The organism is Pseudonocardia parietis, assembly GCF_017876315.1.
In the GTDB taxonomy this organism is placed as follows: domain Bacteria; phylum Actinomycetota; class Actinomycetes; order Mycobacteriales; family Pseudonocardiaceae; genus Pseudonocardia; species Pseudonocardia parietis.
This window is the reverse complement of the sequence record NZ_JAGINU010000003.1, coordinates 57,672-112,202: the sequence shown is the minus strand read 5'-3', so window position 1 is coordinate 112,202 and position 54,531 is coordinate 57,672. Positions and strand designations below refer to the sequence as shown.

The following is a 54,531-nucleotide window of genomic DNA, read 5'->3' as shown; positions in this document are numbered from 1 at the left end:
TGAACAGGTCTGCGTGCACGGTGTTGACGTTGCTCAGGCCGCGATGGGCGATCTGCTCCAGCATCGGCTTCGACCCGTCGAGGGCCGTCACCGTGCTCGCACGGCTGGCCAGCTGCGCTGTCCAGTAGCCTGTCCCGCAAGCCATGTCGAGCACGTGACCATCGAGTGGTAGCTCCGACAGGAGCTTGCTGATCTCCCCTTCGACGGGGCGCATGTAGCGAGTGATCCACCGCTGCCAATCCGGCTCTTCCGGAAATGGAGTGCAGGTGAGGGCGTGACGGACCGCGAGGTTGGGGTCGTGTCGCTGCGGTGAGGCGGGCCCCGAGAAGTTGATGATGACGGTTCCTACGCCAACATCAGCAACGATCCCGGGGACCCGATGTCGCAGCCTACGTGCCCGCCTGCCCAGATCGTGGCCGACACGATCATCCGTACCGTTGAGCTCGGGGTGCGGATCACCGATGCCGCCCTGCGCGGCGAGGTCACGGTGTTGTGGTGCGACCTGCTCACCGACGGGCCCGGCACGTGCCCCGGGTGCGGGCTGGTCGGGATCTACCGCGACAGCGTCGAGCGCCGCGTCAGCGATGTTCCGGTGGTCGGACATCCGTTGCAGCTGCGCGTGCGGGTGCCGCGCTACCGCTGTGTCCACGGCGGCTGCGCCCGCGAGATTTTCGCCCACGACAGCAGCCGGTTGGCCCGCCGCGGTGCGTCGACCACTCGGCGGTGCGCGGAGTATGTGTTGCGGCGCTTGGCGATCGACAAGGTCACCGTCGCCGCGGTCGCCCGCGAACTCGGCCGCAGTTGGGACACCGTGAACAACGTCGCGGTCACCGCGACCGAGCAGCTCTTGCTGTCCGCCGGCCCCGCCCGACTCGACGGAGTCCGGGTGGTCGGAGTCGACGAACACAAGTGGGCGCACGTGTTCGGCGCCGACGGGGACGGGTTCGTCACCGTGATCACCGACCTCACCGCGGTCGTCGCGGGGCAGGGTCGTGCGCGACTGCTCGACCTGGTCCCGGGCCGCTCGGCGGCGGCGATGAGGACCTGGCTCGAGGCCCGAGACCAGGGATTCCGCGACGCAGTCCAGGTCGTGGCGATGGACGGGTTCGGCGGCTACAAGAACGCCGCCACCGACGCGGTCCCGGACGCGGTCACGGTGATGGACCCGTTCCACGTCGTCGCCCTGGCCGGGCACAAGCTCGACCTGTGTCGCCAACGCATCCAACAGGACACCCTCGGCCACCGCGGCCGCACCGGTGACCCGCTCTACCGGGCACGCCGCACCCTGCGGACCCGCCTCGCACTGCTCACCGACAAACAGAGATCTCGGCTCGAGACGGTGTTCGCCGCCGACGAGCACGTCGCGGTCGAGGTCACCTGGTGGGCCTACCAGCAGATCATCGCCGCCTACGCCGCCGCTGACCGCCGCCGCGGCAAGGCCGCACTCACCGCGGTCATCGACCGGATCCGCAGCGGGCTACCGGCCGGGCTCGACGAGCTTGCCACCCTCGGACGGACGCTGCACCGGCGCCGAGACGACGTCCTGGCCTACTTCGAGCACCGAGCCTCCAACGGCCCGACCGAGGCCATCAACGGCCGGCTCGAAGCACTCCGTCGCAACGCCCTGGGCTTCCGCAACCTGATCAACTACCGCATCCGGTCGCTACTGCACTGCGGAGCCCTCGCACTCTAGATCCGGAAGAGCCGCCAATCCGCTGCCCGCCCGTCGTAATACTCTTGCTGCCGCAATAAAAGATCGGTGGTGTCCAATACGTCTCCCATCGTGCTGAGTGGATCGGAGAACAGGCCCCAGTGATCGACCGGCTGACGCGGTCGGCGCCTCGAAGTTATAGACTGTCCACCTAGAATTTGCCCTCAGTCAACCTAGTCGCCCGTTTCGGGCAACGACCGCAGTAGTCGATCTTTCTTCTCTCTTATTGCTTCGCTCGAATGGACCTTGCGCCCGCGGGCTGGAGATCGTTTCCGGCTACAGAGAGTGCGAACACCAATGATCAGCAGATCGGCCACGCACCTCACCCTTGCGGGATTGCCCACAATTCAATTGCGCACGTCCGAACGCGACATGCGCAGGAAAGCTGCGCAACTGGCCTGAGACGTCTGCAGCCAGGCGCACGCCAAGATCGCGTTCCAGCCCATGCGCGATGCCCCTCGTCTGCGCGCTCCCGACTCCGTCCTTGAGTGCGCCCTGGCCGCCTGCTGCGGCATCGCCGTGGCCGGCCCCTGATCTGAGGCGTCGTGCTCGACGAGCACCGCCCGACAGCTTCTACCTCGCCGGTGCGCTGATCGGCGTCACCGTGGTTATGTACTTGAGGCCATCAGTCCCGGAAACGATCGTTACCGAGACTCATTCAGCGCCCGACCGGACACCCAGCTAAGATCCAGCCTGCAACTCGGTACCGAAATCAACATCTCGGAACTGGCCCGATCAGGGTTAAGGGGACTCGTGTCGTGACGCGCTACGGGTACGCGCGGGTCTCCACCCGCGAGCAGAACACCGACCACCAGACCGACGCCCTGGTCGCCGCCGGCGTCCCGCCCGAGAACCTGTTCGTCGAAAAGGTCTCCGGCAAGCTCGCCTCCCGACCGAAACTCGACACCCTGCTCGGCCTCCTGGTCCCCGGCGACGAGGTGGTGGTCACCCGGCTCAAGCGCATCGGGCGCTCCCAGCAGCACCTGCTCGACCTCGTGCGCCGCTTCGGCGACGGACAGGTCGACTTCGTGGTGCTCGAACAGGGCATCGACACCTCCACCCCCGGGGGGCGGCTGGTGTTCCACTTCCTGGCCGCCCTGGCCGAGTACGACCGCGAGATGATCGTCGACGGCACCCTCGACGGCCTCGCCGCCGCGCGGGCCCGCGGCCGGGTCGGCGGACGGCCCGCGGCGCTCTCGGCACGTCAGCTCGACACCGCCCAGCAGATGTATGACACCGGCCAGCACACCGTCGACCAGATCGCCGACACCTTCCGGGTCGGGCGCAGCACCCTCTACCGGGCGCTGCACGCCCACGGCGACGGCCGCGACTGCGCCCTGATCATCTACCGCAATAGCCGCCCGAAAGTCGACCACACACAGCGGCGCTACGGCGAGACCGGCGCCGGCGAGAAGTTCCAGCTCGAGGCCGACCGCAAGTGGTTCCCCATCGCCCCGGCCCGCCGGACCCGGCTCCGCGCGATGGTCTACGTCGTCGACGGCGTCGTGGCCCGCGTCCGCGCCGTCACCGGCGAGCCCTCCGCGTGGAGCGACGACGACCGTGGCTACGCCGATGTCCCGGTCGGCCCGCCCCTGACCGACCTACAGATCGCCAGGCAGCTACCCACCCTGGGCATCGCCCTCGGCGACCCGCGCCCGCACCAGCGCGGCAAGATCCGCGAGTACCTGACGCTGTAGCCCATCAGCCCAAGGCGACGAGCCGAGGTCGCGACCTACTTCGCCCCTGGTGACACGTTCCTTAACGGCACCCCGTCTTGGGCGGGCTCCCGTCGCTGCGCCCTCGGATCACCGGCCCGGCGGTGATCCGCAAAGTCGACCGGTTGTCCTGCGTGAGGTTCGGGTCGGCCCGCTACTCGGTCCCCACCACCGCGATCGGCACCCGGGTCGAGGTCCGCACCCACGCCGACCGCCTCACCATCCTGTCCACCGCCACACCCGGCGGCAGGGTCGGCGCAGTTGCCGGGGCCGGGGTGGTGTTGGCCGAGCACCGCCTGGTCGGGCCGGGCGAGGCGTCGGTGATCGACGCCCACTACGGCGGGCCGCGCCCCACGACTCCGGTTCGGGCGGCCCGCCCGAAGACCGCTGACGAGAAGACGTTCTGCGCACTCGGGCCCGCCGCGCAGGCGTTCCTGACCGGTGCTGTCGCAGCCGGATCGGCCCGCCTGGGCACCGAGCTCGGCGAGCTCCTCGCACTCGGCCAGGCTCACGGCGAACAGGCTCTGCTCGACGCGCTGGCCCGAGCGACGGCGTTCCGTCGTTGGCGGGCCGAGGACGTCCGGTCCATCCTCGCCGCCGGCGCTGCCGCACCGAGACCCCAACCGGCCGGGCAGGCGTTGGTGGTCGAGCTGCCCGCGGTCCCGACCCGCTCGCTGACCGACTACGCCGTCTTCACCGACACCGCCACACCCGCCGGCGGTGTCGTCGAGGGTGATGCGTCATGACTGCGAGCAAGCCCCCGGCGCTCGACGCGGACCTCGAGGCCGGGCTCAAACGACTCAAGCTCGCCGCGATGCGCCGCCTCGCGCCGGAGCTGCTGCTCACCGCCCGCACCCAGCGCTGGCGTCCTGAGGAGCTGCTGCGGGTCCTGGTCGAGGCCGAGGTCGCCGCCCGGGACGCCTCCAACATCGCCAACCGGCGCAAGGCGGCCGGGTTCCCGGTCGCCAAGACCCTCGACGAGTTCGACCTGTCCGCCTCCTCGATCCCCCAGGCCACGTTCGACTACCTCGCCTCGCTGGAATGGATCCGCGCCCCGGAGAACCTCGCCCTGGTCGGCCCGGCCGGCACCGGGAAGTCGCATCTGCTCGTCGCGCTTGGCACGGCGGCGGTCGAGGCCGGGCACCGGGTCCGCTACTTCACCGCCGCCGACCTGGTCGAAGCGCTCTACCGCGGCCTGGCCGACAACTCCGTCGGCCGACTCATCGACCACACACTGCGCCATGACCTGATCATCATCGACGAGATCGGGTTCGCCCCACTCGACGACACCGCCGCCCAACTGCTGTTCCGGCTCGTCGCCGCCGCCTACGAACGCCGCAGCCTCGCCATCAGCTCCCACTGGCCCTTCGACCGATGGGGGCGGTTCATGCCCGAACACACCACCGCGGTCAGCCTGCTCGACCGGCTCCTGCACCACGCCCAGGTCGTCGTCACCAGCGGCGACTCCTACCGCATGCGCGAAGCCCGAAACGCGAAGAAGGGAGCCGCCATCAACACCAGCTGAACAACCCCGGACCGGGGACTTTCACCCGGCCACCAGCGGGGACCACAAACTGGCCATTGACAGTCGTCGGCCTGAACGGGCTTCCGGTAGGCCCGGTCGAGGACTTCCTGGCCCACGCGACGCTGGTGAGGCGGTTGTCGCCGAACACGATCGCCGGCTATGCCCATGACCTGCGGGACTATTTCGAGTGGCTCGATCAGCGAGGCTTGGAGTTCGCGAGGGTGAGCCTGGAGCAGCTGGCGCAGTTCTTCGACTGGCTCCGCCGCCCGCGTCAGGCGCGGCGAGAGGATGTGTTCGTGCTGCCGGGCGTCCCGGCGGCGTTGGCCCCGGCGACACTACAACGCAAACGTGCATCCATCGCGGCGTTCTACCGGTTCCACGCCCGCCGGGATCGGGGGGTCGCGCCGCTGTTGGGCGAGCAGATCGGCGGGCGTGGGCTTGGACCGCAGGTCCCGCTGCTGGCCCACCTTCATCGCGGTCGGCGCGGTGAGCAGGCGTACAGCCCGCTGCGGGTGCACGTGCCGCGCAAGCCCCCGAAGACGTTGACCGAACAGCAGGTCAACGCGCTTGTGGAGGCGTGTGACCGGGCGCGGGACCGGTTCCTGATCCAGCTGCTGGTGGAATCGGGGCTGCGCCTGGGCGAAGCACTCGGGCTACGGCACGCCGATCTTCACCTGCGCACCGGGGACGTCGAGGTTGTCCCGCGGGAGGACAACGTCAACCAGGCTCGGGTCAAGGGCCTCAAGCGGCGCCGGGTGCCAGTACCCACTTCGCTGTTCGACCTCTACGCCGACTACATGGAGCTGGAGTACGGGCCGCGAGACTGCGACTACGTATTCGTCAACCTGTTCGCACCCGTGGTGGGAGCACCGATGACGGCGGCGAACGTCTACCGGCTGGTCCGGCAGTTGCGCGTCCGAACCGGATTGGACTTCTTCACCCCGCACGTGGCCCGACACACCTACGCCACCGCCCTGCTGCGCCGCGGGGTCCAGGCGCATGTCGTCGCCGATCTGCTCGGGCATGCCGACGTCCAGACCACCACCGCGGCCTACTCCCACCTGAATGTCGAGGATCATCGAGCGCTCCTGGTCGCGGCAGGCGCGCTGGACACCAGTGCACCCGAGGCCACCAACACCGAGGGAGCCCCCGAGGGGTGGGCGAGACCGGGGAGGAACGAGTGAGCAAGACCATGCCCAGCGGGAACGCAGCCGGGGGCATCAGAGCCGGTGGGGCCGACGCGGGTCGTCCTGGTGCCAGGGTGCTGCTGGAGCGGCTACTGAGCGCGGTGCGCCCAGAGTTCCGCAACGACGTCTTCATCCCCGACCCAGACAGCGTGGTGTTCTTCACCGCCACCTGTGCGCTGCCGTCCTGCCCGGCCGCCGTCCGCCGGACCCGGATCGGCCTGTGCCAACGGCACCACGCATGGTGGAGAGAGGCGGGCCGACCGGATCTGGCGAGATGGCTCGAGCCTGCCGAGCAACGCCTGCGCGCCGAGGTGCCCGCGGTGCCGGCCTGCGCGGTAGCCGGCTGCAACCACGCGCACCGCCGCAACCGCTTATGCCCGCGGCACGCCGGCGCGTGGGAGCGTGCGGGTTGCCCTGACTGGGACGGCTGGTGCGCCAGCCAGCCTGCACCGTCCCCGTGAGCTTCCCCCGCTTCGCCGGAGTCTTTGAAGACTGGTCCCATGGTTAGGGACTGGGAAGGAAGCTCTGTTGGCAGCACCGAGGAAGTACCCCGATGAGCTGCGGGAACGGGCGGTTCGGCTGTATCGACAGTCCGAGCCGCGGCCGTCGTTCAAGCGGCTGGCCGAACAGCTCAACGTGCACCCCGAGGCCCTGCGGAACTGGGTCCGTCAGGCCGAGGCCGATGCCGGCGAACGGCATGACCGCCCAAGCACTGACATGGTCGAGGAGAACCGGCGGCTGGCGGCCGAGAACGCTGAGCTGCGGCGGGTCAACGAGGTCCTGCGCGCGGCGAGTGCGTATTTCGCCAGCGAGATCGGCCCGACCCGGAGGTGGTCATGAGCTTCATCGACGCCCATGGCTTCCCGGCCGGTCTCGTACTGCGGGTCCTGGGCATCCCGGCCTCGACCTACTACGACTGGCGAGCCCGTCAGACCGCCCCGAGCCGGCGCGAGCTCGACGACGCCGGGCTGCTCGAGCAGATCGTCAAGGTGCGCAGCGTCAGCGAGTTCGCCGCCACCTACGGCTCGCCGCGGGTGTGGCTGGAGCTGCGTCGCCAGGGCGTGCGGGTCGGGCGTAAGCGCATCGAGCGGATCATGCGTGAGCACGGGTTGCAGGGTGCGCACCTGCGCCGGGGCTGGCGCCACGGCTCGACCCGGCAGGACCCGAACCACACCGCCGCCCCGGACCGGGTCGAGCGCGACTTCCGGGCCGACGTGCCGAACCGGCTCTGGGTGGCGGACCTGACGCGGCTGGTCACCGGGGAGGGCGTGTTGTGGCTGGCCAGCGTGCGCGACGCGTTCGCCAACCGGGTCGTCGGCTGGGCCACCGGTGAGCGGGCGACCACTGCGTTGGTGCTCGCCGCCCTGGATCATGCGCTGCGCTCTCGATCGGTGTGCTCCGGCGAGTTGATCTTCCATAGCGACAAGGGTGCCCAGTACACGGCGCTGCGGTTCACCCAGCGCCTGGTCGACGCCGGTGTCGCGCCCTCGACCGGGTCCACAGGCGACAGTTACGACTGCTCTCGCGGAGAACCTGTGGTCCACGCTCAAGGTCGAGCTCGTCTACTGGCCGGGCACGACGTTCGCCACCCGTGCCGAGGCAGAGCACGCCCTGCTGCGCTACATCGACGGCTGGTACAACCCCCGCCGGATCCAGGCCGGGCTCGGCGGGCTCTCACCCGACGAGTACGAGGACGCCTACCATCGCGCCCAGCGCGACGATCACAGATAACCCGGACTCCGCGAAACCGGGGGAACCTCAGGGGCGCCCTGCCCGCCCAAGGTGAAATGCTGCTCAACCTGGGGGCCGGGAGGACCGTCCGAGCGGTGATTCTGATCGTCGCCGAGTTCCGGTTCGACGGTCTCGAACTGGCCAACGGCGCGACGGGGCTGATGCTGATCTGGCTGCTCACGCCAAGGCTCGCCCCGCCACCCTGCCCTCTGCGCGATCTTCGGGTCGTTGTTCACCAACTCCCAGAACCTGGCATCTCTGCCATCTGTTTGCCAGTGGGGCAAGGCTGGCGCTGAGCGGCTTGGTACCGTGAGTTCCATGGCTTGCAGCATCTACGGGCGGGTTCGTAGCGCTCCCGGGGCGTCACACCGCTGATCACCGGCCGTCCGGCCGTGCACGTGTCGCCCCGATCGACGTAATCGTCCGATCGATGCGAAGCGCAGGTAATCATGCCCGCTGGGGCCAACCCGGGCCGCCGCCGCGATGTTGGCGGTCCCCATGAACTCGGTCAGAACTTCCTTGTCGATCCCCGCGTCGTCGACCGCCTCACCGGCTACGTGCCGCGGGATCCGTTGCCTGTGGTCGAGCTGGGCCCCGGCGACGGCGTGATCACCGACCGACTGGTCGCGGACCGTCCGAAGAACGTGACGGTCGTCGAGATCGACCCGCGCCGGGTGGAGCGACTACGCGGCCGGTTCCGAAATCGCGCCCACGTCGTGCGGGGCGACATGCTGTCCTACCGGCTCGACGCGCCGCACCACGTCGTCTCCAACGTCCCGTTCGGCATCACGTCGCCGCTAGTGCGTCACCTCCTCGGGCAGCGGGCTTGGCGGACTGCGGTGCTACTGCTGCAGTGGGAGGTGGCACGCAAGCGGGCCGCGGTCGGCGGCACTACGTTGCTCACCGCGAGTTGGTGGCCTTGGTATGAATTCGCACTCGGGGGCCGCGTACCGTCGGCGGCGTTTCGGCCACGGCCGAGTGTGGACGGCGGGATCCTGCTGCTGACCCGGCGCGCCACCGCGCTCGTGCCGTCCCGCGAGCGGGCCGCCTACCAGCGCCTCGTGACGGCGGCGTTCCGCGGAGACCGGCTCGTGCCTGCGGTGCGCGACGCGGTACCCGCGCCGCGGCGCTGGGCCGCGAACGAGGGCCTGCCTGACACGGTGCGGGCGCGAGACCTCACAGCGGAGCACTGGGTCTCACTGCACCGAGCGGCCGCGCCGCAGCGGCCAGGATCTAGGAGGTCAGGGAGGTCACGGCGGTGAACCATCGCTCGATCAGCTCGGGGGCCGGCCGCTCCCCCTTGGCGAACTCCCTGGCCAGCCCGAAGTAGACGGCGACGGCGACGTCGGGCCGGAGGTCCCCGACGTTGCCGTCGCCGAGGCGGGCAGCGAAGGCGTCACGCAGCCGGGTGCCGAGCATGTCGTATAGGTGGGCGAGGTGGCGCTCGATGGCGGGCCGCTCGCTGTACCTGCGGCGCAGGTCCTGACGGCGGCGGTCCAGCGGCGTGGACTCGTAGTCCATCAGCTTCGTGACGGCCCAGCGCAGTGCGGTCAGCACGTCGAGTTCGGCGGGAGCCTCGGTGACGAGCGTGGCGAGCCTGCCGGAGATGTCCTCGCTGAAGAGGGTCAGCTCCTTGTTGGGGAAGTAGCGGAAGAAGGTGCGTGGCGCCACGTCGGCCCGGCGGGCAATGTCGTCCACAGTAGTCGCGTCATAGCCCCTCTCCTCGAACAGCTCGACAGCGGCGCGCTGGATCGCGAGCCGGGTCTCGGCCTTGTTCTGCGCCCGGGAGCCGGTCTGCGCTGGCATGTCCCTACTCTCCTCGCCTGCCGGTCGTCGTCGAGTCCGCCGCTCGCCGGCGCGCCAACCGTTCGGTGTCGGTTCGACGAACGTTCATGCTCGCAAAAACTGGCAGTTCTGCCACTTTGTGAGCCTAGGGGCGTGCAGCGTCCGGCCATGCCCCCCAACTGGCGTCCCGTCTCCCTCCCAGGGAAGGAGGCGGGCCGACGGCATCGCGACGACCGACTCTATCGGGCCGCTGCGCTCTCGCTCGCGACCGACGACGAGCTGGCCGCGTGCCCCCGCAACCTCACCTGGTTCGACCTGCGCATCGACGAGGAACGGGCGCAGGACCGGGCCTTTTCGCTGCCGCATGGCTGGCGGATGGTGCACTTCCCGCTCGTCGGGACCGACGCAGCGTTCGACCGACGACAGGCCGTTGGCTTGGTGCGGGAGATCGCGGCGGGCCGGGCGACGTGGGGCAGTCTCTACTGCTCCGCGATCGCCACGGGGGCCGCCTCGTTCGCCACCGCGCTGCAGGCTCTTGCCGGGCTCCCGGGTCCGGTCGTCATCGCCTGCCAGGGCGGCCGTGACCGCACCGGCATGCTCATCGCACTCCTGCTGTCCCTGGTCGGCGCGTGCCGTGAGGAGGTCGTCGCCGACTACCTGTTGACCAATGTGGACGACATCGAAACCAGGCGCCGCCAGCCACTCGACGGGCTCACCGTCGAGCCCGACCTGACCTGCCGGGCGTCCGATATCGGGCAGATGCTTGATCTGCTCGAGGAGTTCGGCGGCGCGCACGCCTACTTGAGACGTGCACTCCCGGCCGCCCAGGTCACCGCGATCGTCCACGCTCTGCGTCCCCGAATTCTGGCCTGACCGGTAAAGGAATACCTCCGATGCTTCGTCGCCTCGTCCCGATCCTGATCGTGGTCGCCGCGCTGGCTGCCTGTGGCTCCCCCGTCGCCCCCACCAGCTCCGGTCCGTCCTCGGAGCCGCAGCCGGGTGGCACGATCACGATCGGGATCAACTCTGAGATCTCGACGCTCGACCCGCTCGCCAACCAGATCGCCGGCCAGGCGACGCTCGTCGTCGCGAATGCCGTGTACGAGCCGTTATTCATCGACGGCCCGGCCGGTGCGCTGGAGCCCCGTCTCGCTGAGTCGCTGACCAGCGACGACCTGCGTACCTGGACACTGGTTCTGCAGGAGGGACGGACATTCTCCGACGGTTCGCCGGTCACCGCGCAGGCCGTAGTCGCCCACGTCACACGCCTGGGCGCGCCGGAGTCGGAGTGCCAGTGCGCCGCGCTCGCCGGCGAGATCAGCGACATGGCCGTCGTCGACCCAGCGACCGTCACGTTCACGCTCGCCGAGCCGAACGCCGGTTTCCCGCGCTACTTCACCCGCCAGCTCGGGATGATTGCGAGCACGACTGCGAAGGCGGTCGACGGCAGCCCACTGGGTGCTGGGCCGTACCGGTTCGAGTCGGCCGCCGCAGGCTCCTCGCTCACGGTGACCCGCAGCAGCAACTACCAGGGCACCGCGCCACACGCCGACACGATTGTCTTCCAGTTCTTGCCGGACGCCGACTCTCGGTACCAGAGCCTCAGCTCCGGTGATGTGGATTTGGCCTGGATCGACACCCCGAACCTGATCGCACAGGCCGAGAGCGAGGGCCATTCCCTGGCCACGGCCAACGCCTCAACGACTACCGCCGTGCTCAACACGCAGACCGCGCCGTTCAACGACGTGCGTGTCCGGCAGGCCGTGCAGGCCGCCATCGACCGTGAGGCGCTGCTGGCCGTCGTCGATCAAGGACAGGGGGCCGTCGCGAACGGGCCCATCCTGTCCCGCTCCCCGTATGCCTCGGGCACGCAGTACCCGGCCTTCGACCCGGACCGCGCGCGGGCGCTGCTCGCCGAGGTCAGTCAGCCGATCTCATTCGCCTACACCACCGACTCGCGGCCGCAGTCGATCCAGCGGGCCACGGCGATCCAGCAGATGCTGGCGGATGTCGGCATCACGATGACGATTGACGTCGCCGACACCGCGACGTGGGGCACGAACCTGTACTCCGGTGACTTTGAGGCCATCGAGTTCGTCACGAGTGCCTACGCCGACACCGACGCCGCCATGGGGATCTTCGAGGCCGAGGCGAGCGGGAACTTCGGCAGCTACGTCAACCCCGAGGTTGGCGTGTTGATCGCACAAGGCCGCGGCACTGCCGACGAGGCCGAGCGGAAGCGGCTCTACGCCGACGCCGCGCAGCGCATCGTCGACGACGCGCCCGTGCTGTTCTTCACCGAGAGCCCGGTCGGATTCGCGGCCGACTCGTCCATCGGCGGAATGCCCGACCTTCACAACAGCAACGTCATCTCGCTGTTGCCCGGACGCCTGTGGACAACACAATGACGGCTATCGTGCCGAAGTTCGTGCGCGGCGTGGTCGTCCTGGTGCTGCTCGGCACACTGACGATGGCATTGCCGCTGCTGCTCACCGGCAACCCCGCGATCGCGGTGCTCGGGACCGAGGCGACCCCCGAGCAGCTCGCGGCCTTCACCGCGGCGCTCGACCTGGAGGCCTCGCCGCCCGAGCGGCTTGTGCACTGGCTCGGTCGGGCCTTCGGTGGCGACCTGGGCACGTCACTGGTCACCGGCCTCCCCGTCGCAGAGGAGATCGGGAGCAGGCTGCCGGTGACGCTCGAACTGTTGTTGTGCAGCCAAGTGCTGGCGCTGGCGATCACGCTACCGGTGGCGATGCGCTCGGCGTGGAAGTCGGGCGGGATCCTCGACCGGATCGCCACGTTGGTCACATTCGTTTTGATCTCGACGCCCGCGTTCGTGCTCGGGGTGGCGCTGATCCTGGCACTGGCGGTCGGGGCGACGGTGCTGCCTGCGACTGGGTGGGCTGATCCGAGCGATCCGGTCGCGCACCTGCGCCACCTGGTGCTCCCTGTGCTCACAATCGCGCTCACTGAGGCGGCCGTCCTGACCCGGGTGCTGCGTGCCGACCTGATCGCCACGCTCGGCACGCCCTACATCCTTGCGGCCCGATCCCGCGGGCTCTCCTCGTGGCGGCTGCTGGTGACCCGCGCGCTGCGGCCCTCGTCGCTCTCGACAGTCACGCTCGTCGGGCTGGGCCTCGGACTCGCATTCGGCGGTTCAGTGCTCGTCGAGACGATCTTCGCTGTGCCCGGGATGGGGCGCCTGGCCGCCAACGCAATCGCCGCCCGGGACTTCCCGGTCATCGAGGCAATCGTGCTGTTCTCCGGGACCACGGTGGTGCTGGTCGGGATTGTCGTCGATGCCGTGTACGGCGTGATCGATCCGAGGGCGCAGCATGTTCCGGCGCGCTGACCGCAGGCGGACGAGGCTCGTCCCGGTCCTGTGCTTCGCCGTGCTCGCGTTCGTCGTGGTCGGCGCAGCGCTGGCCCAGGTTCTGCCGCAGCTGGATCCTCTCCGCGCCGACTTTCGGGCACCGCTGCAGCCGCCGGGCCCCGAGCACTGGTTCGGCACCGACGCCACCGGCCGCGACGTCCTCGCCCGCACGCTGGCTGGCGGCGCGTCCTCGATCATCGTCGCCGCGTTGACAGTGGTTGTCGGCCTGGGGGTCGGCGGCGGGCTCGGCGTGCTCGCCGGATTCTCCCGCGGCTGGGTCGATTCCGGGATCGGAATTGTCCTCGACGTCGTGCTCGCGTTGCCCGGGCTGATCATGGTCATGATCGTGGTGACGCTCATCGGGCCGGGACAGGTCACGATCGGGGCGCTGATCGGCTTGACCATGGCGCCGGCGTTCGCGCGGGTCGCACGGTCCGCGACGCTGAGCGTGCGGGGACAGGATTTCGTGCACGCCGCGCGCATCATGGGCGCTCCGCCGCTGCGGATCGTGGCCAGCGAGGTCGTGCGCTGCGTGCTGCCCGCTGTGGCGGCGTACTCGTTCACGGCCGTCACGGTGGCGATCGTGGCCGAGGGATCGCTGAGCTTCCTCGGGTTCGGACTCGCCCCGCCGACGGCCTCGTGGGGCGGGCTAATCGCGGAGGGTCGCACACACATCGCGAGCGCCCCGTGGATCTGCCTCGCACCCGCCGCCGTGCTGTGCGCGACGGTGCTCGCGGTGAACGTGCTGGGAGAACGGTGGGGACGGACGCGATGAACAGTCCACTCTTGGAACTCGATGACGTCAGCGTGCGGTTCGACGCACCGACCGGCCCGGTGCACGTGCTCGAGTCTGTCTCGTTCGCGCTGGCCGAGGGGGAGAGCATCGGGCTGGTCGGGGAATCGGGCTCGGGCAAGTCGGTGCTCGCGCGCGCGGTCCTGGGCGTGCACTCGGGGCAGACCGCGCCGATCGTGACCGGGCGGATCCGACTGGACGGGCGGGACGTCACCGCCGAGACCGAGCGCAACCGGGCCGTGGCGATGGTTTTCCAGGACCCGTCGTCGTCGCTGAATCCCGTCGTGCGCATCGGCCGGCAGGTCCTAGAGGCGGTGCCTCGCGCCGAGCGTGGTTCCCGAGCCGCGCAGCGCGCCACCGCGACGGAGCTGCTGCGCGCGGTCGGGTTGCCCGACCCGAAGCGGCGCGCCCGCAGCTTCCCGGCCGAGCTCTCCGGCGGGCAGCGCCAGCGCGTCGGCATCGCAGCGGCTCTGGCGGGGCGCCCCCGCCTGCTTCTCGCCGACGAACCCACGACAGCGCTCGACGTGACCGTCCAACAGCTCGTACTCGACCTGATCGACGTGGAGCGGCGGAAACGAAACATGGCGTCGCTCCTGATCAGCCACGACCTCGGCCTGCTATCCGGGCGGACCGACCGGGTGGTCGTGATGTACGCGGGCCGCGTCGTCGAGGACGGACCCACCAAACAGGTCCTCGCAGCACCGCGGCACCCATACACGCGGGCCCTCCTGGCAGTGACCCCCCGCGTCTCGCAGCGGCGCCGCCCGCCATTGCCGCAGATCCCGGGCGGCCTGCCGGACCTGAGCAGTCCCCGAGTGGGCTGCCCGTTCGCCCCCCGCTGCATGTATGCACACACCGAGTGCGAGACCGAGCGTCCGCCGGTCATCCGGACGGGGCCTTCCCACCGGACAAGTTGCTGGGCGGCGACGGAGGTGCCGACGTGACACAGCGAGCAGATCTCGTGATCGACGAGCTCCAGGTGCGCTACCGCAACCGCGGTGGGTGGATCCCGGCAGTAAGGGACGTTTCATTCACAGTGCCGGCCGGGCGCACGGTGGGCCTGGTCGGAGAATCGGGTTCAGGAAAGAGCAGTCTGGCTAAGGCCGTCACCGGCCTGGTTCCCCCCGACGGAGGAACCATTACGTTCGCGGGCGCGCCGGTCCGGCACCGGCCCGGGCCCGACGGAATTCAGATGATCTTCCAGGACCCCGTCGCGTCGCTGCACCCGCACCGCGCCCTCATCGACCTCGTCGCGGATCCGCTCCGGTGGGCAGGTGTCGACCGGACCCACCGGCGGGAGCGGGCGGCCGCAGCGCTCGCCGACGTCGGAATGGACCCTGTGCACTTCGGCGGGCGCAAGCGGCACCAGATCAGCGGCGGCCAGGCCCAGCGGGTCGCGATTGCGCGGGCCACGCTTGCAGAACCGGCGTTGATCATCGCGGATGAGCCGGTCGCGAGCCTGGACGTTTCCGTCCAGGCGGGTGTGGTGAATCTCCTGCACCGTGCAGTCGACGATCGTGGCGCGTCGCTGCTGTTCATCTCGCACGACCTCAGCGTGGTCAGTGCGCTGTGCGACGAGGTTGTCGTGCTCTACCTCGGGCGGATTTGCGAGCACGGTCCGACCGAGTCGGTCATTGGCTCGCCCGCACATCCATACACCCGGGCGCTGCTCGACGCTGTGCCCGAGCCTGGCCGTGTGCTGGCGCCGTCCAAGCTGCGCGCCGCCGACCCGCCTTCGCCCTCCGACGCACCGTCCGGGTGCGCCTTCCATCCGCGGTGCCCCGATTCAGTCGCGGTGTGCCGGACAACCGTGCCGGTCACCCACGACCTCGCGGGAGTCACGGTGTCCTGTCATGCCGTCACACAGTGACTGCCGCTGATGCCGCGTTCTGGTCACCGGCCGAATCCGTCGACGACGAGATCGAAGCAACGAGCCCGGCCAAACCAATGCCGTCCGCCCGCGTCCTAGACATGTCCACAGAGGAAATTGGCAGGTCAGAAGGCTACGTGACGATCGAGATCGAGATAAAGTCGGCGTCGGCGAACCACGTTGCCGAGGACTGGTCGCCGCGCGGGTGATAGGTCTTGCGCTGCGTCCCGCCGGTCTCGTCGAGACCTTCGGCCAGCTCGGTCCACAGCTGCTCCTCGCCGTCGGCCGGGTGGTCCCCGCCGAGGGTCCAGGTGACGTTGTCGTAGGCGCCGAAGCGCTCGCCCAGGAACTCGCCATAGCCCCGCGCGCTGCCCTCATCGATGACCGACCCGGTCTGCTGGTCGCCCCACACCGGGTGGATCGCCAGGTACAGGCCACGCTCGGCGGCGGCGTCGATCGCGAACTCGACGTTGTCCCAGTACTCGTCGTTCTGCGCCGCCGCTTCCACCGTGTCGCCCGGCGAGTCGGCACCGGCCTGCGGGAACATCGCCACCGTCTGCACCACGTTGAAGCCCTGATCGGCGCGGACGTCGAGGTACTCGGTGATCTCGTCGGTACTGAGTTTGCCGAGCATCGCCCACGCGGTATCGGCCAGCCAGAAGAACGGCTCACCACCGGCGATGAGGAACCGCCCATCGACCTGCAGGTAGGGCAGGTCACCCGCGGAGTTGGATTCGTCCGCGGCGCGCACCACCCACCGCTCACTACTGGGGACGAGTAGGCCGATCCCGAGGCTCATCACCGCGCCGGCCGACACCACGGCTCGGACCAGACTGGCGCGGCTCATCCGCCGCTCCTCCTGTTAGGAATCTCAGACCGCGAGGTCGCTGATGTTCCCCGACCATCGGCGGCGTCGGCGGCGCTGCCCGCGCCGCGGGCGCCGGTCCCGCCCGCGGTCCCTTGCTCCCAGGGGCCGGTGATGGCAAAGAGGACACCTGGCTTCTGGATGCCGGCGAACAGCACCGTCCCGTCCGGGGAGAAGGTGGGGCCGGTGAACTCCGAGCCCATCTGGCTGCGCGCGATCGGGTAGGCGTCGCCGTCTGCGGTGACGCCGGCCAGGTGGTTATCGCCGTCACCGTCGGTGGAAACGATCAGGCCGCCGTAGGGGGCGGCGACGATGTTGTCCGGGGCCTCGACGGTTTCGCCGTCGGCCTCGGTCGCGAACGTGGTGGTCAGCCGCAGCGTGGACTGGCTGGGGTCGTAGAACCAGATCTGGCCGCGGTGCGAGTCGGCGTAGCTGCTGACCAGGTAGGCGCCGCCGTCGCTCCACCAAGCGCCCTCCAGTTTCGCCGCGCGGGTGATGCCCTGCGCCGAGCGCAGGGGCCCGGTCTCGGCGGTGCAATCTTCGACCGGGACCCACTCGACCGTGTAGACGGTGTCGACCTGCTCGGCTTGCTCGAGATCATCGACCAGTGATCCGTCGCCGTCGGTGCACGACATCGCGGCGAGCTCACCGTCGGGTGTCGGCGAGCTGTTTGAGTTCCCCGCTACGGCCCCGGAACCCCGACGGGGGCAGCCACCGGTACACGGTGCCGTTCGGGCCTTCGGCGTCCTCGGTGAGGTAGATGACCAGAGTGTCGGGGTCGATGCAGAGGGCTTCGTGGCGGAACCGGCCCAGCGGCGTGACCGGTTGCGGGTCCTGGTTCTCGTCCAGGTCGTGCGGGTCGACCTCGAACACCCAGCCGTGACTGTCGGCCTCGGTCTCCTCACAGGTCAGCCAGGTGCCCCACGGAGTGACCCCGCCGGCGCAGTTGGTGGAGGTCCCGGCGATCCCGACGGTCTCCCACAGCAACTCGCCCTCGGGGGTCGTCTTGATGACCGTGACACCGCCGCCGGCGTCGTCGCGATATACGAGTCCCTTCTGGTGCGGTACGGCGCCGTCGTCGTCGGTGCCGCCGCGGACTTCGTGGTTGAGCACGATCAGGACGTTGCCGTCGTCGGCGGCGAAGGCTGCGGCGCCGTCGTGGACCCCGGGGCTCGGGTCACCTTCGTAGGTGCTGGTCTGGCCGGCTTCGGTGACCACGCGGTAGGAGAAGCCCTCGGGCAGGGCGAGCATCCCGTCGGCGTCGTCGACCAGCGGCCCGTAACCGGTGACAGCCTGCGCGGCCGCGGCGCCCGCAACTGGGGCGGAGCGCAGCGCCTGCACCGACCCGAACAGGCTCACCCCGAGTCCGAGCTGCCCGGAGCGGCGTAGCAGCGTCCGACGGTTGATACCCACGGCGATATCCCTCCCTGAACTGGTTGTCGTTGATCGCGCGGTGCCACGCGGTCACATGGCCACCGCCGACTCCGCCGGCGCCCCGACCTGCGGTCGGTAGGTGGTGATGTGCCAGTCGGCGGCGTCGATCGCGGTGTCCGGGTCGGGGTATGCCCCGCACTCCCGCACCGCGGCGACCACCAGCAGCTCGGCCGGCGAGACACGGCGGTAGGCATAGACCCGGTCGTAGTAGCCCCCGTGCGGCGGGTAGCTGCGGATCGCGACCTGCCCGGTGGGGCGACCGATCTCGGCCTGCACCGCGCGGGGCAGGAGCTCGATCGAGGCGTCGGTCAACCGCACATCGCCGGGCCCGCCCACCGGACCGGTGGGCTGTTGTGGGCGGCGCCAGCGTTGCCCGGTCGGGGACGGCCCGGTGAGGGGGTGCGTGGTGAACCGCACCGTGCCGCCACCGCAGGCCCGGCGCAGCTGGGGGCGCCCGTCCGGGCCGGTACCGAGGCGCTCGAGGGCTTCGCGGGCGCGGACGATGAGCAGCGTGTCCCGGTCGATCCACCAGGCGTCGGTATCGCGCCAGTACCGCCCGCCCGCATCCCGCCGGGTGGTCGGGGTGTACGACGATGCGGCCAGCGGCGCGGTGGTGGCCCACCCAGCCGAGGCGAGTGCGTGGCGTGCCGGCTCGGGCAGCGCCTTCCACCCGAACGGCCGGTCGTGGTGCCAGTTAAGCCGCACCGGCGTGACCGGTGCGGCCGGCGGCCCGGATGCGGCTGCAGGACCCGGTGGGGTGGGGGTACGGCGGGCGAGGAATCCCATCAGCGCGTCTCCTTCACAGCACGGCGGGCACGGGTCGCCAGCACGGTCCAGACCACGGTGCGCACGCTCCAGCAGGCCAGTGCGACCGTCGCCAGCGCGCCGATCACGGTCGCCTCGACCGGCATCGTGTGCCGCGAGGCGGCGGCGATGTAGGCGACGCCGAGCGTGCCCAGCACCGTGACGACGGCGGCGAACCGGTGACGGGGCAGCGGCGCCAGCCGCCACACCCCCAGCAGAACCCGGGCGAGCGGCCGGCCGGTGTTGATCCGGCCGGTGGGCCACCCCGCGGGAACCTGCACGCCCGGGCCGGGCGCGGGTGCGGGTGCACGTGCGGGCGCCGGTGCCGGCGGCGGCGGCGGCGGGGCGTAGCCGTCGGCAGGTGCGTAGTCGGTGTAGGCGACGGGTTCGCTCGCCGGGACGTAGTCCTCGACCCTGCCCGGTTCCGCCGCCGGGTCCGGTGCCGGCGCGGTGGCGGTGGGTGGTGTGGCGCGGGAGGCGTCGTAGGCGGCACGCCGGACCGGGTCGGCCAGCACCGCGTAGGCGGCGGTGACGGCCCGAAACCGCCCAGCAGCAGCCGGGTCCGGGTTGCGGTCGGGGTGCAGCTGCAGCGCCAGGGCGCGATAGGCCCGACGCAGCTCGGCGGTGCTGGCATCGGTGCCCAGCCCGAGGGCGGCATAGAGGTCACGATCCGGCGTGGGAGCCATCGTCACAGGTCAGCACCTCCCACCGACAGAGAATCCGAGGCGGCGGGTCATGGCGTGGCCGCCGCGAGTGCCGCATCCGGGGCGGGCTGCCCAGCTGGTCCGGCGATGTGGCGGACGTGGGTGATCTGGTCGGCCCAGTCCGACAGGGGCTGGATGATGACTCCGGTCTGTTCGCTGTAGGCGTTGACCACCAGGCCCTGGCCGACGTAGATCCCGACGTGGCGCGGATTGCCTGGTGAGCCGAGCGATCCGGGGATGAACACCAGGTCGCCTGGGGCGATGGTGGCCGGGCTGGCGGGTGTGCCGGTGTTCTTCTGGCTGACGGTCCCGGCGGGGACCGGAACTCCGGCGGCGGCCCACGCGGCAGTCGTGAGCCCGGAGCAGTCGAACGCGTCGGGTCCCTTCGCCCCGTAGACGTAGGGCTTGCCGAGCTGGGCCAGGGCGTAGGTGACCGCGGCCCGCTGGGCGGGGTCGGCAGGCGGGGTGAACCCGGGCGGCAACGCCGTGGGGTCGATGTTCGACGGGGCCAGCGGCGCCCCGACCCCGCCCTGGTCCGGGCACGCGAACACCGATGAGGCCAGCTGCACGTTCGGCCCGCCGGGTGCGGTGGGGGCGGGGACGGGGTTGTCCGGGCCGACCCAGAACCGCTCGACCAGCGCCGCGGCGGGTTCTTCCTGGGGGGCGTAGCGGTCGGGGAACGCGGAGCGCTGCACGGCCTGGGCGGCCTGGCCGGGGGGCATGGTGGCCCAGCCGGGTAGTTCGACGAGCCGGTCGAGGAAGGTGTCGGTGGCCGCGGCCGGGTTGAGGATCTGCGCCGGTGCGCCCCAGCCCTGCGAGGGGCGTTGCTGATACAGGCCAAGCGAGTCGCGGTCGCCGTGGCCGACGTTGACCAGCTGCGACTCGACGATGGTCGTGGAGATCGCGATGACCGCGGCTCGGCGGGGCAGGCTGCGCTGCACGACGCGGTTGACGATGGTGGCGGCGTTTTCGGTCTGCTCGGCGTTCCAGTCGGTCCCGCCGATCGACTGCGACCCGCCGCCGAGCCCGCCGTCCCCGCCACAACCGCCGGCCAGGGGGCCGTCGGTGACGGCGGTGAACATCGCGATGCCCATGCTGGTCACCGCGACCAGGAACGTCATCACCACCGCCGCCGCGGCGACGGCGATGGTGCCCTTCTGCTGATCCACCGCTCAGCTCACTGGTGTGGCGTCGAGCCGTTGACACTCGCCACGCGAGCCTGCTCGGCGGGCTGCGGTGCCCCGGGCACCGACACCAGCCGCGGCCGGGATCGGCTACCCTGGCCGAGGGCTGTTTCCGCAGGCAGATCCGTCGCTCCGCGAAGGCCGGCGTTGGTGTCGAAGATCGACCGCTCGGTCGCCGACAGCACGGTCTGGATCTTCATGCCGGGGCTGTTCTCCATCTTCCACAGCGCCCGGCCGGGGCCCTCCATCGCCCAGCCGGTGATCACGGCCTGCTCGCGTTCGGACAGGCCGAGCTCGGTGGCGAGTTCGTCGCCGACCCGGGTGGACTGGCCGAGCAGGATCCGGGAGCTGCACAGGGCCAGGAGGTCCTTGGCGATCGAGACCTCTTGGGAGCCGGCGGCGCCGACGGAGAGCAGGTCGGAGGGTTTGTGCATGACCAGGAGCTGGATCTTGCGTTCGGCACGCGATAGTCGCAGGTCGGAGTCGACGGCCTGGACCGCGCGCAGCCCGAGGCGCATCTGGCGCCAGACCTCGTCGCGCACGACGATGCGCACGTCGCCGTCGTCCTGGAGGTCGGTGATCATCGACGACCAGGAGCCGAGGCAGGTCAGGGCGACCGCGATCGCCTGGTCCCCACGCGAGCGCAGCATTGACAGGTCCATCGATTGCACGGGCGCGTCCCAGTCGAGGTCGAAGTTGGTGGGCTCGTCGAACAGCCCGGCCAGGGGGCCGACGACCAGGTTCGATAGGGCGTCGGTGATCTGGCGGGTGTGGTCGACGAACTGGCGGTGGGAGGCGAAGCGGGTGGCCTGCCACAGATCCGGGTCGGGGTCGGCGAGCTGTGCCACGACCTGCGGGATCGTAATCGGACGCAGCTGCGAGTAGCCGTCGGCGGCGCCGACCAGGCGCCGCAGCACGGTGGAGATGACCAGTTCGTCGGTGACGGTCGGCGGGTAGCCCTGGGCTTCGGCCAGGGCGGTGAGCAGCCGGGTCCAGCGGGCCAGGATCCCGGTGAGCTCCTCGTTCTGGCGCTCGGCACTCCAGGTGTTCCAGCGGCCCCGTAGCGGGCCGAGGTCGAGGGCGTTGAGGCGGTGTGGGCTCCCGCGCCCGAGCGCGATCGGGGTGATCCCGAGCGAGCGCAGCAGCGGCGTGTACTCGCCCTTCACGTCGCCGGAGATCAGGGAGCGGACTCCGAAGAGCATCATCCGCAGCATCAGCGCCACGACCGTGGAGGACTTGCCGCGGCCGGGTTCGCCGAACACGACCAGGTTGGGGTTGGTGACCATGCCGCGCAGGACCCACTCGGTGGGGTGGACGTAGAAGGCGCCGCCGGACTGGGTGTCGTACCCGAGGCGGGCCCCGATCGCCGGGACGCCGTTGGCCGCGAGCAGCGGGAACAGGCCGCCCACCTCGGCGGTGGTGGCCTTGTAGACCGGTGCCCGGCGGGCGGCGTCCACCGCGGCCCAGCCCCGTCCGGGTTCACGCGGGCCCTGCCGGGGTGCGGCGGCCTGGTTGACCCGTTGCCGGCGACGGCGCCGACCGGTCTCCTGATCGACGTCGTCGACGTCGTGGTCGGGGACGGGTGTGCTGGTGGGGATGCCGTCGAGATCGGTGAACTGGCTGAGTAGCTCGCCGGTGTTGCGCGGTACGGCGCGGCGTCGGCGCTTGCCGAAGATGCTCATGAGTCGAAGGCCCTCTTCTCCCGGGGCAGCCCGATCCCGACCGGCAGGGCGGCGGCGACGAATGCGGAGTCCTGCGCGAGTTCGAGGCGCAGCAGGTGGAACCGGCCCGAGGCGTCGTTCTCCAGCCGGGCGGCGTGGTCCTCGACGTTCCAGTCGGCCGGGACGGTGATCGCCGAGGCGACGGTGAACCGGACGACGGCGTGCCCGGCGGCGACGGCGGCCTCCTGGTCGCGGGCGCCGCGCTGGCGGCGCGAGTCCACCGCGGTGGTGTTGAACCCGCGCTGGGCCTTCGCGTCGACCAGGACGTTGTTGCGGAACCGGTCGGATTTCACCACCCGGGCGCCGGCGGCGGCGGAGAGGATCTCGTAGTGGATCTGCAGGGTGCGTCGCTCGCCGGCGGTCCGCACGGCCAGCAGTGGGCCCAGCGACCCGAAGATCGTGCCCGACTCGGGCGGCTGCACGGCGTAGGCGACCGAGGAGTAGCCGTCGTGGTGATACGCCCTGGCTGCGGGGGTCGGCGCGAGGGCGGGCCCGGCCTGGGAGATCGGGAGCCCGACGGTGCCGTCGGGGTCCGGGCTGGTCAGGTGCCGGAATGACAGCCCGGCCGCGGCGGCGGGGTTGAACCCGGTCTTGACCGCCTCGGCGACTCCGGTCGAGGACAGCCAGGTCACCGACTGGACACCGAGCCCTCGCAGGCCGTCGGCGACGCCCTCGAGGAGCCGGTACAGGGCAAAGGCCCGCCCGGTGATGCCACCGCCGGCGGCCTTGGCCGGGCGCCGCAGCGCCTCCTCGGTGCCGGACACGGTCACGAACAGCTCCGTGCGCACGCTGACCGAGGCGACGTCGCGGTCGATCTCGGCGGTGACCTGGCGGGCCAGGGCGGGTGCGTCGGGGCGTTGGTGGCGGTCGCGCCAGACGGCGTACTCGGTGCCGTCGTCGGGCACGGTGCGCACCAGCAGCGAGACTCGGTCGACGACCTCGCGGTGGCCGAGTCCGACCAGCATCGATCCGAGGCGGGAGGCGAGGCGCTCGCACTCGTCGTCGGAGAGCATCCCGACCCCGGAGTGGGTCAGCTTCGCCGTGGCACCCCACCGGCCTTCGGTGGTGTCGTGGATCAGGCAGATCCGGGAGCCGTGGAACTCCGGTCCGTCGGGGAACTCCAGGCGGGCCAGGACGCCGGGTAGGTCGGGTTCGGTGCGGTCGCCGGCCAGGCCTGCGGCGGCGCGGGACTGCCAGGGGGACCAGCGCATGAGGACTCCTGTCTGGAACATGACCAGGTCGGCCAGCCACCTAAACGCCGGGCGGCCGTGGATCGGGACGAGGATCAGCACGGCGACGATCGCGGCGAACACCGCCCAGGACAGCGCGGCCGACCACTGGTTGCGCGACATCGCGATCAGCGCCGGGGCGCAGACTCCGATCAGCAGGAACGCCTGGACCGGTGTCATCCCGGCGATCCACCCGATGCCTTCGGTGTGGTTGAGCCCCCGATACACCCGCGGGCCGGGGGACTGGCTGGTGGTCATCGGGTGTCACCGCTCGTGGTAGTCGTCGTGACGACGACGACGGTGCTGGTCATCGGCGGCCGTCCTCTCGGTCGGTGTCGGGATGGGCCGGACGCTCGGGCTCGGGCGCCGGACCAGGTGACGGCGTAGTCGGGGTGTCGGGGGCCGGCGTGGTGGAGGCCCCGTCCGTGCCGGCGTTCGCCGGAGGGGGCTCAGGAGGGCGGGTTTCCGGCCCGGGGTCGGTGCCCGCTCCGGGATCCGGATGGCCGGCCTCGGGAGGTCCGGGATCCGGTGGCGGTTCGGGACCGGACCCGCCGCCGCTCGCGGTGTCGCCTGGCTCGACGGGCCCGCTGTCGCTGGTGGGGGGCTGCCCGGACCAGTCCGAGGTCGCGGTCGCCCCGCCGTAGGCGCCGCCGGCGGCCGAGCTGATCTGCCCGCTGCTAGCCCCGGACGCGGGTGCCGGGCCGGGGTGCCCGATACCGGTCTGGGCCATCTGCGAGGAGGCGTACCCGCCCGCGGCCTGGCCGGCCGCCTTGGTGGCCAGATAGCCCCCGACCGCCGCCGCGGCGACGGCGCCACCGGCGACCCCGGCGCCGGCCGCTGCACCGCCCGCCGCGGCACCGCCACCTGCCGCACCGCCACCAGCGGCACCACCGGCGGAGCCGCCAGCCGCGGCACCACCAGCACCCCCGCCGCCGGAGGCTGTGCCGGTCGCGGCGGTGCTGCCGCCGAGCTCGCCGCCAGCGGCGCTACCGCCGCCGGAGCTGCCGCTGCCGATGTCGTAGGCCTTCTGCGTCGCCCGCGCGTTATTGATCATCTCGCTGGTGCCGTTGTCCCCACCCGGCTCACCGCCACTGCGAGACCCGCCGCTCGAACGCACAGCCATCCCGGCGCCGGTGCCCGGGTCGACGAAAGCCAACAGCCGGTAGAGCACCATCGGGCAGAACAGGCTGATCAGCAGCACCGCCGTGCCGGCCAGCAGCCCGGCCACACCGTCGGTGCGGGACATGATGTTCACCCCGATCACCACGACCAGCGCGAGCGCGGGCTTGAGCAGCACCGCCGCCAGCAGCCAGCGCACGACCCGCCAGAACATCGATGCCGTGGAGTCGGAGATCAGGCAGGCTGCCGCGATCGGGATGGTCGCGATCAGCACCATGATCGCCGCGGCGCGGAAGATCATCGCCAGGGCGAAGCCGAGCGCGGCCGGGATGACCCCGAACAGGGCTGCGATCCCCAGGATCATCGACCGGACACCCTCCTCGACATCCTCGCCGAGGTCCGGGTTGTCGCCGAAGCGGTCGGCGACCGCGGGGTTGTCCAGGATCGCGGTGAAGCTGCCCTGCTCGCCCAGGTTGCTCAAGAACAGCGTGGTCAGCCCGTCGGCGCCGGTAAGCAGGGCCGCGACCGCGCCGGTGGTCACCGCCAGGGCGATGCCGAACTGGGCCGGGCCGGTGACCGCGCGGAACATGCCCCCTCCGCCGCGCACCGCGACGGTGGCCAGCTGGTAGAAGAACAGACCCAGCGCGATGAGCGCGGCCAGCCAGATCATCGTCGACCACAACGAACCCAGATCCACCGCGCTCTGCGCCCCCTCCGGCGGTGCCGGTGGCGCCGGGGCGCCGGGGATGGCGTCCGGGTTGTCGGCGTCGTTGCCGGTCAGGTCGCCCGGCGTGACCTGCGAGACCCTGTCGGCGAGATCGAAGCCGCCCTTGAGCAGCCAGATCGCTGAATCCCACACCGCTTGCATCGCGGAGCTGAACGCCGACTCCGCGATGGATCCGGCGAAGTCGCCGACCAGGCCGCCACCGCCACCGCCATCTCCACCGCCTCCATCCCCGCCAGGCGGGGCGGGGTCCTGAGCAGGCAGGTACCAGCTGGTCGTGATGAGGCCGGTCATCGGAGGATGTCCCGGTAGCCGACTGCGACGGCTTCGTCGCTGCCCGGCCAGGTAGCCGGGGCGACCCATGCGCGCGGCCCCGACGCGACCAGCCATTGATCGCCGACGCGGCGCATCGGCAGGCAGTTGCCCAACCCGCCGGTGGCCACGCGGCCCTTGTAGTCGGTGACCAGCTCGCCGAGCACACACGCCACGACGTAGCTGCCGTCGTCGGTGCTGCCCTTGACCAGCGCCGAGGTGGGATCCCAGGTGATCCTCGCCCGGGTTGCGCCGGTCCTGGGCATGTTCGCCGCCCGCCGGAAGGCAACCAGGTCCTGCGAGGCCGGGGTCTGGGCGGCGGGCGCGGCACCCGGCTCGGCCATCGAGTCGTAGGCCTGTGCCCAGACCTGCGGATCGGCGCCGGTGAACCCAACCCGGGTCAGCTCGACCACCTGAGCGATCGCGCCCTGCTCGGTGTCCGGGAACCCAGTGGGCACCAGCACCCCGCTCACCTGTTGGGGGGCGGGCAGCGTGATCGGAGGGCCCGCGCTGCGCATCGACAAGGTATGCGGCAACGCGGCCTGGTCAGGGACATCGAGCATGGGCGCACGCGCCAGGGCAGCCTCAGCCTCCGGGCCGCTCCCACCGCCGGTACTGCCGCCGGCCCCAGGGCCGGTCGGGGCCGGCGGGCTCTGATAGGTGGAACTGGGCTCGTCCTCGCCGAACATGCTGGTCAGTGACACGACCACACCGACCAGCAGCGCCAGCACCAGTACTACCGCCCCAGTGATGATCAGCAGTGCGCGACGTCGCCCGTCGCGGCCGCCGCCTGCCGGAGCCCGGTCGGTGTTCATCGAGCGCGCCATCAGGCCGCGGTCGCCGCGAACTGGCTGACCAGGGTGTAGCCGAGGCCGAACAACAGGGCCAGGGCAAGGCTGCCGACGATCAGCCGCGCACCGAGACGTCCGGAGCCGTGGTGATCCCACAGCCGGCCCGCGGTCGCGGCGACGATCCCGCCGAAGAACAGCCCGAGGATGCAGACCCCGGCGATCCAGCGCAGGTAGCCGACGACACGCTCGATCGCGGGCGCGCCGGGCGGGGCCTCGGCTCCCGGGTTCGGGATGTCCTGAGCGGGCAGCAGGTGAATCTGGGTGAGCAGCGTGTCGGCGAGCAGGTGGGGGATGGACATCAGCGGTGCCTCCGCGGGCGAGTGGGGTTCGGCAGGTGACGGGGTGGTCAGCGACGTCGTGGGGACGTGACCAGGCCCCATGAGGCGAGCAGCGGACGGAGGGCGTCGACGGCGCGGTCGGGGCTGGGATCGTCGGTGACTCCGGCGATCTCCCAGCTGCGTTCGTGGGGGACGAACAACGCCTCATCGATCAGGGCAGCGACCCGCGGTCCGGCCGCGCCGGCGACCCCGGCGGGCCACTTGCGGGCTCCGTTGACCACCAGCTGATAGACCGGGGTCGCCACCCCGCGCTGCACCCACGGCTCCAACCGGGCGAGGAGCTGCTCGGCCTGACGCAGCGACGGCCGGGTCGCGCGCACGACCAGGATCGGGCGCTGGGACGGCAGCCCCCGGCGCAGCCAGCCCCCGGCCCCGTAGACGGGGGTCGCGGCTGCGCGCCAGCCGCCGTGCCCGAGATCGACCACAGTGGTGTGCAGCGGGTCCGGTGCCGGATCCGGCAGCCAGTCCGGCGGGATCGGCACCATCCCCGGAGTGATCGCCGGCAGCTGGGTCTCCAGGCGCGCCACCAACGCGTCCTCACGCCAGCTGTAGCGCACCGAGACCTGGGGGTTGACCGGACGGACCCACGGCCCTTCCTGCGACGGGGCACACGCCAGGCCGGAGCGGGCGGGATCGTCGGCGTCGACGAGCAGCGCACACCGTTGATCGAGCTGCAGAGCATCGGTGATTGCCGCGGCGACACAGGACGCGCCGGCCCCGGCGGAGCCGGCCAGCACCGGGACCAGGGCGCCGAACGCGGCCCACGACACCGGGCGGGTGTCGGGAAACTCGGTACGCGCACGCTCCTGCGCCGCCTCGGCAGCGGCACCGAGCTCGGCGGCAGTGTCGACGGGGTCAGGGCCGGGCCCGCCGGCGGCCGCGGCCGCGGAGGCGACATCCACGATGGCCTCGTTGTCGACCGAGCTCAGATGAGGGGCGCGCGAGCGCGCCGCGGCGCCGAGCCGATGGTTGAGCTCGAACGGGCTGCGCGGCACCCGGGCCGGGCCAGCTCGGTTCTGTTCGGCGGTGGTCATCAGCTGCCTCCTCGTGGGGCGATCTGGGCAGACATCGGGTCGGTGTCCGGGCGCGGCGCAGTGGTGGCCAGCGCGGCGGTGTCGGCGGCGTCGTAGATCCGCTTGGCCGCCGGGCCGAAGCGGGGGGAGACCAGGTGGGTGTCGTCGCCGCCGGAGACCACGCCGACGACCTGACCCCGGCCGCTGTCGGCCTCGGGCCCGGCCAGCCAGGGCCCACCGGAGGCGCCCTGGGTCATGTCGCAGTCCAGGGAGCGGATCTCGCCCGGCTGCGGGCTCTCGGGGCGGGTGAACGCCTCCACCGCCCCGGTGCCGACGCAGCCGCGCAGGGACTGGCCGTCGTAGCTGCCCAGCGCGGGGTAGCCCAGCGCGGCGACCTCGACCTGGGGCGGGGTGGAGAACGAGATGCCCTGGGCGCCGAGGACCTGCTCGGGCAGCACGCCGTCGCGGGGCAGCACCGACACGAACGCCAGGTCGACGTCGGCGGCGACGTCCTCGATCGGGGAGTTCGCCTCGGTCCAGGCCGGCGCGACGTAGGCGGTGTCGACCGCCCAGCGTCCGTAGGGCTCCTCACCGGCGGCGTAGCCGGGGATGAACGTCGCCCCGTCGACGCGCCAGCCGCCGTCGAGCCACACGCAGTGCGCGGCGGTGGCCAGCAGGCGGCGGGACTGGGAGGCGACCACGGAGGCCGAGCACTGGTGGCGGCCGCCGTCGACGACCAGCACCCCGACCGACGAGGCCGACAGGCCACCCACGACGGGCCCGGCCTGCCCGCGCACCGGCGGTTGAGCCATCGGGGACCTCGGGTCGGCCGACCCCCACGGCACGACCGACCCGAGCCCCACCACCCGACCCCCTTGCGGGGCGCCGGAGGACCACAGCACGATCGTCAGGGCCACGGTCATCACCGCGGCCACCGACACCGTGCTCCACCTGCGGATACGCATCGGATCAGCTGATGCCCAACTTCTTCGAGCAGGCTGGCCAGGCGTTCCAGCCCTGCTCGGCCTGGACCTTCTCGGCTACGGCGATCTGCTCTTCCTTGCTCGCCTCAGCCGCCGACCCCTCCCCACCGAAGGCCTTCCAGGTCGACGGGCTGAACTGCAGGCCGCCGGAGTAGCCGTTGCCGGTGTTGATGTTCCAGTCACCACCGCTCTCGCACTGCGCGAGCTTGTCCCAGGTGGCTGTGTCGGTCCCGCCGGTCTCACCGCCCGCGGCCGCGGGAGTCGCCAGGGTGCCCTCGGGGTTGCGGGGCTGCTCACCCTCGCCCCCCTCAGCCGGCTCCGGGTTGGCCTGCTCGTCCGGGGCGGCTGGGCCGCCCGAGGAGGTGTCCTCGGGCGGGGCGCCGGAACCGCCCTGCTCACTACTGGACGGCTCCTCCTCGCCATCCGGGCCACCGCCGTCGCTGGGGCCGTCGTCGGTCGGTTCGCTGTCGCGGCTGATGTCGGAGTCGCTACCGGCGCTGGCGCTCTTGTCGGAGCCGTCCCCCTCATCGGGCGTGCGCGACTCCTCCGAGGCTGAGTCCGGACCGGCGGCCGAGTCACGGTCGGAGGACGTGTTGTCCTCGGACTCGTCGGCGTCGGACCCGCTGTCATCGGGCCCGGTGCTGTCGGTGCTGGAGCTGGTGTCGCCGGTGTCGAGGTCGATCGCGTCGAGCTTCTCGGAGAGCTGCTCGGCCACGGGGTCGACGTCGGCGGCCTCCTTGACCTGCTCGGCGAGCTTCTCGGCACCGGACTCCCAGCCCTCACCCGAGCCACCCGCCCCGGAGTCCGAGTCACGGCTGAAGGATGTGCTGGTGTCGGCCTGGCCCGCCCCGGACCGGGACTCCGGCGCCCCAGATTCGGGCGAGTCACCCGCGTCGGAGGTATCGCTGGCCTCGGAGTCCCGGCTGATCGAGTCCGAGCCGGATGAACCCGATCCCGAGCCGGGCGAGCTGCTGTCGGAACTGCCCGGGCTCGCTGCGCTGGAGTCGGACCGGTCCGCGTCAGCCGAGCTGGACTCGGCGGGGCTCGAGGAACTGTCCGACGAGTCCGCGGGCCCCGGGGCGCCGGCCCCGGCGTCGCCGAGGTTGAGGTCGTCGAGTTTGTCCAGGTCGGCCGGGTCGGCGCCAAGCTTTTCGAGCTGGTCGCGGTCCATCACCTGCAGTACCGAGTCCCGCACGCTGCCCGCTTCGGCGTCCTGGCTGGCGCCCAGGGTCTGCATGAGCTCACCGACCAGGTCCATCGCGGCGCGCGCCTTCTCCATATCCTCCGCCGAGCCAGGACCGCTCGACGAGCTCGAGGAGCTGGAATCGCTGCTCGACGCGTCATCGGCGCCCGACGAGTCCGGGGCCAAGCCACTGCCGGAGTCGCTCCCACCCGAGCCGGAGCCCGAATCCGCGGCGCCCGCATCGGGCTGGGATCCGCCAACGGGCGAGCTGCTGCCCGAATCGCGCGACCCGGACGGGCCCCCCGCATCCGAGGCGTTCTCACCCTCGTCCTCGGAAGGAGAGTCGCTACCCGACTCACGGTCCGGCCCGGACGAAGAGCCGCCGCCGGAGCTGTCCTCGCCGCCGGGGTCGGAGGACTCCTCGCCGCTAGAGCTGGGGGAACCCTCGTCACCGCCGCTAGACGGCTCATCGGCGGGCGAGTCGGAGGATTCACCTCCCGCACCGCTGTCTTCGCCGCCGGGGTCGGAGGACTCCTCGCCGCTGGCGCTGGGGGAGCCCTTGTCACCGCCGGTAGAAGACTCATCGTCGCCGCGGTCGGCGGAATCGCCACCCGCGCCGCTGTCGCCGCTGTCACCCGACTGCTCGGCGCTGCTGGGCTGCGAGTCACCGCCGGACTCGGGGGGATCTTCTGCGGGCGCGGCCGGGGCCGGAGCGGCCGGGGCCGGAGCGGCTGCCGCCGGAGCGGCGGTGGCCTCGGCCTGGTCCATGCAGGTTTGAGGCGGCGGCGGCTCGGCCTGCCGATCCTTGTTCACCGCGGCCGGGCCACCCCCGGAGCCGGAGCTGCTCACCGCCGCCGGTGGTGTGGCGGCGTTCTGGGCGGCCTCGCCCGCGGATTCCACCGCGCCGACCGCGCTGTCCGCGGCGCCGCCGAGGGACTGACCGATCCCTTCCAGGGGCCCACCGTCGGTGTCGGGGGGTGGGGGTTGTTTGGGCAGCAGATCGGCCGGGGTCGGCCCGTATCCGGCCTTGGCCAGCCGGACCGCGACCTCGCGCAGCTGCGGATCACTGGTGCCGTTGAGCTGGTCGGAGACGTCCACCGCCTTCTGCCGCCACCCCGGCTCGTGAGTGGCCGGGGTGAACCCCAACCCGGCGATGTCGCGGGCCAGGCCCTGCGCGCGTGGGTCGGTGCTCACGGCCAGATCGGTCAGCAGGGCGCGGGTCTGGGAGCGGGTCTCGCGGGCGGCGTCGAGCTGGCGCATCGCCTTGCCGGTGTTGCACGACTCGGCCGTCAAGCCCAGCTCGGCCGGCAGCGGGCTGATCGAGAAGGCGGTCAGCCCGAGCATGGCACCGGCGGTGAGCATCGCGACGGTGGAGCGGCGCAGCGCCGGCGCGTGCGTGGGGCGGGGGACATGAGCGGCCCAGGACGGGCGACGTGTTCGCTTACGGGGCATAGCAAGACTCCGACGTGATCGGGGATGCGCACTGGAACCGGGGGGCAGGCGCGGCGCGCCGTGGCATCAGCGGACTGCGGCCATACGCCCGCCCTTGCTGTTCTCTTCCTCGGTCAGCGAGGTACTGGAATCGGCATCGGTGGACCCGGCGCTGGCGTCGGAATCGGTCGACGAACCCTCGCCCTCACCGAGCGACCACTGCTTGACCCAGTCGTAGTGGACCTCGCCTTCGCCCCCGCCACCGCCGTTGTCGGGGAACCAGTCCAGCTGCAGACACAGATGCATCGGACCCGGCGGCAGGATCGAGGTGTCGGTGGTCTTCCACCACTCCTCGCCGTCGAGAAATGCGGTGATCCCGTCCGGGGTCCACTCGACGGCGTAGTTGTGCCACTCGGTGGCATCAACCTCCACCTCGCCGTGCACCTGGGAGTTGTCCTCGCCGTAGTGCAGGAACAACTCGACTTTCTGCCGGCTCGAATCCATGATCTCGGCGAAGTCAACTTCGCCGCCGACCGGGAAGTTCTCCGCGGTCGGCCACAGCAGCGCCAGCGCGTTGTAGGCCTCATCGCCCTGCGGCGCCTTCATCCGCACCTCCCACCGGCCGTACTGCTGGGAGTCGCCCCAGGCCATCCCACCGGTGGTGCCATCGGCAGTGCCGTTGATCGTGAGGATGCCGTCGGACACCGTGGCCGCATCGGGGGAGCGGACACCGTTGCCGGCGTGGCCCGGCCCGTCATAGAGGTTCCAGCCCTCGAGCCCGGCGCTCTCGAAGTCGTCGACGACATCGGGATCACCCCAGTCGAACGCGTCACCCGCCGACGCCCCCTGATCCCCCGAACCAGAACCAGAACCAGAACCCGAACCGTCACCAGAACCACTGCCCGAACCCGGGTTCTGGTCGTCGCCGGTCCCACCAGAGCCGGTCTCATGGCAGGACTCCGGGACGAAGTCCGGTTCGTCGGCCCCGACCTCGATCAGGGCCTCGCGCAGCTCTTGCGCGCGCTCAGAGTTGTCACCGTCAAGCTCGGCGAGAACGTGGGTGGCGGTGATCCGCCACCCACACTCGACGTCCTCGTCGGCGGGCGCGGCCGGCGACAACGCGGACCCGGCCAGCGACGCCGACAACGTCAGCGCGGTCCCGAACCGCGCCCAGAGCTGGGAGGGCATTACCAGGCCACGCCGGGACGGCGTTCCCCTGCAGGGCGCCCGAGCGAGGTCGGGCAGCCGTAGAAGCCCTCGGCCACGGTGGCGGCGATCTCGCGCGCGGCGGCGCGGGTGGCCGGCTTGAGCGCGTCGAGGTCGATCTGCCCACCGGCCTGCAGATGCGGGTCCGGGGGCAGCGTGAGGACCGCGCGGCAGCGCTGCTGGAAGTGATCCAGAATCGGCTGCTTGTCGATGAAGGTGCTGTCCCGATCCTGAGACAGCACGACGACGGCCTTCTTCGCCAGGTCCGACCACTGGCGCGAGGCCAGCCAGTTCAGCGTCTTCGCCGCCCGTGACGCTGCGTCCTGGGTCAGCGACCCCACGATGACCAGCGAGTCACACCGGGCCAACCCGCCCTGCATCGCCGAATGCGTAATGCCAGTACCGCTGTCAGTCACCAGAACTTGGCAGAATCGGGACAATACGGACACAATGGCTTCGTAATCCTTCTGCGAGAACGCCTCACTCGACTCGGGTTCCTGCTCGGAGGTCACCACCTGCAGGCGATTGACCAGGTGCACGTAGCGGGACAGGTCGCTGAAGCTACGGATCTGGTCGAGGTTGTTCAGCAGCTTGCGCACGGTTAGCTGTGCGGCTTCGGTCTCACCGACCAGGCGGTCGCCCAGCGTTCCGGCGTCGGGGTTGGCGTCCACGGCCACGACCCGCTCGCCACGCCCTTCGGCCAGGAACAACGCCAGCAGCGCCGACACCGTGGTCTTGCCGACACCGCCCTTCAACGAGCTGACCATCACCGAATGCGAGCCGTCCATCGGCGTGCGGATCTTGCGCTGTTGCCCGATCAGCAGCTCTTCGGTCCGTGACAGCCCGGGATTGAGGCCGGTGGCCCGGTACAGCGCGGCACGCCAGCCCTGCTTCGGGGCCGTGGCCCGCGACCGGACGGCGTTGACGAACGGTTCGGGATGCCCGCCCGGAAAGGGCCCAGCCGCGCCGTAGTGCTCGGCCGGCCGCTCCGGCGCCGGGGCAGGCGGCGGAGTCGGTGCCGGCCTGGGCGGTGCGGATGCGCTCGGCGCGGAGACGCGGGCCGGTTCGGGCGTGTCCTCGCGGAACGATGCCTCGCCGCGGGCGGCGGTGACCGGGCTCGGCTCGGGGACCGGTCGAGTCTCGGTGGGGGCGGTCTCCTGCCGCTCGGCGCCGTCGGGGCCAGTGCCCGATGACGGTGGGGGAGTGGACATCCACGCGAGGCTGGCGCTGTCCGGGGTCCAGGGGGTGTGGTTGTTTGACTCGGACCGAGTGTGGTTCGTCGACGTCATGAGCGGCTACCTCGCGGGGGTCAGGCGGACGGGTCGGGGACCAGGTGGGGGTCGACGACCAGGCGGCCGTCGTCGGGGGCGCGGGTGATCGGCACGGTCATCCGGACCCAGCTCGCGCCGCTGGCGACCCAGCGCGGGTCGGCGGTCGGGGGAGCGCTCGACGGGCCCAGCAGCCCCGGCGGCTCGGCCGTCTCGACCGGATCCGGGACGGACTGGCTAGACGATGGGCAGGCGCGCGCGTACGGCGTGATCCGCACAATGACCTCGACGAAGACCACGACATCCGAACGCCGGTAGATCCGGTTCGGCTGCGGTGAATCGGCGCGCTGCCTGCCCTCGCCCGACCACCCCCAGGTACATGCCTGGGGGTCGGCGAGCAGCGGCCGCAACACCTCCGCACGACGAGTGGGCTGATCCTCATCGTAGGACTGGAAATCCGCCGCGAACCGGCCGGCGAATGCGGTCGCCTCCAGATCCGAGATCGGCTCCAACGACCGCACCGACCGGGAAAACGAGTCCTCGCCCGCCACATACCTGGTCACTGAGGCCCGGCCCGGCCCGGGCCGACGAGTCGGCCCGACCGGACGCCGACCGTTGAGAGGAGACTGCTCCGGCAACTCCACATGCAGCGGGACCTGCGCGGCCGCCAGCTCGGGCTCCCGGTCAAGAGCCCGCATCGCCTGCGGAGCCGCGTTCGTGTCGAGGCCGTACCCCGGTCCATCCGGCGCCATCTCTGCCAGCCCGGTGACCGGCGTGGTCGCCGAGCCGTGGTCGTGCGTGTCGGCCCGGAGGTCCGGGGTGGTGTGGGTGTAGAGCTCCTGCTCGCCGCCGCCGCCGCCGGCGGCGTCGTCAGCGGCGGCATCGGCGTGCGGGGCTGGCTCCAGTGCAGCGGTCGAGCCGTGCGTCGGCTCTGGCCGGCGAGGCGACTGTGGACGACGAGACGGGGAAAGCGCCTGCCGTGAGGCCTCAGGTACATCAGGGGCATGAGAGCCCTCCCCGCCGGCGGGCCCCGTGCCGAGGCCCGGCGCCGTGCGCCACTGCGGCCCCGACCGGGTCTTCGCCTTGGGCATCGCTACCGCCCCGCCTCTCGGTTGAGGTAGGTGTGCGCGGCCCCTGCCAACCGCTCCGAGTGATACACGCCACGCCTTGGCACCACTGGAGCTCCCTTCCACGACCGCACCCACTCCGGAACCCACCGATCGGCGGGGCTGTCCCGAAGGCGGCACACAGTCGCCCGGAGCACACCCCGTGATGGGCGGTTCGAGAGGAGACCTGCCCCAGCCGGGGGAAGTTCCCGACCACAGGAACTTTTTTTGGAGCGAACCGTGTGACCGCAGGGTCGATCATCACCGCGAGACTGCGACGGCCCGGATGGGTGGCGCGGCGGGACGAGATCGAGAGCTGTCGGTGGCGGGCGGTAGCGTCGTTCTCCTGCCTGCCGCTCGGAACGGATCGACCCGTCACCGACGGCACAGACATGGCTCGCGCCGACGAGAAGGGCACTCTGTGGATTGGCTGGATGAGAGCCGCTTCGCCGACATCCACACGTTTGTCTATTCCGGGATGCGCTTCGATCCGGAGACCGGCGTCGCGGACTTCGACTTCGTGCACGAGGGCAGCACCCAGCGACTGTCCTTCACCGAAACCATAGAGTTCCCGCTGCCGGCCGGCGGCCCGGATCCAGCGGTCCTCGAGCCCTTCACACGGGTACTCGAACTGCTCTACATCGCCGTCGGAACGGTGTACTACAAGACGGTGGCGCCGGAAACAGTGGCGGCGGACTCCATGCCGCTGTCGCCAGCCGCCGCCCAGTGGGCCGAGCAGCTTTACCACCACGGATTGGCTGAGTTCGCCTACCGCTGGACGCTGGAGCACGTACTGGACGTGCCGGTTCGCACCCAGCGCAAGGCGCCAGCCCGCCAGCACCACGACCAGGCCGCGGCCGGGCGCGTTCCGGTTGTCGCGATGGGGGGCGGACGGGATTCCATCGTCGCGCTGGAGACCCTCACCGCCAGCGGTGTGGAACCCGCAACGTTCACTGTGACGCGGAGACCGACAGCGACGATCGCTGAGCTCATGGCCCAGGGGCCGGGCCCCGCACTATCGATAGTCCGTCGGCCGGACCCGCGGATGACTCGCATGCTGGCCGAGAACGTATTGCGCATCGGGCACGTCCCGGTCACCGCGATCAACTCAATGGCCGGGGTCGCCCTGTCGGTGTTGCACGGGCTCGGCCCCGTGGTGATGGCCAACGAGCGCTCCGCCGATGAGGGCAACATGACCTGGCGGGGACGGCAGATCAATCACCAGTGGTCGAAGACCCGGGACGCCGAACAGCTGTTTGTCGAGGCCGTGCGCGAGCACGCGGGCATCAGCACTGCGTGCTTCTCCCTGCTGGGCGGCCTATCCGAACTGGCGATCTCCCGGCTGTTCGCTTCGACAACCACCTACGATGCACTGCTGACCAGCTGCAACGTTGCAGCTCGCCGAGTTCGGGAGGAACCGGCACGGCGGTGGTGCCATGACTGTGCCAAGTGCAGGTTCGTGTTCCTGGGCTTGGCACCGTTCATGGACACGGCTCGACTGGTGGGGATCGTCGGTCACAACCTCCTCGACGACCCCGCTCAGCTTCCCGGCTACCGAGAGCTGGTCGGGCTGGCGGGGCACAAGCCGTTCGAGTGTGTCGGCGAGGTCACCGAGGCGCGAGTCGCGGTCGCCATGCTGGCCGAGGATTCCCGGTGGCGAGACGCGGCCGTGGTCGCCGACCTGGCGGCCCGGCTACCGCCGGTACCGGAGTCAGCGACAGCCCAGGTGTGGCGGGCCGATCAGGCGCACGCCGCACCTCGGGCTTATCGCCACGCGTTGGAGCGGTGGTCAGCCTCGGCGAAGGCGACACAAGGCGGGTCGTAGGACCGGTCCGGGGACACGTAGGCGTCCCATGCCTCGGGCGTCAGCGTGTCGGGCGTGGCCGCGCACACCCGCCCGATCGCGCGGTCGACGTCGAGGTGCCACAACCGCACGGTCCTGTCGCGGCCCCCACTCGCGAGAACGCCGCCAGTGCCGAAACTGGTGGCGTAGATGTTGTCGGTATGCCCGGTGATCGGCTCGCCGATAGAGCGCCCACCGGCCGGGTTGGTCATGTCCCACAGCGCCACGGTCATGTCACTGCTGCCCGTCGCCAAGGTGGTGCCGTCCGGGCTCCAGGAGACACCCCCGACCGACTCGGTCTGTTTGAGCAGCGGCCGTTCTTCGCGTGGCCGCGTCGGATCGCTGAGATCCCAGACATGGGTGGTGTGGTTGGCTCCGACACTGGCCAACCGTGTCCCGTCCGGGCTGAACGCCACCTGGTAGATGTCGTCAGTGTGCCCAGGGAGCGGCCCACCAATCGGGCGGGGCCGCGTCGGGTCGGCGACGTCCCAGAGTCGGACCACATGATCGTTGCCGGCGGTGGCCAGGACCCGTCCGTCCGGGCTGAAGTCGACCGCGGACACCAACTCGCCCGGAGTGGAGGGAAGCGGGACGGGCAGCGCCGTCGGGCGGGCCGAGTCGGCGAGACTGAACAGGCGAGTCACGCCCTCGTCGGTGCCCACTGCCAGCGTCTGCCGGTCGGGACTGATGGCCACGCCAGCGCCCACACCGGACAGGGACACGTCGGCACCGACCTGGCGAGGGTGGTGGGGGTCGCGGATGTTCCACATCCGGACGATGTGACCGCTCACCGCGGCGAGCACGCTGTCGTCGGTGGCAATCGCCAACGAGTCCACGGACCCGCCGCCCGGCAGCGGCAGCGGTGCAGCTGTGCGCACCGGAGCTGCGGTGTCGGTGGTGTCCCACAAGTGCACTGAGTTGTCATCGCCGCCGCCGCCGACGGCCAGGGTGTCCCCGTCGTGGCTGAGGGCCAGTGAGGTCACGTTCCCGGCCACACCGGACAAGCGGGTTGCGGGCAACGACCACGCCCGCACCGAGTCGTCGGCGCTGCCGGTGATCAAAGTGTGCCCGTCGGGGCCGAACGCCAAGGTTCCGACGCCGCGGGTATGGCCGGACAAGGGCCGACCGATCGGGGTCGGCCGGCTCGGGTCGCTGATGTTCCACAGCGTGGCGGTATTGTCCGCGGCGCCGACGGCGACCGTCTGCTCGTCCGGGCTGATCGCTACCGAGAGGATCGACGGCGAAGAATCCAGGCCGCTGCGTGTCTGGCCGATCATTCGTGCACGGCCCGGATCTGCGAGGTCCCACAGCCGGAGCACGCTATTGCCGCCCCCGGTGACCAGGATCCTGCGGCTCGGGCTGAACGCGACCGCGTGGGCGATACCTGTTCCGCTGGGCAGCGGCGCCAGCTCGGCCGGGCTGGTCGGGTCGGCGATGTCCCAGAGACGGGTGGAGCCATCGTCGCCGGCCACCGCCAGCGTGCGGTTATCCGGGCTGATGGCAGCGTTGCTGCCGTAAACATCGGTGGTCGTACCGGGCAGGCGCAAACCCAGATCGACCGGCCGCGCCGGGTCGGCGATGTTCCACAGCCGGGTGGTGCCGTCGGTGACCACAATGGTCAGCAGCCGTCCATCCGGGCTGGTGGCCAGCCCACCGATACGCTGCCCAGCCTCGACCGGCAGCTGCGGAGTCAGCGGTACGGGGTGGCGCACATCGCGGACGTTCCAGATGCGAAACGTGCTCTGGCCAGGCCCTTCTCCACCCGCGCCCGTGATCATGAGATGGCGGGCGGGGTCGATGACCATGCTGGTCACCGGTCCCGGCGCGGTCAGTGTGGCTGGAGGCGGCCCGTCGGGGCTGGCAGACCACAGCCGGATGGTGCCGTCCTCGGCCGCGCTGATGATCGTCGAGTCGATCTGACCCACGGCCCGCACGTTGTCGGTGTGGCCGTGCAGCGGCCGCGCCAGCGCCGTGTTCTCGGTACTCAGCAGCGCTGTGTAGAGCTCGGGGCTGGGCTGCATCCGGTAGGCGGTGAGCCAGAGCTGGGCAGCCAGCGACGAGTCGGTGGGCGTGAGCTGCTTGGCGTGGGCGATGACCTCCGACAAGATCGCGCGTTGTGAGGCTTGGCGCTCGCCCACCCACGCGATGACCGCGACGGTGCCCGCGGCCACGATCAACACCGCGGCCACGATCGCCGACGCCCACTGCCGGCGGCGACGGATGGAGGCCAGGTGTTCCTGCCTGTCGCCCGCAGCGAGGAACTCGCGCGATACGTCGTCGATGTGGGTGGCGCCGCCGGCTGTGACCCGGTGTGCGTCGGCGAGCACCGTGCCCCGCAGAAGCTGGTCGGGCGACCGTCCGGCCTCGTCCCACTGCCGCGCGCGCAGGGCGATGTTCTGGCGCTGCACATGGTCCGCGCGTTCGCTGTCGATCGTGTCGCGCAGCCGTTGCCAGGCCCGGATCAGGGCCTCGTGGGTGATCTGGACGGTGTCCTCGCCGATGGTGATCAGACGCGCATCGGCCAGGATTTCCAGCGCCCGCCCGGTGCGGCCGTCCCCGGGGTCGGGCAACTCGGCCCGGTCCAGGTGGCGGCGAGTGTCGTGGCCGGGATGGTCCCCGACCCGCACCAGTTGCACGAGCAACGACAACGCGGTGTCCTCGAGCCCAGCTCGCTGGAGCTCGTCCCAGGCCTGGTCGGCGGTATGGGTGACGGCTCCGTCGATCCCCCCGACCCGCTCGTAGGCCCGGACAGTCATCGGCCCGGACTGGTTCATCAGACGCAGCACGTGGGAGATCAGGGGCAGTTTGCCCTCGATCATCCCGCCGCCACTGACCCCCGCATCGGCGAGCAGCCGGTCGACGAGACCGGGGCCAACAGTGATCCCTGCGCGGCGGGCCGGCTCCTTAACCGCTTCGGTCAACGCCTCGCCGGTGAGCGGGTCCAAGTTGAAGGGGGCATCGAGCGCTGGCTTCAGCGACGGTATCCGGCGGAGCTCCGGATAGAACTCGTTGCGGCACGCGATGACGACGACCGCGGCTGCGGTGTCCGCGGCCGCGGCCCGTGGTGTGGCCGCGTCGACGAGGGCGGTCACGAACCGGTGCCGGACCGCCTGGTCAACCTGGAAGATCTCCTCGAACTGGTCGACCACCAGAATCATCTGTCTGCCGGGGGGCAGCCGCAGGGCGGCATCCTCCGGATCCGCCGTCGCTCCGCCGCTGGCGTCGAGGGCCTCTGCGAGAGTAAGCAGCGGGTTCGGTCCGGGAGTGAGGACTGCCGCTGGCCAGTCGGTGACCGTGGTGTCCGTGCCCAGCCCGTGCCGCTCGAGGGCGGGAAGCAACCCCGCCGCGAGCAGGCTGCTCTTCCCGATCCCGGATTGCCCCAGGACGATCAGGACGCCACCGGTCGGTGACTGGTGCAGGCTGCCGAGCCGGGCACGCATTGCCTCGATGTCACGGTCGCGACCGAAGAACCGCTCGGCATCTGCTCGGCCGAACGGCTCCAAGCCTTGATAGATGATCGTGGGGGCGTGACCGGCGTCGGTGTTCCCGCGGCCGGACTCGCGCAGCGCGCGTTCATAAGCGTCGTGCCACCACGCCGCCCGCAGCAGCGTCTGCTGGGCCTGGCGCGGCGGGTTCCTACTGTGCTCCCGGACTCCGAGCACCATCAGTTCCAGTGGGCGGAAGCTGGTGGGCAAGGTGGCGCCGCTCAGCCAGCGACCGATGGTCGGGCGCGACGGCGCCTCGTCGTCGCCGATCTGCGCCGCCCACTCAGCCAATGCGCGCGCCGACGCGGGTCGCGATCCCGGCACCCGGCGCAGCGCGGCCAGGTACCCCACGAACCACTCCGGTGCAGCCATCTACGCCCCCACGAGATTCTCACTGAGCAACGACTTCGCCCCTACTGACCTGGGCAGAGTGCTCCGCTTTCGACACGGTCTGCCCGCGCTGGGTCGCGGCTGGCGTACCGCGCCGGGGTGCCTCACGAGCCACTTCGCTGCAGCCACACCTACAACCCCACGGGGACGCTCACTGATCAATGAATCGCCCCGTTCTGACCTGGGCAGAGTGCTCCACTTTCGATACGTCCGGCCCACGCTGCGTCTCCTTCGCGCGACGCTCAGTCACGTCTGAGGGGATCATCGTATAAGCCGAGGTGTCAGCTGAATGTCCGACTGCGCGAACCTGACCGCGTCGACTCAGGACAACATCGATCCCCCCGAAGGGTCGATCCCGTTCACTCGACACGGACTCGCACCTGCAGCGATCCGGAACCTCAGGGACACGTCCACTAGCGACGCCGCGGCCCCCAGCCGGGCGACCGGCGCGGGGGCCCAGGCACCCTGCTCGCCCGCAGATGCCGAACTGTTGCGCGCCCATCTGGACGGTGACCCGCAGTCGTTCAACGAGCTGATCCGGCGCCACCGCACCCTGCTGCGCATCGTCGCCCTACGGGTCCTCGAAAACCACTACGACGCCGACGACGCTGTGCAGGACGGCCTCCTGCGAGCCTTCCGTAGCGCCCACACCTACGCCGGGCGTAGTTCGGTCGGAGCCTGGCTCCGCACGATCATCGAGAACACCGCCCGCACCGCCGCCCGCAACCGGCAACGCGACCAACGCCGCGTCACCGAGATCTCCACCAGCCGCCTGACCGAGATCGAACAGGTCGGTGCCGACCCCGCGGAGGTGGTCACAGACCGGGCTCTCATCGCTGCGGCGCTGGCCCAGATCCCCGGTCCGTGGCGCCGCACCTTCGAGCTGGTCAAGGTCAACGGGCTCTCCTACGCGGAAGCCGCTGAGGTCCTCGGCGTGCCTATCGGGACCGTCCGCAGCCGCATCAACCGGGCCAACGCCGCCCGGGCACAGCTCCGGGCGCGGGCACGCCAAGATGGCGGGAACCTTTTAGGCTCCTCCGCGAGTCTCCTCTACTGACCAGCGCATCGGAGCGGCTGTGACCACACCGCCCGAGGACCCCAACTCCCCGGCACCGTTCAGCTGGGAGGACCTGGCGGACCTGCGGGCCGGGATACTCACTGCCGGAGAAGAGGAACGGCTACGCATCCTGATGGACCACAACCCTGACCTCGCTCAGCGAATGCTGGCCGACCTCGACGCAGTCGAGTCCGAGTTCCCGGACCCCCCCAATGCGCACGAGCCGCTCCACGTACCGGCCCACGTGGCCGCTCGATGGCAATCGGCGATCGCGCGCGAGGCTGAACGCCGAGCCCGCGGGTACCGCGCCGACTCACCCGAGGCGCCGGACAGTTTGGGCACCACCAAACCGACTCCGGAGGACCATTGCCCCGGCAACCCTGGGGACGAGGATTGAGTGCTCGGTCCCAGCCGATTTCCGCTCAGACGGGTCCCGCGTGTCGCCTTCCAGGTTTCAGAAGTATCGGTGAGGATGGCCGGCATGTCCCGTAGATCAGGCGGCGGCCGGGTGGGACGTCCATCCAAGGGCCCTCGCGTTGTGCGCTTCTCTCGGCTACCGCTGGCCGCTGAACGGCCGGTGAAAGATCTCGCGTCCCTGCGCGGGGTCACCTGGTCGGAGATCGGTGCCGAACTCCTCACGATCGGACTGCAGCGCCGCGGCGCGCTGGTCGACCCGCTGCCACTGCAGCTGCGCCGCGCGGAGGTCGCCGAACTCACCGTGCGGATCCCGCCGGCGATCGATCAGCAGGTGCGGGAACTGGCTCTCGACCTCGACCGCGGGATTGGGATCGTGTCGGGGGCGTTAATCCAGCTGGGGCTCCGATACGCAACCGACCTGGCCGGGCAACTCCCGGTGCAGTACCCCACGCATTTGGAGGCGCGTCTGACGACGGCCTCGTAGACGAGAACGAGGCGGCCCCCGCCACAGGGGCCGCCTCGGTTCGTTCTCTGCGTCACTCGGTCCAGCACCCGAGGTGACGCCGTAGCCCCGGCGAACCGGGGCCCATCCCCAACCGGTCAAGAAGGGGCGCTTTCGCGTGTCCAGGATACATCCTGGGCCGGGAGCCAACCACCACAGACACGGGGTGAGTTCGTCGTGCCCAGATCCGGGGCGCTCGCCGGCGGCGGGCACCGGGTTCTGCGTGTGTTGCTACGAGCACGGCGCGTTCACTCTGGCCTCCGGCCCCTCCCAGTTTTGCCTGCTTCACCAGCTTCCCCTCGGTGAGCAGCCCCAAGCGGACTCCTTCGGGATCCGCGGCAGGACTGCGCCGCGGCGCACACCCCGTGGCCGCGCCGCGTGCCACACCAGCGGTCCCGGGCGGGCGAGTCGAGCGCTGCCACCGACTGCGCGGGTGCGCGCCCGCGGGATCGCCCGCGCCCGCGCCCGCCACGACCGCGGCTTCACCCCGCACCCGGGATGGCGGAACTTCATCGACCACTCCTATCGGGTGCTGACCTCCCAGCCCGAAGCCCTCGAGCACCTCGCGCGACTGGTCGACGACGAGGACTGGCGCGTCGACAAGCGCCGCAGCTGGTCAGCGATCCTGCGCCGCCTGGTCTTCCACATGGACTGGGAGACCGGCCTGATCACCGGTCTGACCGCCACCCACCTCGCCGCGGCCGGAGCCCGCGCCGCGCGCACCGTGTCCCGTGTCCTGGCCTGGGCCCGGGAGATCGGGCTGCTCGTCGTTGTCGAGGCTGGTGCTAGCGCTGAGTTCCTCGGCACCGAGACCGGGCGCACGCCCACCTACGCCCTCGTGACCCACACCCCGCTCACCCGCCTCGACGGTGCGCAGCACGACGAGGAGCCGGGCACCGCATCCGCAGGTCAGTCCCCTGTGGAAGAAAGTGGCGACCTCCCCACTCCTTACGTGAGTAGTAAGCCCTTGACGGGCGGCCGACGGACTCAGCTCACCTCCCAGCCCAAGTGGCACCCCTACGACGTCCCCGACACCCCCGATGCCAGAAACGCAGCCACCCTCACCCTGCTCTCACATCTCGGCCTAGGAGGCCGAAAAGGCGGCAAGATCGAGATCTGGCGGGCCAGGGCCCTGCTCAAACCCTGGTGGGACGCCGGCGCCACCGTCACCGGACTGCTCCACGCCCTCGAATACCACCCCGACCGGCCCGACCGCCGCCGCGGCGACCTGTCCTCCGGGGCCCGCGACCCGCTGCGGATCATCGGAGCACGGCTACGGCCCTGGCGCGGGCGCCTCGGCGAAATCCGGGCGGTACAGATCGGCCGGATGCGCGCCGGCACCAGCGCGAAGCCCGCCGCTAAGGTCGACCCTGCACTGCTCGACCGCCCCGCCGGGCGCGGGGCCCGCCGCGCCGCACAAGAAGCGCTCAGCGAGCACCTGCGGCAGCTGCGCGAAGCCCGCGGCACCCAGCACGACCACCGCCCGGCCGCGGCTGTGCTGCCGCGCAGACTGCGCCGCCCCCGGATCAAGCGATGACCACGCGGCCGAGCAGGGCTCGGAGCCGCACCGTGGCCGGATGAGGCGCCGGCGATGTTCCGGGCGCGATCGGGCGGGCAGCGCGGAGGTTGCCCTGTTATGGACAGGGCCCCGACGGCCGTACCGATTTGTGTGTTCCTGTGGTCGCAACGAAGTCTGTAATCTAGGGCCACCACTCCGAACACGGCGAAAAGAGAGCCAGTGGCACAGATCCAGACCATCCGGTTCGTCGACGACCTCACGGGCGGACAAGCCGACGAAACCGTTCCGTTCACGCTCGACGGAACACAGTTCGGGATCGACCTATCGGCCGGAAATGCTGGACTGCTCCGAGAGACACTCGCCCCGTTCCTCTCCGCCGGCCGCAGAGCCTCCCCCACCACGGGCCGCAGCGGCACCGACCGTGGTCCCCACAGCAGGAACAGCGCCGAGGACCGGGCCCACAATCAAGCAGTGCGGGCATGGGCCCGCGAGAACGGCTACACCGTCTCCGAACGCGGCCGAATCCCGCGCGAAGTTCTCTCCGCATACGACACCGCTCGCGCATGGGACCCCCGCTTCACGTCGAGCACCGTCCAGTTCAGCGGCTAGGGACCGGGAGACAACGTGGCCGAATCAGCTGACTCCGCTACACCACAGGCGCGCGAAACGACTTCACCGTCGGAGATAGACGTGGACATCGTGACCGACCTCTTCGACGACAGCCGCGACGCGGCCCGCCGCCGCACGGTCGCGGCACAACGCGCCACGCAGGACATCCCGCTCGACCCCGCCCAGGAACGCCGCGTCGCAGCCCTCCTGCACGGCCACTACACCACCGACGACATCACCGCGGTCGCTCCAGTGCTCCAACTACCGCCGGACTACCTCCACAACGCCGAAACCACCGACACAGTCGACCGCCAGGTCACATTAATGCTACTGGAAAAAGCAACACGGCTCTGCGGAATCGGCAACTTCCGGATATGTCGAGGAAACTTCGGCGCTAGTGCTTCGACCGCCGACCCACAGACCGCAGCAATCCAACAGCGCCTGCAATCATATCGCCTTATCCTGAACCCAGCGATACTCGATACCATCGAACAGCACAGCGACACCTCCGGAGGCGAACGACTGGACCCGCGATCCGTGTCGGTCGCCTGGCTGCTGTCCACCACCCCTCCAGAACACTCCGCCCCACAACCGCCCAACAGCAATGTCGATCAGAACCGGCCAGTCGAACCGGCGGCGCCGTCCACTGCCCGCCGGACCGCGTCGCCCAGCTGGTGGCGGCGCTGGTTCACCTAAGGGGCCGCGCACATTGGTGCGCAGGTTCGTCTCCGGGAACATGGCGTGTCGGCCCGGCCCACGACCCCACCGACCCAATCGGCCGGCTGCTGTTCAACGCCGCCCCATGCGAGCCGCCAGGGCCGGTTGGCGCCCAGCGCCAGGTCAATCATGGTCTGGTGATTCGCCGCCCCGTCGACGTTCTACGGGGCACCAACCACGCCAGCTGGCCGACCAGCTCATCCGCGGGCACCGTCTCGACAGACGGCGTCGGCTCGGGGACGGGCGCCGCCCTGTCCGTCGCCGGCGCGGGGGCCGCGGCCCCGGTGCCGACCGGCCCCGGATCCGGCAGGCCGGTGTCGGACTGTGACGGTGGATCGGGCCACCAGCAGCGAGCCACGCCACCGCCTCCCCTGATCGGGTACCGCCCCCATGGGATAACGACGCAACGTGATCAGCGGTTACGCAGGGCCGCTGGAGCTGGTCCTGTGGGACCACGTCATCAGCGATGGATCACTTGCCGTGGTGGCCCACCCTCGAGCAGCTCGGCGGTGAGCCGCGCCGAACGAGCCGCTGGGGCAGAACCCGCGTTGTCGGATCCCGTCCCGGGGGGAGGACGGGGTCCGACCGCCGGGCCGCCGCCGAGCGGGCCCACCGAGACGGTAACGGGTGGTGGCAGGCCGGCTACGCCGGGTCGACAATCGTGGAGCAGGATCACCTCGGCCGCGTCCATCTGGGGCCGGGGCAGAAAGGTGACCAGTTCGTTGCCGCGGCCGTCGCCGGTGTCGAACTGCAGCAGCGCGCCGCGGTAGACGTCGCGGGCGCGGATGTGGCGTTCGAGCTCGTCGCGGGCCGCGGTCGCGGCGGCCCGGTCGGCGGCGAAGACCTGGACCAGGCGCTGCGCGTTCTGGGCGCCTCGATCTGACCGCCCCGCCGTCTCGCCACTGCCGGGACCGGGGTGAGAGGATCGCCGTCGTGGCCACCACCTTCGCCGACCTCGAAGCCAGAGTGCGCGGACTTGAATCCCGCGCTCAGCGGACCGAGGAGGATGTCACCGCGATCGTGACCACGGTGATCGAGACCCGCGAGGACGTGCGGTGGCTCAAACGCGCCGTACAGGCGCTGCTCGACCAGGCCGGAATCACGCTCGAGCCAGACGAGCACGAAGACGGCTGACCACAGGGGGCGAGGCAACCGCCCCCGGCAGGGGGACCCGCCGCGTGAAGCCCCCGGCAGGTTCGCAGCCAGCGGTTAGCTGTCCCGGCGCCCGGTCGTCGCGGTGGACTGGCCGGCGGCGTAGAAGGTGGATACGGCGTAGCTGGGGTGCCGATCCAGGTTGTGCCGGGATCGATCATATTTCCGAGTTGTGCGCGGATCCGAATGCCCCGCTCCATCTTGGACATCGCGCAGCGCCACCCCGGCATCGAGGGCGGCCGTGACGAAGGTGTGGCGCAGGCTGTGCGGGTTGATCCGGTCGGCTTGGGGCAGCCCGGCGCGGTGGGCGAGGCGCCGGATGAGCCGCCAGGCGGCGGGTTCGTCGACCCTGCGCCCGGTGCGGGTGCTGAACAGCGGGCCGCTGGTGCGCCCGGCCAGGTAGATGGTCAGGGCGTGGAGCACCGGTGGTGCCAGCGGCGCGGTCGCGGTGCGGCCGCCCTTGCGGCGCAGCCGCAGCACCTGGTGGCCGCGTTCGGTCTGCAGGTGTTCGACGTCGCGGGACAGTGCCTCGTCGATGCGCAGCCCGTTGTGGACCAGCAGGCTGATCAGGGCGTGGGCTCGTGCTCCGTCGGCAGCCGCGGCGGACAGGAGCGCCGCGACCTCGTCGCGGGTCAGCCCGGTGGATACCGAGTCCTGCCCGCCCCGCGGGCGCTGTACTCCGGTGAGGGGAGAGCGGTCGAGCAGCTCCTCGCCGACGCCGTAGGCATACAGCCCGGCCAGCGTGGAGAGCTTGCGCGCGATCGTCGACTCGGCGGCCGGGCGGCCGGTGCGGGGCTGGGGCTGGGCGAGCTCGTGGGCGTAGGCGTCGATGTGTACCCGCCGCAGCCGCAGCGGATCCAGCCCGGCCCGGTGGCACCAGGTGTAGAAGTCGCGGATGTCGCGGGCGTAGGCCCGCCGGGTGTGGGCCGAGCGCCGCGAGAGCACGAACGCCGTGGCCAGCCGCCAGGCCGGATCCTCCCGCGGGTCCCCGGCCAGACCGGCCGGAAGGGGGTCCGGCGACCCTGCCGGGTTGGGCAGGCGTGCCGATTGGTCTGTCACCACTACCACCGGTCCCCGGTCGCCGGCACGGGCGCGGTGGCGCCGGCCGGGGTATCGCCGGCCCCGAGCTCGCGGCCAGCCACCGGTTGACGGAGCCGCTGCCAGGGTGTTCCGGCGCCCGGGCGGAACCGGGTGCCGGTAAACCGCGCCCGAACCGATGCCGAGGCGGCGGCGAGGTCGAACCGGATCAGGCCGGGATAGAGCGGGTGCACGTCGAATCCGATGATCACGCGGACGTCGACGACGAACCCGCTGACCGCGGGCAGCACCGGCAGGGTGTGCGCGACCGCGTCGCGGGCGAGCTGCTCGCCGGTGTTCCACCACCCGGTCCAGGCGTTGTCCGGGGTGTTCTGGTCGGCGTAGTAGCCGTGGGTGTCGCGGTAGTACAGGTCCGGGCGCTCCTCGGCCGTGCGCGGGCCCAGGTGCAGGGCCAGGGCGTAGGTCGCCGCCGCGGGTTGGTCGGCTCCGGCGTCGGGGAGCACGGAGCGGCGGGCGAGCGCGGCGAGCGCGGTGGGGTCGAGCAGCCGGGTACGGCCGCGGCGGCCGAGCTCGGGCAGTAGCCCGGTCGTGACCAGGCGCACCACCTGATCGCGGTTGCAGCCCAGCCGGGTCATCGCCGTCGTCGTGGTCACCGGGCCCGCCGGGGCGCCCGGGGCGTCGGCCGCGGATTCGGGGTCGAGCATCACGGTCGGTCCTGTCGTCGGGCAGCGGTTCGAGGTGAAAGACAGGGACGAGGTGGTCACGGGTCAGGCAGGTCGTCGGCGTCGTGACCCTGCTCGACGGCGTCGAGGTCGTCGGGGTGGAGTTCCTCGATCCACCAGGGCCGCATGACCGGGCCGCAGCAGCCGGCGTGGACGGGGTTGTGCGGTTGCACCCCGAGCCGGCGGGCCACCCAGTCCAGCGCCGCGCGGTCGTGGCCGCCGACGTGCCACTCGACCGACTCGGCCATCGGGACGTACCAGTTCCCGTCGCAGTCGTGCACGTCGCCGTAGTCGTAGATCCTGACCGGCCCGAGGTAGGGGCTGTCGAGCTGCCACTCGACGTGCGACTTGTCCGCGTCGTGCGGCGTACCCGGGTCCCCGAACTCGCCCACCAGCGCGGCGTAGCTCGCGGTGACGTAGCCCTGCAGGCTCGTCCCGACCACCGGATCTCGCCTGCGAGTGGTCATGTCCGGACCCGGAGGTCCGGGCCGCCGTGCTCGGCCAGCCCGCCCGCCGGGATCGGGTCGGGGAGCTCGCCGCGGCGTTGGCGGATCAGTACCTCGTCCTCGGTGATACCGAGGCCGATGGCCGCTTCGGCCGCGCTCAGCGTGACCTCGGCCGAGGTCCCCGGGGTGCTCGGGCGGGATCCTGTCGCCGGGCCCGGCCGGCCGGTGGCGTCTGCTCGGTCCTCCGTCGCGGTGACCAGGGCCAGATGGGCAGTCTGGGGTCGGGTGCGGTCATCGGTCACCGCGGACCCCCCGAGGTCAGGGCGGACGCGTAGATCTCGACGCCGGGTCCAGTGAACACGGCCACCTCCTCACCCCCGTCAAGCAGAATCAGCACGTGCGGGGACGGTGCCTCCCCGAACCCGAGAAGTTCGCCGCGCACACCGTCGCGGTCCGCGGCCGCCCACCGGACGGTCACGGTGGCACCGGGCGAAAGCGGAGCTGGGCGCGTAATGCTCATGGCTCATTTGTAGCTGATGAGCCCTCATTAGTACAGGCGAACCCTCATCGGTGCGTGCGACCCGTCACCAGTACGTGCGACCCGTCATCCGTACTGACGACGGGATAAGAGGCATTATCCTGTAGTTGTTTCGTAGCGTTGTGCAACTACGTAATAAAACGTTATTGACGCAACGGAACGCATGCGCTAGCGTGTCCGGCATGAGCGAGGGCGAGCACGACGGCGGAACCGGGGGCGGGGTCGACGGGGCCGGGCTGCTGGAGCGGATCGCCTGCCAGATGCCCGGGATCCCGGGCGGCTGCCCGAACGTGATGGAGCAGTACACCGGCACCGGCGGGCGCAAGCCCAAGTACTGCAACCAGACCGTGGACGGCGTCCCGCACACCCGCTACACCGCCCTGCGGGTCCGCGAGGGCAAGCTGACCCTGCCCACCCCCGGCTCACGCCCGGACCACGAGCCGGCCCCGGTCCGGCCGGTGTCCTACGCCCGCGCCTCGATCGACGCCCTCGGCGGCGAGTTGCGCGATCAGCTCGCCGCGCACCAGGCCTGGGCCGCCGACTTCGCCGACCGACTGGGTCAGCAGCTGGCCACCGCCACCGACCCCGATGCCGCCGCCGCCGAGATCAGCGCGGCGCACCGCGACGCGCGCACTCGCATCGACGCCGCCGAGGCCGCCCGTGACGACGCCCACACCCGGGCGCGGGCCGCCGAGACCGCGGCCCGTGACGCGGCCACCGCCCAGCAGGACGCCGAAGCCGCCGCCGAGACCGCACTGGCCGGTGCCGACGACGCCGCCGCCGAGGTCGAGCAGGCCCACCGCGACCGCGATCACGCCCGGGCCGAGCGGGACCAGGCCCACGCCGAGCGCGACCAGCTCCAGCACGAGCTCGACCAGACCCGGGCCCGGCTGGCCGAGGCCGAGCAGGCCCGCGACGACACCGAGACCGCCCGGGCCCGGCTGGCCGAAGACGTCCAGGAGGCCCGCGCCGAGCTGGAGCGGCTGCGCGCCGCGCACGGGCAGGTCACCGCCGAGCGCGACCAGACCCGCGCCGAGCTGGCCGCCGCCCGCGAGCAGGCCGAGGGCCAGCAGCGCCGCGCCGAGACCGCCGAACACGACTGCGACACCGCCACCGCGGCCCGCGACGAGCTGCGCGCCGAACGCGACCAGGCCCGCGCACGCGCCGAGCAAGCGGGCCGGGAGGCCGGCGAGGCCCGCACCGCCCAGGCCGTCGCCGAGGCCCACCATCAGGCCGTGGCCCGCCAGCTCGAGCACGACATCGCCACCGAACGCGCCCACGCCCAGCAGCGCCTCGACGACCAGGCCGCCCGCTACGACCAGCAGATCACCGAACTCCGCAGCCAACTCGCCACCGCGCCCGATGCGGCAGCGCGAGGTGAGGCCGCCTCCCCGCCAGGAACCCGGCGCCGGCCCGGCCGTACCAGCGCCCGGTCACCGGCGGGCACCGATGCACCCGAGCAGCCGCAGGAGTAGCCCATGGCCACCACCTCGACCACCACGACCATCCCACCGGCCCGGACACCTGGCGGCGCGGGCACACCGACCGCGCAGCAGCGGGCCCGAGCGCTCCAGCTCGCCCATGCCCACCGCGCCACCCAGGCCACCCACCGGGCCGCGCTCGCCGCCGAACACCCCGGCCCGGTCGACGACGCCCAGGCCCGGCTCCAGGCCATCACCACCGCGCTCCGCCAGGCCGCACACCCCGCCCTCGCCGCCGCCCTGGACGCCGAAGCCACCACCGGCGCCGTCCTGCAATGCCTGCTCACCGCCGACGACGACACCTCCGCCGCCGGCCTCGGCCACGCCCTGGCCGATTACCAACACCGCCGCACCGCCGTCGACGCACTCGTACCCACCACACGCCCGACGGCCCCGGCCTGAGCGCACCTCTCCCCGGCCCGCACCGGTGGCCGACAGACCGGCCGGCCGGCCGAGCAGCATGTGTGGTCGCCGCAGCGCCCGGGGTGGGCCGGGACCTTCCCCACGTCCCGGACCCACTCGTGGCCGGCGCGCCCCCGTGTGGTCACCCGACGGTCACCCCCGGCGGGCACACTCCACTCCGACCCAGCGAAGCCCGATACCAACGCGAACAGGGGGCGGGCAGTGGTGAGAGCCCAGACGAGCAGATGCGACCGCGCAACCGGCCGCGCAGCGGGGCGTCGGGTCGGGGCCGTCGCGGCCGGGACGGCCGCGGTCGCGGCCCTGCTGACGACCGCACCCACCGGCACCGACGGCGCGGTGGGGCTCGCGGCCTCCGCCTCCCGCACGGTGGCGGTCAGCGAGGTCACCGACGGCGACACCTTCGACACCGCCGACGGCCAGACCGTGCGCGTGCTGGGTATCGACTCGTGCGAAACCGACACCGCCGGCGGCCGGGACGCCACCACCGAGGCCCGCCAGCTGCTCGCTGGGCAGACCGTCACCCTGGTCACCGAACCCGGCGTCGACACTGACCGCTTCGGCCGCCAGCTGCGGTATGTCCAGCTCCCGTCGAGCGCCGACTACGGGCTGACCATGGTCGACGCCGCGCACACCGGGGTCTACGACGGCGACAACGACGCCAACCTCGACTACCTGGCCCAACTCCGCGCCGCCGACAACGGCCGCAGCTGCTGATCCCTCCCCCGCCTCGGCCGGGGCGTGACCGCCTCCCCTTCGGAGTACAGCGAGGCGTCGCTGGAGTCGAGTCACTACGAACCTCGCTGCGCCGCGCAGCTCCGCGGGCTCCGCCAGGCCCGCGCCCACGAGCAGTCGGCAGTGACGCTGCCGCCCTCCTCGATCCGGTCTGCGATGGCCTGGACCGCGTCGGGTCGTCCACAGCCAGCTCCACTACGCCGGGGTAGGCCCCGCCCCCGCAGGACGGAGCTGCATCGGGCCGAGCCGAGTTGACCCGGCCGCGCGCTCGCCGAACTGGTCCGGTCCACCGACGCCGACGGCGGACTGCAGGCCGACGGCGTTCAGGTAGCTCGTCGGCGACCCACTCGGTGATGCGCACGAGCAGCTCGGGGTCGGCGCGGGCGGCGGTGGCGTCGCCGAGACACGCCGACGCTTCTCAAACACCTCAGGGGCCGCCTACGTGGGCACTCGTCGTTCCCGGTGTCCGGGGCGACGGGGCCGGCCGAGCAGGATGGTGGCAGTTCCGAGCAACAGGGTTCCGGCCGCTAGGCCAAGCGGAGCAGCCGGGCCTTGGGGAGCCAGAAGGCCAGCGGTTCCCGATCCGAGGGCGATTCCTACGGTGAACAAGGTGACCACCCATGCGAAAGCTTCTGTCACCGTTCCGGTTGGCGCGAAATGTGTGATCATGGTGAACAGTGCGGCGAGTGTAGGGGCGAAGAACGCGCCAGCAAGGCCGAGTGATACGTAGACGAGGGCGGGTATCGACATGCTGACAGTGAGTACCGCATAGCTGACAGCGCACCCTGCAAGACATGCAGCTGCCCGAGTTGCGACCGACGACTCCCAGGATCGGGCCCCGTAGACGAGCGCGCCGAGCAGCGCGCCGAGGCCATTGATCGCCAAGAGCACGCCGGCACTTACTGTGGTCTGCGGGTCTTCGGCTACGGCTACTACCGCGATGTTGAGGGCGCCGAACGAGTAGCCGAGCGTGGCGGTTGTGGCCAGGATGGCAAGCAAGGAGGGCACCCGAAGCGGTCCAAGCCAGTTGGCGGCCCGCGGCGGAGCGCGCCATCGCCGAGACGGAGGCCTGCTCGCAACGATCGCGGTACCAACGGTACAGAAGATGGCGCACGCCCAGAGCACGGAAACAGGCCCGAGGTATTCGACACACCCGGCGACGATAAGTGGTGCGGCTACGAAGATTAATTGTTGGGAGCCGGAGTCGAGGGCGTAGGCGGCGTCTAGTCGGCGTGGAGTGAGATCAGGCCACAGGGCACGCAGTGCTGGTTCAAGTGGGGGCATGGCCAGACCAGCGAGCGCGGCGCCGGATAGTGCGAAGGCCGGGTGCGACGGGTTGATCGCGATAGTGATGAATCCTACTGCGGACAGAGCTCCGGACGGGATCAGGATTCGCGTCTGGCCGATGAGGTCGATAAGGCGACCAAGCGCTGGCCCACCGAGGGCGACCCCGACGGCGAAGCTGGCGCTGGCAGCCGCTACGAGCGAATAGTCGGCTCCCTCGCTACGCAGGACCAGCGAGATGGCGAGAAGCGCCATGCCGTTGGGCAGGCGTCCCACCAGTGTCCCTGCCAATAACGGGCCAACATGTCGAGTCCTGAGTATCTCCCACATACATATCCCTCTCCTGCCTACGTTGGACCCCACTCGACAGGCGTCTGTCTACTGAGATCGCCCGCACAAGAGGACCAGTGCGCACTGCACGCGCACGGCACACAAGACCCGACCAGGGGCGGCTGAGAAGTGATCCCGCGATCGTCTGCGACTGCCGCTTTGCGCACCCGGTCGGGGCGACATCGCTTGCGGCGCGCCTAAGAGGGACTGTCGACCTCGGCATCGACTTCGGAGTGCCCCTGGCTGAACGCCCATTCTGCGGTGAACTGGTCCAGGAATGTTCTCAAGACCGTGTGGCGGTCCACGGCAATTGCCCGACCGGTGTCGGTGAGCATGTCGTCGGCCAGCTTAATCAGCTTCTCGTGGAAGTGATGTATCACCGAGCTCGCGGTGCCGGGCTTGTAGATTTCGTCGACTTCTTCGTCTGGGAGCCAGAGCGGCTCACGCAACACACCCCCGAACATCAGCGCGCGGGCGATACCCAAAGCTCCGATGGCGTCGAGGGCGTCGGCGTCGCGCAGGATCCGTGCCTCGATGGAGGGCGCACCGTGGGTGTCCCCGGCGAAGGTGTGTTTACCGGTAGCAGCGATGCACTCGAGAACGGGGTTTTCCAACTCGGCCGGCACCCCGGCCCGGCGCATCACCTCGACCGTGAGATCGCGGACTTCTGTCGGTCGAACC

The 54,531-nt window shown here is 71.1% G+C and carries 52 protein-coding genes and 1 pseudogene (1 of these 53 cut by a window edge); 27 read left to right on the top strand and 26 right to left on the bottom strand.

Annotation, left to right across the window (positions count from 1 at the left end; genetic code table 11):
* Window positions 1-214: class I SAM-dependent methyltransferase (locus tag JOF36_RS36145; protein WP_210036747.1), on the bottom strand; the 214-nt coding region annotated here is incomplete at its 3' end.
* Between the two features lie 165 nt (window positions 215-379).
* Between JOF36_RS36145 and JOF36_RS36140 the strand changes: the two genes are divergently transcribed.
* The 9 genes and pseudogenes from JOF36_RS36140 to JOF36_RS36100 all read left to right on the top strand — a co-directional run bounded on the left by JOF36_RS36140 (window position 380) and on the right by JOF36_RS36100 (window position 9,131).
* Window positions 380-1,693, top strand: a complete 1,314-nt coding sequence (locus JOF36_RS36140; RefSeq protein ID WP_103380686.1) for an ISL3 family transposase — start codon at window positions 380-382, stop codon at window positions 1,691-1,693.
* 776 nt (window positions 1,694-2,469) lie between these two features.
* Window positions 2,470-3,408 (top strand): recombinase family protein, encoded by a 939-nt coding sequence (locus JOF36_RS36135; protein ID WP_094928610.1) that lies wholly within the window; start codon window positions 2,470-2,472, stop codon window positions 3,406-3,408.
* Window positions 3,409-3,482: 74 nt separating this feature from the next.
* Window positions 3,483-4,172: pseudogene (locus JOF36_RS36130) on the top strand (Mu transposase domain-containing protein); the annotation flags it as partial.
* Entirely contained in the window at window positions 4,169-4,951 is a 783-nt protein-coding gene (gene istB, locus JOF36_RS36125) for an IS21-like element helper ATPase IstB (RefSeq protein WP_210025094.1), read from the top strand. The pseudogene JOF36_RS36130 and the gene istB, both read left to right, overlap by 4 nt.
* Window positions 4,952-5,007: 56 nt before the next feature.
* Window positions 5,008-6,135: a tyrosine-type recombinase/integrase gene (locus JOF36_RS36120; RefSeq protein WP_210036745.1), complete on the top strand. Its 1,128-nt coding sequence runs from the start codon at window positions 5,008-5,010 to the stop codon at window positions 6,133-6,135.
* Window positions 6,132-6,599, top strand: a complete 468-nt coding sequence (locus tag JOF36_RS36115; protein WP_210036744.1) for a hypothetical protein — start codon at window positions 6,132-6,134, stop codon at window positions 6,597-6,599. Before JOF36_RS36120 ends, JOF36_RS36115 begins: the two co-directional genes overlap by 4 nt.
* A gap of 67 nt (window positions 6,600-6,666) precedes the next feature.
* Window positions 6,667-6,978: a transposase gene (locus JOF36_RS36110; RefSeq protein WP_210026741.1), complete on the top strand. Its 312-nt coding sequence runs from the start codon at window positions 6,667-6,669 to the stop codon at window positions 6,976-6,978.
* Entirely contained in the window at window positions 6,975-8,165 is a 1,191-nt protein-coding gene (locus tag JOF36_RS41650; protein ID WP_210036743.1) for an IS3 family transposase, read from the top strand. Before JOF36_RS36110 ends, JOF36_RS41650 begins: the two co-directional genes overlap by 4 nt.
* A gap of 153 nt (window positions 8,166-8,318) precedes the next feature.
* Window positions 8,319-9,131 carry a ribosomal RNA small subunit methyltransferase A gene (locus JOF36_RS36100; protein WP_210036742.1) on the top strand — a complete coding sequence of 271 codons (813 nt, stop codon included), beginning with the start codon at window positions 8,319-8,321 and terminating at the stop codon, window positions 9,129-9,131.
* Here the strand turns inward: JOF36_RS36100 and JOF36_RS36095 are convergent.
* Window positions 9,103-9,675: a TetR/AcrR family transcriptional regulator gene (locus tag JOF36_RS36095; RefSeq protein ID WP_210036741.1), complete on the bottom strand. Its 573-nt coding sequence runs from the start codon at window positions 9,673-9,675 to the stop codon at window positions 9,103-9,105. The genes JOF36_RS36100 and JOF36_RS36095 overlap by 29 nt on opposite strands.
* Window positions 9,676-9,807: 132 nt before the next feature.
* On the opposite strand from JOF36_RS36095, the gene JOF36_RS36090 reads away from it, so the two are divergent.
* From JOF36_RS36090 to JOF36_RS36065, 6 genes are read left to right on the top strand one after another with little or no spacing between them, the layout of a single operon-like run.
* On the top strand, window positions 9,808-10,527 hold the full coding sequence (locus JOF36_RS36090) for a tyrosine-protein phosphatase (RefSeq protein WP_210036740.1): 720 nt from the start codon (window positions 9,808-9,810) through the stop codon (window positions 10,525-10,527).
* 50 nt (window positions 10,528-10,577) lie between these two features.
* Window positions 10,578-12,062, top strand: a complete 1,485-nt coding sequence (locus JOF36_RS36085; protein WP_210036739.1) for an ABC transporter substrate-binding protein — start codon at window positions 10,578-10,580, stop codon at window positions 12,060-12,062.
* Window positions 12,059-13,006 carry an ABC transporter permease gene (locus JOF36_RS36080; protein WP_210036738.1) on the top strand — a complete coding sequence of 316 codons (948 nt, stop codon included), beginning with the start codon at window positions 12,059-12,061 and terminating at the stop codon, window positions 13,004-13,006. The genes JOF36_RS36085 and JOF36_RS36080 overlap by 4 nt, the downstream gene beginning before the upstream one ends.
* The gene (locus JOF36_RS36075) at window positions 12,990-13,802 is read left to right on the top strand and encodes an ABC transporter permease (protein WP_210036737.1); all 813 of its coding nucleotides are present in this window, start codon (window positions 12,990-12,992) and stop codon (window positions 13,800-13,802) included. The genes JOF36_RS36080 and JOF36_RS36075 overlap by 17 nt, the downstream gene beginning before the upstream one ends.
* Window positions 13,799-14,764: an ABC transporter ATP-binding protein gene (locus JOF36_RS36070; RefSeq protein WP_210036736.1), complete on the top strand. Its 966-nt coding sequence runs from the start codon at window positions 13,799-13,801 to the stop codon at window positions 14,762-14,764. The genes JOF36_RS36075 and JOF36_RS36070 overlap by 4 nt, the downstream gene beginning before the upstream one ends.
* A 17-nt stretch (window positions 14,765-14,781) precedes the next feature.
* On the top strand, window positions 14,782-15,690 hold the full coding sequence (locus tag JOF36_RS36065; RefSeq protein ID WP_210036735.1) for an ABC transporter ATP-binding protein: 909 nt from the start codon (window positions 14,782-14,784) through the stop codon (window positions 15,688-15,690).
* Between the two features lie 133 nt (window positions 15,691-15,823).
* Here JOF36_RS36065 and JOF36_RS36060 read toward each other — a convergent pair whose 3' ends face one another.
* From JOF36_RS36060 to JOF36_RS35985, 17 genes are all read right to left on the bottom strand, one after another.
* Window positions 15,824-16,537 (bottom strand): apiosidase-like domain-containing protein, encoded by a 714-nt coding sequence (locus JOF36_RS36060; protein WP_210036734.1) that lies wholly within the window; start codon window positions 16,535-16,537, stop codon window positions 15,824-15,826.
* Window positions 16,534-17,190, bottom strand: coding sequence for an alkaline phosphatase PhoX (locus JOF36_RS40530; RefSeq protein WP_281072842.1), 657 nt, complete (start codon window positions 17,188-17,190; stop codon window positions 16,534-16,536). The genes JOF36_RS36060 and JOF36_RS40530 overlap by 4 nt, the downstream gene beginning before the upstream one ends.
* A gap of 10 nt (window positions 17,191-17,200) precedes the next feature.
* Window positions 17,201-17,968, bottom strand: a complete 768-nt coding sequence (locus JOF36_RS40525; protein ID WP_307862800.1) for an alkaline phosphatase PhoX — start codon at window positions 17,966-17,968, stop codon at window positions 17,201-17,203.
* Window positions 17,969-18,019: 51 nt separating this feature from the next.
* The gene (locus tag JOF36_RS36050; RefSeq protein WP_210036733.1) at window positions 18,020-18,775 is read right to left on the bottom strand and encodes a hypothetical protein; all 756 of its coding nucleotides are present in this window, start codon (window positions 18,773-18,775) and stop codon (window positions 18,020-18,022) included.
* Entirely contained in the window at window positions 18,775-19,479 is a 705-nt protein-coding gene (locus JOF36_RS36045) for a J domain-containing protein (RefSeq protein WP_210036754.1), read from the bottom strand. The genes JOF36_RS36050 and JOF36_RS36045 overlap by 1 nt, the downstream gene beginning before the upstream one ends.
* Before the next feature lie 47 nt (window positions 19,480-19,526).
* Window positions 19,527-20,666, bottom strand: a complete 1,140-nt coding sequence (locus JOF36_RS36040) for a C40 family peptidase (RefSeq protein ID WP_210036732.1) — start codon at window positions 20,664-20,666, stop codon at window positions 19,527-19,529.
* Between the two features lie 8 nt (window positions 20,667-20,674).
* Complete coding sequence (locus JOF36_RS36035; protein WP_245353204.1) at window positions 20,675-22,363, bottom strand: putative type IV secretion/conjugal transfer ATPase; 1,689 nt, start codon at window positions 22,361-22,363, stop codon at window positions 20,675-20,677.
* Complete coding sequence (locus tag JOF36_RS36030; RefSeq protein ID WP_210036731.1) at window positions 22,360-23,889, bottom strand: SCO6880 family protein; 1,530 nt, start codon at window positions 23,887-23,889, stop codon at window positions 22,360-22,362. Before JOF36_RS36030 ends, JOF36_RS36035 begins: the two co-directional genes overlap by 4 nt.
* A gap of 49 nt (window positions 23,890-23,938) precedes the next feature.
* Complete coding sequence (locus JOF36_RS36025) at window positions 23,939-25,768, bottom strand: TrbL/VirB6 family protein (RefSeq protein ID WP_210036730.1); 1,830 nt, start codon at window positions 25,766-25,768, stop codon at window positions 23,939-23,941.
* A complete protein-coding gene (locus JOF36_RS36020; RefSeq protein WP_210036729.1) occupies window positions 25,765-26,517 on the bottom strand; it encodes a hypothetical protein in 753 nt (250 codons plus the stop codon). The genes JOF36_RS36025 and JOF36_RS36020 overlap by 4 nt, the downstream gene beginning before the upstream one ends.
* Before the next feature lie 95 nt (window positions 26,518-26,612).
* On the bottom strand, window positions 26,613-26,936 hold the full coding sequence (locus JOF36_RS36015; protein ID WP_085916407.1) for a hypothetical protein: 324 nt from the start codon (window positions 26,934-26,936) through the stop codon (window positions 26,613-26,615).
* A 47-nt stretch (window positions 26,937-26,983) separates the two neighbouring features.
* Window positions 26,984-28,009 carry a hypothetical protein gene (locus tag JOF36_RS36010; RefSeq protein ID WP_210036728.1) on the bottom strand — a complete coding sequence of 342 codons (1,026 nt, stop codon included), beginning with the start codon at window positions 28,007-28,009 and terminating at the stop codon, window positions 26,984-26,986.
* On the bottom strand, window positions 28,009-28,953 hold the full coding sequence (locus JOF36_RS36005; protein ID WP_210036727.1) for a trypsin-like serine peptidase: 945 nt from the start codon (window positions 28,951-28,953) through the stop codon (window positions 28,009-28,011). Before JOF36_RS36005 ends, JOF36_RS36010 begins: the two co-directional genes overlap by 1 nt.
* A 4-nt stretch (window positions 28,954-28,957) precedes the next feature.
* Window positions 28,958-31,606 carry a transglycosylase family protein gene (locus JOF36_RS41240; RefSeq protein WP_307862799.1) on the bottom strand — a complete coding sequence of 883 codons (2,649 nt, stop codon included), beginning with the start codon at window positions 31,604-31,606 and terminating at the stop codon, window positions 28,958-28,960.
* A 66-nt stretch (window positions 31,607-31,672) separates the two neighbouring features.
* Window positions 31,673-32,773, bottom strand: a complete 1,101-nt coding sequence (locus tag JOF36_RS35995) for a glycoside hydrolase family 16 protein (RefSeq protein ID WP_210036726.1) — start codon at window positions 32,771-32,773, stop codon at window positions 31,673-31,675.
* Window positions 32,773-34,080 (bottom strand): MinD/ParA family ATP-binding protein, encoded by a 1,308-nt coding sequence (locus tag JOF36_RS35990; RefSeq protein ID WP_245353203.1) that lies wholly within the window; start codon window positions 34,078-34,080, stop codon window positions 32,773-32,775. Before JOF36_RS35990 ends, JOF36_RS35995 begins: the two co-directional genes overlap by 1 nt.
* A 20-nt stretch (window positions 34,081-34,100) precedes the next feature.
* Window positions 34,101-34,571 carry a hypothetical protein gene (locus JOF36_RS35985; RefSeq protein ID WP_210036725.1) on the bottom strand — a complete coding sequence of 157 codons (471 nt, stop codon included), beginning with the start codon at window positions 34,569-34,571 and terminating at the stop codon, window positions 34,101-34,103.
* Between the two features lie 1,015 nt (window positions 34,572-35,586).
* Here JOF36_RS35985 and JOF36_RS35980 point away from each other — a divergent pair.
* Window positions 35,587-36,990: a MurL-like N-terminal domain-containing gene (locus JOF36_RS35980; protein ID WP_210036724.1), complete on the top strand. Its 1,404-nt coding sequence runs from the start codon at window positions 35,587-35,589 to the stop codon at window positions 36,988-36,990.
* Here JOF36_RS35980 and JOF36_RS35975 read toward each other — a convergent pair.
* On the bottom strand, window positions 36,930-40,865 hold the full coding sequence (locus JOF36_RS35975) for a WD40 repeat domain-containing protein (protein ID WP_210036723.1): 3,936 nt from the start codon (window positions 40,863-40,865) through the stop codon (window positions 36,930-36,932). The two genes, JOF36_RS35980 and JOF36_RS35975, sit on opposite strands and share 61 nt — an antisense overlap.
* A gap of 508 nt (window positions 40,866-41,373) precedes the next feature.
* Here JOF36_RS35975 and JOF36_RS35970 point away from each other — a divergent pair.
* The 8 genes from JOF36_RS35970 (at window position 41,374) to JOF36_RS35935 (ending at window position 46,838) form a co-directional block, all read left to right on the top strand.
* Window positions 41,374-41,940 (top strand): RNA polymerase sigma factor, encoded by a 567-nt coding sequence (locus tag JOF36_RS35970; protein WP_210036722.1) that lies wholly within the window; start codon window positions 41,374-41,376, stop codon window positions 41,938-41,940.
* Between the two features lie 19 nt (window positions 41,941-41,959).
* Complete coding sequence (locus JOF36_RS35965) at window positions 41,960-42,337, top strand: RsmA family anti-sigma factor (protein WP_210036721.1); 378 nt, start codon at window positions 41,960-41,962, stop codon at window positions 42,335-42,337.
* A 180-nt stretch (window positions 42,338-42,517) separates the two neighbouring features.
* Window positions 42,518-42,841: a hypothetical protein gene (locus tag JOF36_RS35960; protein ID WP_210036720.1), complete on the top strand. Its 324-nt coding sequence runs from the start codon at window positions 42,518-42,520 to the stop codon at window positions 42,839-42,841.
* Window positions 42,842-43,292: 451 nt separating this feature from the next.
* Window positions 43,293-44,396 (top strand): hypothetical protein, encoded by a 1,104-nt coding sequence (locus JOF36_RS35955; protein WP_210036719.1) that lies wholly within the window; start codon window positions 43,293-43,295, stop codon window positions 44,394-44,396.
* Between the two features lie 201 nt (window positions 44,397-44,597).
* On the top strand, window positions 44,598-44,987 hold the full coding sequence (locus JOF36_RS35950) for a histone-like nucleoid-structuring protein Lsr2 (protein WP_210036718.1): 390 nt from the start codon (window positions 44,598-44,600) through the stop codon (window positions 44,985-44,987).
* An 81-nt stretch (window positions 44,988-45,068) separates the two neighbouring features.
* A complete protein-coding gene (locus tag JOF36_RS35945) occupies window positions 45,069-45,683 on the top strand; it encodes a hypothetical protein (protein ID WP_210036717.1) in 615 nt (204 codons plus the stop codon).
* Between the two features lie 682 nt (window positions 45,684-46,365).
* The gene (locus JOF36_RS35940; protein WP_210036716.1) at window positions 46,366-46,587 is read left to right on the top strand and encodes a hypothetical protein; all 222 of its coding nucleotides are present in this window, start codon (window positions 46,366-46,368) and stop codon (window positions 46,585-46,587) included.
* 50 nt (window positions 46,588-46,637) lie between these two features.
* Window positions 46,638-46,838: a hypothetical protein gene (locus JOF36_RS35935; protein WP_075315372.1), complete on the top strand. Its 201-nt coding sequence runs from the start codon at window positions 46,638-46,640 to the stop codon at window positions 46,836-46,838.
* A gap of 75 nt (window positions 46,839-46,913) precedes the next feature.
* Here the strand turns inward: JOF36_RS35935 and JOF36_RS35930 are convergent, their stop codons facing one another.
* Genes JOF36_RS35930 through JOF36_RS35915 form a run of 4 tightly spaced genes read right to left on the bottom strand, consistent with a single transcriptional unit; the run spans window position 46,914 to window position 49,364 of the window.
* Complete coding sequence (locus JOF36_RS35930; RefSeq protein ID WP_307862798.1) at window positions 46,914-47,915, bottom strand: tyrosine-type recombinase/integrase; 1,002 nt, start codon at window positions 47,913-47,915, stop codon at window positions 46,914-46,916.
* 2 nt (window positions 47,916-47,917) lie between these two features.
* Window positions 47,918-48,598, bottom strand: a complete 681-nt coding sequence (locus tag JOF36_RS35925) for a hypothetical protein (RefSeq protein WP_210036715.1) — start codon at window positions 48,596-48,598, stop codon at window positions 47,918-47,920.
* A gap of 56 nt (window positions 48,599-48,654) precedes the next feature.
* Window positions 48,655-49,083 (bottom strand): hypothetical protein, encoded by a 429-nt coding sequence (locus JOF36_RS35920; protein ID WP_210036714.1) that lies wholly within the window; start codon window positions 49,081-49,083, stop codon window positions 48,655-48,657.
* Window positions 49,080-49,364, bottom strand: coding sequence for a hypothetical protein (locus JOF36_RS35915; RefSeq protein ID WP_210036713.1), 285 nt, complete (start codon window positions 49,362-49,364; stop codon window positions 49,080-49,082). Before JOF36_RS35915 ends, JOF36_RS35920 begins: the two co-directional genes overlap by 4 nt.
* Before the next feature lie 418 nt (window positions 49,365-49,782).
* On the opposite strand from JOF36_RS35915, the gene JOF36_RS35910 reads away from it, so the two are divergent.
* The 3 genes from JOF36_RS35910 (at window position 49,783) to JOF36_RS35900 (ending at window position 52,218) form a co-directional block, all read left to right on the top strand.
* Complete coding sequence (locus JOF36_RS35910) at window positions 49,783-51,075, top strand: coiled-coil domain-containing protein (protein WP_210036712.1); 1,293 nt, start codon at window positions 49,783-49,785, stop codon at window positions 51,073-51,075.
* Window positions 51,076-51,078: 3 nt separating this feature from the next.
* Window positions 51,079-51,483: a hypothetical protein gene (locus tag JOF36_RS35905; RefSeq protein WP_210036711.1), complete on the top strand. Its 405-nt coding sequence runs from the start codon at window positions 51,079-51,081 to the stop codon at window positions 51,481-51,483.
* A gap of 225 nt (window positions 51,484-51,708) precedes the next feature.
* Window positions 51,709-52,218, top strand: coding sequence for a thermonuclease family protein (locus JOF36_RS35900; RefSeq protein WP_210036710.1), 510 nt, complete (start codon window positions 51,709-51,711; stop codon window positions 52,216-52,218).
* A gap of 456 nt (window positions 52,219-52,674) precedes the next feature.
* On the opposite strand, the gene JOF36_RS35895 is transcribed toward JOF36_RS35900, so the two are convergent.
* Window positions 52,675-53,850, bottom strand: a complete 1,176-nt coding sequence (locus JOF36_RS35895; RefSeq protein WP_372447479.1) for an MFS transporter — start codon at window positions 53,848-53,850, stop codon at window positions 52,675-52,677.
* A 197-nt stretch (window positions 53,851-54,047) separates the two neighbouring features.
* Window positions 54,048-54,531, bottom strand: the 3' portion of a protein-coding gene (locus JOF36_RS35890; protein WP_210036708.1) for an HD domain-containing protein. It continues 251 nt past the right edge of the window; only the last 484 of its 735 coding nucleotides appear in the window; its start codon lies beyond the right edge, outside the window; its stop codon occupies window positions 54,048-54,050.

What these genes read in the sequence shown, in the direction of transcription:
- JOF36_RS36140 (WP_103380686.1), top strand. Translation starts at nt 380, where the DNA reads ATGTCGCAGCCTACGTGCCCGCCTGCCCAGATCGTGGCCGACACGATC.
- istB (WP_210025094.1), top strand. Translation starts at nt 4,169, where the DNA reads ATGACTGCGAGCAAGCCCCCGGCGCTCGACGCGGACCTCGAGGCCGGG.
- JOF36_RS41650 (WP_210036743.1), top strand. Translation starts at nt 6,975, where the DNA reads ATGAGCTTCATCGACGCCCATGGCTTCCCGGCCGGTCTCGTACTGCGG.
- JOF36_RS36100 (WP_210036742.1), top strand. Translation starts at nt 8,319, where the DNA reads ATGCCCGCTGGGGCCAACCCGGGCCGCCGCCGCGATGTTGGCGGTCCC.
- JOF36_RS36095 (WP_210036741.1), bottom strand. Translation starts at nt 9,675, where the DNA reads ATGCCAGCGCAGACCGGCTCCCGGGCGCAGAACAAGGCCGAGACCCGG.
- JOF36_RS36080 (WP_210036738.1), top strand. Translation starts at nt 12,059, where the DNA reads ATGACGGCTATCGTGCCGAAGTTCGTGCGCGGCGTGGTCGTCCTGGTG.
- JOF36_RS36075 (WP_210036737.1), top strand. Translation starts at nt 12,990, where the DNA reads ATGTTCCGGCGCGCTGACCGCAGGCGGACGAGGCTCGTCCCGGTCCTG.
- JOF36_RS36070 (WP_210036736.1), top strand. Translation starts at nt 13,799, where the DNA reads ATGAACAGTCCACTCTTGGAACTCGATGACGTCAGCGTGCGGTTCGAC.
- JOF36_RS36060 (WP_210036734.1), bottom strand. Translation starts at nt 16,537, where the DNA reads ATGAGCCGCGCCAGTCTGGTCCGAGCCGTGGTGTCGGCCGGCGCGGTG.
- JOF36_RS40530 (WP_281072842.1), bottom strand. Translation starts at nt 17,190, where the DNA reads ATGTCGTGCACCGACGGCGACGGATCACTGGTCGATGATCTCGAGCAA.
- JOF36_RS36050 (WP_210036733.1), bottom strand. Translation starts at nt 18,775, where the DNA reads ATGGGATTCCTCGCCCGCCGTACCCCCACCCCACCGGGTCCTGCAGCC.
- JOF36_RS36045 (WP_210036754.1), bottom strand. Translation starts at nt 19,479, where the DNA reads ATGGCTCCCACGCCGGATCGTGACCTCTATGCCGCCCTCGGGCTGGGC.
- JOF36_RS36035 (WP_245353204.1), bottom strand. Translation starts at nt 22,363, where the DNA reads ATGAGCATCTTCGGCAAGCGCCGACGCCGCGCCGTACCGCGCAACACC.
- JOF36_RS36030 (WP_210036731.1), bottom strand. Translation starts at nt 23,889, where the DNA reads ATGACCACCAGCCAGTCCCCCGGCCCGCGGGTGTATCGGGGGCTCAAC.
- JOF36_RS36025 (WP_210036730.1), bottom strand. Translation starts at nt 25,768, where the DNA reads ATGACCGGCCTCATCACGACCAGCTGGTACCTGCCTGCTCAGGACCCC.
- JOF36_RS36015 (WP_085916407.1), bottom strand. Translation starts at nt 26,936, where the DNA reads ATGTCCATCCCCCACCTGCTCGCCGACACGCTGCTCACCCAGATTCAC.
- JOF36_RS36010 (WP_210036728.1), bottom strand. Translation starts at nt 28,009, where the DNA reads ATGACCACCGCCGAACAGAACCGAGCTGGCCCGGCCCGGGTGCCGCGC.
- JOF36_RS36005 (WP_210036727.1), bottom strand. Translation starts at nt 28,953, where the DNA reads ATGCGTATCCGCAGGTGGAGCACGGTGTCGGTGGCCGCGGTGATGACC.
- JOF36_RS41240 (WP_307862799.1), bottom strand. Translation starts at nt 31,606, where the DNA reads ATGCCCCGTAAGCGAACACGTCGCCCGTCCTGGGCCGCTCATGTCCCC.
- JOF36_RS35995 (WP_210036726.1), bottom strand. Translation starts at nt 32,773, where the DNA reads ATGCCCTCCCAGCTCTGGGCGCGGTTCGGGACCGCGCTGACGTTGTCG.
- JOF36_RS35990 (WP_245353203.1), bottom strand. Translation starts at nt 34,080, where the DNA reads ATGACGTCGACGAACCACACTCGGTCCGAGTCAAACAACCACACCCCC.
- JOF36_RS35975 (WP_210036723.1), bottom strand. Translation starts at nt 40,865, where the DNA reads ATGGCTGCACCGGAGTGGTTCGTGGGGTACCTGGCCGCGCTGCGCCGG.
- JOF36_RS35925 (WP_210036715.1), bottom strand. Translation starts at nt 48,598, where the DNA reads ATGCTCGACCCCGAATCCGCGGCCGACGCCCCGGGCGCCCCGGCGGGC.
- JOF36_RS35920 (WP_210036714.1), bottom strand. Translation starts at nt 49,083, where the DNA reads ATGACCACTCGCAGGCGAGATCCGGTGGTCGGGACGAGCCTGCAGGGC.
- JOF36_RS35910 (WP_210036712.1), top strand. Translation starts at nt 49,783, where the DNA reads ATGAGCGAGGGCGAGCACGACGGCGGAACCGGGGGCGGGGTCGACGGG.
- JOF36_RS35905 (WP_210036711.1), top strand. Translation starts at nt 51,079, where the DNA reads ATGGCCACCACCTCGACCACCACGACCATCCCACCGGCCCGGACACCT.
- JOF36_RS35895 (WP_372447479.1), bottom strand. Translation starts at nt 53,850, where the DNA reads ATGTGGGAGATACTCAGGACTCGACATGTTGGCCCGTTATTGGCAGGG.